At 46.1% G+C, this 57,671-nt stretch carries 52 protein-coding genes, 4 tRNA genes and 1 rRNA gene (1 of these 57 running past the window's edge); 27 read left to right on the top strand and 30 right to left on the bottom strand.

Annotation, left to right across the window (positions count from 1 at the left end):
* A 16S ribosomal RNA gene (locus K6Y21_RS03635) occupies positions 1–86 on the bottom strand; the annotation flags it as partial.
* Positions 87–742: 656 nt separating this feature from the next.
* On the opposite strand from K6Y21_RS03635, the gene rapA reads away from it, so the two are divergent.
* From rapA to K6Y21_RS03650, 3 genes are all read left to right on the top strand, one after another.
* A complete protein-coding gene (rapA, locus tag K6Y21_RS03640; RefSeq protein ID WP_233070385.1) occupies positions 743–3,652 on the top strand; it encodes an RNA polymerase-associated protein RapA in 2,910 nt (969 codons plus the stop codon).
* Positions 3,653–3,796: 144 nt separating this feature from the next.
* Complete coding sequence (locus tag K6Y21_RS03645) at positions 3,797–4,711, top strand: DUF3530 family protein (RefSeq protein WP_233070386.1); 915 nt, start codon at positions 3,797–3,799, stop codon at positions 4,709–4,711.
* An 11-nt stretch (positions 4,712–4,722) separates the two neighbouring features.
* Entirely contained in the window at positions 4,723–5,682 is a 960-nt protein-coding gene (locus K6Y21_RS03650; protein ID WP_233070387.1) for a D-2-hydroxyacid dehydrogenase, read from the top strand.
* Positions 5,683–5,722: 40 nt separating this feature from the next.
* Here the strand turns inward: K6Y21_RS03650 and djlA are convergent, their stop codons facing one another.
* On the bottom strand, positions 5,723–6,538 hold the full coding sequence (djlA, locus tag K6Y21_RS03655) for a co-chaperone DjlA (RefSeq protein WP_233070388.1): 816 nt from the start codon (positions 6,536–6,538) through the stop codon (positions 5,723–5,725).
* Positions 6,539–6,758: 220 nt separating this feature from the next.
* Here djlA and lptD point away from each other — a divergent pair, with 220 nt between their 5' ends.
* Genes lptD through K6Y21_RS03685 form a run of 6 tightly spaced genes read left to right on the top strand, consistent with a single transcriptional unit; the run spans position 6,759 to position 13,426 of the window.
* Positions 6,759–9,074 (top strand): LPS assembly protein LptD, encoded by a 2,316-nt coding sequence (lptD, locus tag K6Y21_RS03660; RefSeq protein ID WP_233070389.1) that lies wholly within the window; start codon positions 6,759–6,761, stop codon positions 9,072–9,074.
* 22 nt (positions 9,075–9,096) lie between these two features.
* Positions 9,097–10,395, top strand: coding sequence for a peptidylprolyl isomerase SurA (gene surA, locus K6Y21_RS03665; protein WP_233070390.1), 1,299 nt, complete (start codon positions 9,097–9,099; stop codon positions 10,393–10,395).
* A gap of 2 nt (positions 10,396–10,397) precedes the next feature.
* Entirely contained in the window at positions 10,398–11,387 is a 990-nt protein-coding gene (gene pdxA, locus K6Y21_RS03670) for a 4-hydroxythreonine-4-phosphate dehydrogenase PdxA (RefSeq protein ID WP_233070391.1), read from the top strand.
* Positions 11,384–12,220 carry a 16S rRNA (adenine(1518)-N(6)/adenine(1519)-N(6))-dimethyltransferase RsmA gene (gene rsmA, locus K6Y21_RS03675; protein WP_233070392.1) on the top strand — a complete coding sequence of 279 codons (837 nt, stop codon included), beginning with the start codon at positions 11,384–11,386 and terminating at the stop codon, positions 12,218–12,220. The genes pdxA and rsmA overlap by 4 nt, the downstream gene beginning before the upstream one ends.
* Before the next feature lies 1 nt (position 12,221).
* Positions 12,222–12,596, top strand: coding sequence for a Co2+/Mg2+ efflux protein ApaG (apaG, locus tag K6Y21_RS03680; protein WP_233070393.1), 375 nt, complete (start codon positions 12,222–12,224; stop codon positions 12,594–12,596).
* A 2-nt stretch (positions 12,597–12,598) separates the two neighbouring features.
* The gene (locus K6Y21_RS03685) at positions 12,599–13,426 is read left to right on the top strand and encodes a symmetrical bis(5'-nucleosyl)-tetraphosphatase (protein ID WP_233070394.1); all 828 of its coding nucleotides are present in this window, start codon (positions 12,599–12,601) and stop codon (positions 13,424–13,426) included.
* Here the strand turns inward: K6Y21_RS03685 and folA are convergent.
* The 6 genes from folA to rplU all read right to left on the bottom strand — a co-directional run bounded on the left by folA (position 13,423) and on the right by rplU (position 17,317).
* Positions 13,423–13,917: a type 3 dihydrofolate reductase gene (gene folA, locus K6Y21_RS03690; RefSeq protein WP_233070395.1), complete on the bottom strand. Its 495-nt coding sequence runs from the start codon at positions 13,915–13,917 to the stop codon at positions 13,423–13,425. The two genes, K6Y21_RS03685 and folA, sit on opposite strands and share 4 nt — an antisense overlap.
* A 15-nt stretch (positions 13,918–13,932) precedes the next feature.
* On the bottom strand, positions 13,933–14,397 hold the full coding sequence (locus K6Y21_RS03695) for a threonine/serine exporter family protein (RefSeq protein ID WP_233070396.1): 465 nt from the start codon (positions 14,395–14,397) through the stop codon (positions 13,933–13,935).
* Positions 14,397–15,185 carry a threonine/serine exporter family protein gene (locus K6Y21_RS03700; protein WP_233070397.1) on the bottom strand — a complete coding sequence of 263 codons (789 nt, stop codon included), beginning with the start codon at positions 15,183–15,185 and terminating at the stop codon, positions 14,397–14,399. The genes K6Y21_RS03695 and K6Y21_RS03700 overlap by 1 nt, the downstream gene beginning before the upstream one ends.
* Before the next feature lie 178 nt (positions 15,186–15,363).
* The gene (gene cgtA, locus K6Y21_RS03705; protein ID WP_233070398.1) at positions 15,364–16,524 is read right to left on the bottom strand and encodes an Obg family GTPase CgtA; all 1,161 of its coding nucleotides are present in this window, start codon (positions 16,522–16,524) and stop codon (positions 15,364–15,366) included.
* A 208-nt stretch (positions 16,525–16,732) separates the two neighbouring features.
* Complete coding sequence (rpmA, locus tag K6Y21_RS03710) at positions 16,733–16,990, bottom strand: 50S ribosomal protein L27 (protein WP_233070399.1); 258 nt, start codon at positions 16,988–16,990, stop codon at positions 16,733–16,735.
* 15 nt (positions 16,991–17,005) lie between these two features.
* On the bottom strand, positions 17,006–17,317 hold the full coding sequence (gene rplU / locus K6Y21_RS03715) for a 50S ribosomal protein L21 (RefSeq protein ID WP_232804003.1): 312 nt from the start codon (positions 17,315–17,317) through the stop codon (positions 17,006–17,008).
* Positions 17,318–17,527: 210 nt separating this feature from the next.
* On the opposite strand from rplU, the gene ispB reads away from it, so the two are divergent.
* Complete coding sequence (ispB, locus tag K6Y21_RS03720) at positions 17,528–18,499, top strand: octaprenyl diphosphate synthase (protein WP_233070400.1); 972 nt, start codon at positions 17,528–17,530, stop codon at positions 18,497–18,499.
* Positions 18,500–18,594: 95 nt separating this feature from the next.
* Here the strand turns inward: ispB and K6Y21_RS03725 are convergent, their stop codons facing one another.
* The 9 genes from K6Y21_RS03725 to tsaE all read right to left on the bottom strand — a co-directional run bounded on the left by K6Y21_RS03725 (position 18,595) and on the right by tsaE (position 28,577).
* Positions 18,595–19,908 (bottom strand): adenylosuccinate synthase, encoded by a 1,314-nt coding sequence (locus tag K6Y21_RS03725; protein WP_233070401.1) that lies wholly within the window; start codon positions 19,906–19,908, stop codon positions 18,595–18,597.
* Between the two features lie 248 nt (positions 19,909–20,156).
* The gene (gene hflC, locus K6Y21_RS03730; protein ID WP_233070402.1) at positions 20,157–21,107 is read right to left on the bottom strand and encodes a protease modulator HflC; all 951 of its coding nucleotides are present in this window, start codon (positions 21,105–21,107) and stop codon (positions 20,157–20,159) included.
* A gap of 2 nt (positions 21,108–21,109) precedes the next feature.
* Positions 21,110–22,261: an FtsH protease activity modulator HflK gene (gene hflK, locus K6Y21_RS03735; protein ID WP_233070403.1), complete on the bottom strand. Its 1,152-nt coding sequence runs from the start codon at positions 22,259–22,261 to the stop codon at positions 21,110–21,112.
* Positions 22,262–22,310: 49 nt separating this feature from the next.
* Positions 22,311–23,597, bottom strand: coding sequence for a ribosome rescue GTPase HflX (hflX, locus tag K6Y21_RS03740; protein WP_233070404.1), 1,287 nt, complete (start codon positions 23,595–23,597; stop codon positions 22,311–22,313).
* Between the two features lie 52 nt (positions 23,598–23,649).
* A complete protein-coding gene (gene hfq / locus K6Y21_RS03745) occupies positions 23,650–23,898 on the bottom strand; it encodes an RNA chaperone Hfq (protein ID WP_233070405.1) in 249 nt (82 codons plus the stop codon).
* A gap of 72 nt (positions 23,899–23,970) precedes the next feature.
* Positions 23,971–24,861, bottom strand: coding sequence for a tRNA (adenosine(37)-N6)-dimethylallyltransferase MiaA (gene miaA / locus K6Y21_RS03750; RefSeq protein ID WP_233070643.1), 891 nt, complete (start codon positions 24,859–24,861; stop codon positions 23,971–23,973).
* A 25-nt stretch (positions 24,862–24,886) separates the two neighbouring features.
* Positions 24,887–26,806 carry a DNA mismatch repair endonuclease MutL gene (gene mutL / locus K6Y21_RS03755; RefSeq protein ID WP_233070406.1) on the bottom strand — a complete coding sequence of 640 codons (1,920 nt, stop codon included), beginning with the start codon at positions 26,804–26,806 and terminating at the stop codon, positions 24,887–24,889.
* Positions 26,807–26,808: 2 nt separating this feature from the next.
* Positions 26,809–28,119, bottom strand: a complete 1,311-nt coding sequence (locus K6Y21_RS03760) for an N-acetylmuramoyl-L-alanine amidase (RefSeq protein WP_233070407.1) — start codon at positions 28,117–28,119, stop codon at positions 26,809–26,811.
* Positions 28,116–28,577 (bottom strand): tRNA (adenosine(37)-N6)-threonylcarbamoyltransferase complex ATPase subunit type 1 TsaE, encoded by a 462-nt coding sequence (gene tsaE / locus K6Y21_RS03765; protein ID WP_233070408.1) that lies wholly within the window; start codon positions 28,575–28,577, stop codon positions 28,116–28,118. The genes K6Y21_RS03760 and tsaE overlap by 4 nt, the downstream gene beginning before the upstream one ends.
* Before the next feature lie 488 nt (positions 28,578–29,065).
* On the opposite strand from tsaE, the gene queG reads away from it, so the two are divergent.
* Both queG and ppgK read left to right on the top strand, forming a co-directional pair.
* Positions 29,066–30,196, top strand: coding sequence for a tRNA epoxyqueuosine(34) reductase QueG (queG, locus tag K6Y21_RS03770; RefSeq protein WP_233070409.1), 1,131 nt, complete (start codon positions 29,066–29,068; stop codon positions 30,194–30,196).
* Between the two features lie 118 nt (positions 30,197–30,314).
* The gene (ppgK, locus tag K6Y21_RS03775; protein ID WP_233070410.1) at positions 30,315–31,055 is read left to right on the top strand and encodes a polyphosphate--glucose phosphotransferase; all 741 of its coding nucleotides are present in this window, start codon (positions 30,315–30,317) and stop codon (positions 31,053–31,055) included.
* A 161-nt stretch (positions 31,056–31,216) separates the two neighbouring features.
* Here the strand turns inward: ppgK and K6Y21_RS03780 are convergent.
* The 5 genes from K6Y21_RS03780 to orn form a co-directional block, all read right to left on the bottom strand.
* Positions 31,217–31,292: transfer RNA gene (locus K6Y21_RS03780), tRNA-Gly, on the bottom strand.
* Between the two features lie 196 nt (positions 31,293–31,488).
* Positions 31,489–31,564, bottom strand: a tRNA-Gly gene (locus K6Y21_RS03785).
* Between the two features lie 119 nt (positions 31,565–31,683).
* Positions 31,684–31,759, bottom strand: a tRNA-Gly gene (locus K6Y21_RS03790).
* A 120-nt stretch (positions 31,760–31,879) separates the two neighbouring features.
* A tRNA-Gly gene (locus K6Y21_RS03795) sits at positions 31,880–31,955 on the bottom strand.
* Positions 31,956–32,238: 283 nt separating this feature from the next.
* Positions 32,239–32,784, bottom strand: coding sequence for an oligoribonuclease (gene orn, locus K6Y21_RS03800; protein ID WP_233070411.1), 546 nt, complete (start codon positions 32,782–32,784; stop codon positions 32,239–32,241).
* A gap of 87 nt (positions 32,785–32,871) precedes the next feature.
* Between orn and rsgA the strand changes: the two genes are divergently transcribed.
* The 8 genes from rsgA (at position 32,872) to K6Y21_RS03840 (ending at position 44,137) form a co-directional block, all read left to right on the top strand.
* Positions 32,872–33,906: a small ribosomal subunit biogenesis GTPase RsgA gene (rsgA, locus tag K6Y21_RS03805; protein ID WP_233070412.1), complete on the top strand. Its 1,035-nt coding sequence runs from the start codon at positions 32,872–32,874 to the stop codon at positions 33,904–33,906.
* A gap of 66 nt (positions 33,907–33,972) precedes the next feature.
* Positions 33,973–34,824 (top strand): archaetidylserine decarboxylase, encoded by an 852-nt coding sequence (gene asd, locus K6Y21_RS03810; RefSeq protein WP_233070413.1) that lies wholly within the window; start codon positions 33,973–33,975, stop codon positions 34,822–34,824.
* A 38-nt stretch (positions 34,825–34,862) separates the two neighbouring features.
* Positions 34,863–35,738, top strand: coding sequence for a DMT family transporter (locus tag K6Y21_RS03815; protein ID WP_233070414.1), 876 nt, complete (start codon positions 34,863–34,865; stop codon positions 35,736–35,738).
* A gap of 50 nt (positions 35,739–35,788) precedes the next feature.
* Positions 35,789–39,106, top strand: a complete 3,318-nt coding sequence (gene mscM, locus K6Y21_RS03820; RefSeq protein ID WP_233070415.1) for a miniconductance mechanosensitive channel MscM — start codon at positions 35,789–35,791, stop codon at positions 39,104–39,106.
* Positions 39,107–39,183: 77 nt separating this feature from the next.
* A complete protein-coding gene (locus K6Y21_RS03825) occupies positions 39,184–40,596 on the top strand; it encodes an SLC13 family permease (RefSeq protein WP_233070416.1) in 1,413 nt (470 codons plus the stop codon).
* Positions 40,597–40,794: 198 nt separating this feature from the next.
* Positions 40,795–42,729: an ATP-binding protein gene (locus K6Y21_RS03830; protein WP_233070417.1), complete on the top strand. Its 1,935-nt coding sequence runs from the start codon at positions 40,795–40,797 to the stop codon at positions 42,727–42,729.
* A complete protein-coding gene (locus K6Y21_RS03835; protein ID WP_233070418.1) occupies positions 42,726–43,226 on the top strand; it encodes a response regulator in 501 nt (166 codons plus the stop codon). Before K6Y21_RS03830 ends, K6Y21_RS03835 begins: the two co-directional genes overlap by 4 nt.
* 140 nt (positions 43,227–43,366) lie before the next feature.
* Positions 43,367–44,137: an S-adenosylmethionine decarboxylase proenzyme gene (locus K6Y21_RS03840; protein WP_233070419.1), complete on the top strand. Its 771-nt coding sequence runs from the start codon at positions 43,367–43,369 to the stop codon at positions 44,135–44,137.
* Here the strand turns inward: K6Y21_RS03840 and K6Y21_RS03845 are convergent.
* On the bottom strand, positions 44,117–44,374 hold the full coding sequence (locus K6Y21_RS03845) for a DUF4404 family protein (protein WP_233070420.1): 258 nt from the start codon (positions 44,372–44,374) through the stop codon (positions 44,117–44,119). The genes K6Y21_RS03840 and K6Y21_RS03845 overlap by 21 nt on opposite strands.
* A 352-nt stretch (positions 44,375–44,726) precedes the next feature.
* Between K6Y21_RS03845 and K6Y21_RS21375 the strand changes: the two genes are divergently transcribed.
* Positions 44,727–46,679, top strand: coding sequence for a diguanylate cyclase domain-containing protein (locus K6Y21_RS21375; protein WP_233070421.1), 1,953 nt, complete (start codon positions 44,727–44,729; stop codon positions 46,677–46,679).
* A gap of 9 nt (positions 46,680–46,688) precedes the next feature.
* Here K6Y21_RS21375 and K6Y21_RS03855 read toward each other — a convergent pair whose 3' ends face one another.
* From K6Y21_RS03855 to K6Y21_RS03880, 6 genes are all read right to left on the bottom strand, one after another.
* Positions 46,689–46,904 (bottom strand): hypothetical protein, encoded by a 216-nt coding sequence (locus tag K6Y21_RS03855; protein ID WP_233070422.1) that lies wholly within the window; start codon positions 46,902–46,904, stop codon positions 46,689–46,691.
* Between the two features lie 9 nt (positions 46,905–46,913).
* Positions 46,914–47,879, bottom strand: coding sequence for an elongation factor P--(R)-beta-lysine ligase (epmA, locus tag K6Y21_RS03860; protein WP_233070423.1), 966 nt, complete (start codon positions 47,877–47,879; stop codon positions 46,914–46,916).
* A gap of 21 nt (positions 47,880–47,900) precedes the next feature.
* On the bottom strand, positions 47,901–48,416 hold the full coding sequence (locus tag K6Y21_RS03865) for a hypothetical protein (protein WP_233070424.1): 516 nt from the start codon (positions 48,414–48,416) through the stop codon (positions 47,901–47,903).
* 33 nt (positions 48,417–48,449) lie between these two features.
* A complete protein-coding gene (locus tag K6Y21_RS03870; RefSeq protein ID WP_233070425.1) occupies positions 48,450–49,523 on the bottom strand; it encodes a hypothetical protein in 1,074 nt (357 codons plus the stop codon).
* Positions 49,524–49,599: 76 nt separating this feature from the next.
* A complete protein-coding gene (locus K6Y21_RS21380; RefSeq protein WP_233070426.1) occupies positions 49,600–50,907 on the bottom strand; it encodes a diguanylate cyclase in 1,308 nt (435 codons plus the stop codon).
* Positions 50,904–51,899, bottom strand: a complete 996-nt coding sequence (locus K6Y21_RS03880) for an ABC transporter substrate-binding protein (RefSeq protein ID WP_233070427.1) — start codon at positions 51,897–51,899, stop codon at positions 50,904–50,906. The genes K6Y21_RS21380 and K6Y21_RS03880 overlap by 4 nt, the downstream gene beginning before the upstream one ends.
* 323 nt (positions 51,900–52,222) lie before the next feature.
* Between K6Y21_RS03880 and frdA the strand changes: the two genes are divergently transcribed.
* The 5 genes from frdA to K6Y21_RS03905 all read left to right on the top strand — a co-directional run bounded on the left by frdA (position 52,223) and on the right by K6Y21_RS03905 (position 56,485).
* Positions 52,223–54,019, top strand: coding sequence for a fumarate reductase (quinol) flavoprotein subunit (frdA, locus tag K6Y21_RS03885; RefSeq protein ID WP_233070428.1), 1,797 nt, complete (start codon positions 52,223–52,225; stop codon positions 54,017–54,019).
* A complete protein-coding gene (locus tag K6Y21_RS03890; RefSeq protein ID WP_233070429.1) occupies positions 54,012–54,749 on the top strand; it encodes a succinate dehydrogenase/fumarate reductase iron-sulfur subunit in 738 nt (245 codons plus the stop codon). Before frdA ends, K6Y21_RS03890 begins: the two co-directional genes overlap by 8 nt.
* Positions 54,750–54,758: 9 nt before the next feature.
* Positions 54,759–55,160, top strand: coding sequence for a fumarate reductase subunit C (locus K6Y21_RS03895; protein ID WP_233070430.1), 402 nt, complete (start codon positions 54,759–54,761; stop codon positions 55,158–55,160).
* 8 nt (positions 55,161–55,168) lie between these two features.
* Positions 55,169–55,543 carry a fumarate reductase subunit FrdD gene (gene frdD, locus K6Y21_RS03900; protein WP_233070431.1) on the top strand — a complete coding sequence of 125 codons (375 nt, stop codon included), beginning with the start codon at positions 55,169–55,171 and terminating at the stop codon, positions 55,541–55,543.
* Positions 55,544–55,729: 186 nt separating this feature from the next.
* Positions 55,730–56,485: a GAF domain-containing protein gene (locus tag K6Y21_RS03905; RefSeq protein ID WP_233070432.1), complete on the top strand. Its 756-nt coding sequence runs from the start codon at positions 55,730–55,732 to the stop codon at positions 56,483–56,485.
* A 52-nt stretch (positions 56,486–56,537) separates the two neighbouring features.
* Here the strand turns inward: K6Y21_RS03905 and efp are convergent, their stop codons facing one another.
* Complete coding sequence (efp, locus tag K6Y21_RS03910; RefSeq protein ID WP_233070433.1) at positions 56,538–57,104, bottom strand: elongation factor P; 567 nt, start codon at positions 57,102–57,104, stop codon at positions 56,538–56,540.
* A 31-nt stretch (positions 57,105–57,135) separates the two neighbouring features.
* Between efp and epmB the strand changes: the two genes are divergently transcribed.
* Positions 57,136–57,671, top strand: partial view of an EF-P beta-lysylation protein EpmB gene (gene epmB, locus K6Y21_RS03915; protein ID WP_233070434.1) — the 5' portion only. It continues 484 nt past the right edge of the window; 536 of the gene's 1,020 nt are visible here — the first part of the coding sequence; its start codon is at positions 57,136–57,138; the stop codon falls past the right edge of the window.

The following is a 57,671-nucleotide window of genomic DNA, read 5'->3' on the forward strand; positions in this document are numbered from 1 at the left end:
CAAGCTTCTCTCTGTTACCGCTCGACTTGCATGTGTTAAGCCTGCCGCCAGCGTTCAATCTGAGCCATGATCAAACTCTTCAATTAAAGTTTTTTTGGTCCGAAGACCTGCTCAATGAATTCTGTTTTGAACCTCAAATTAATGAAGTTCGATTTGTTCTATATGAACACTCAGAAACATTGATAAATAAATCGTTTTGGCGATTCGTTACCATTGCGTTGTTAGCCGTGGCTTTCAACATGAGTATTCACACAGATTGCATGATTAGATTGTTAAAGAACAGTGACTCAGTGGCTTTCGCTTCACCTCGTCAGGGCTGCGCATTCTACGCTAGCCGTTTTGAAAGTCAATCGTTAATTTTAACAAATCTTCGATTTTTCTTTCGAGTGAGAAACTTCAGCTTCTGACTCCCTGATACTGCGTTGCGCCTTGCGCTGTGCCGTGTCAGTGGATGCGCATTATAGGGAGATTCGTTTTCGGCGCAAGGCTTTTTTTGAAGTTTTCGCACTTTTTTATTGGGTGTACAAAAAGCAATCAATTCAGGTGTTAACTTCTCACTTCTGGCACAAGTCATATTGACTCACTTTTAACTGGAGCTGAATTTACTACGCTTTAAGAACCCAGTTCGGCAGGTGTGGTATGACTTATAGATTTGGATCCCATTTTTAGCTTTAGCAAATGGGTTGCTTTAGGTAACATAGCCGCCTTTTTTTAGCCATGGCATTCGGAGAGCAGTAATTAAATGTCTTTTGCATTAGGTCAGCGTTGGATTAGTGATACAGAATCAGATTTGGGCTTAGGTACCGTTGTTGCCATAGAAGGCCGGGTCGTTACCTTACTTTTCCCAGCATCAGGGGAAAATAGAAACTATGCCAAAGATGATGCGCCAGTGACACGAGTTATCTTCAACGTTGGTGATGAAGTTCTTAGCCATGATGATTGGTCTCTTATTGTTAGCGATATAGAAGAAGACAATGGCTTAATGACCTATATAGGTACGCGCACAGATACGCAAGAATCCGTGAGCTTACGTGAAACCATGCTCAACAACTTCATCAAGTTCAACAAACCACAAGACAGACTCTTTGCTGGTCAAATTGATCGCACCGAACACTTTGTTCTGCGCTATCGGGCGTTAAAGCATCAACACCAGCAGCAACAATCTGAATTGCGTGGCCTAATGGGCGCTCGAGTCGATTTGATCCCTCACCAATTTTATATTGCTGAAGAAGTAGGCAAGCGCCATGCACCACGTGTTTTACTGGCCGATGAAGTTGGCTTAGGTAAAACCATTGAGGCGGGGTTAATTATCCACCAGCAATTAATTTCAAACCGGGCTAAGCGTGTTCTTATTCTTGTTCCTGAGACACTGACCCATCAGTGGTTGGTTGAAATGATGCGCCGCTTTAATCTGCACTTTAGTATTTTTGATGAAGAGCGATGTGTTGAAGCCTTTGCTGAAGCCGATAATCCGTTCGAAACGGAACAGTTGGTACTGTGTAGTCTTGATTTTCTGCGCAAAAAGCGTCGTCGCTTCGAGCAAGCATTAGATGCCGAGTGGGATTTACTCGTGGTCGACGAAGCCCATCACTTAATATGGGATGAATCACAACCTAGCCGTGAATACCAAATTGTGGATGAGTTAGCACAAGCCACCGCAGGGGTGTTATTGCTGACCGCAACACCGGATCAATTAGGCCATCAAAGTCACTTTGCTCGATTACGCTTGCTTGATCCTGACCGTTTTTATGACTATCAAGCATTTGTAGCCGAAGAAACCCAATATAAAGAAGTCGCAGATACGGTAAATACCCTAACCAGCGATGTCGAATTACCTGACACAGTCATCACGAATTTACAGCAATTGCTCATAGAGCAAGACATCTCTGAACAGATCCAAGCCATTCAAACAGGTGATGAGGAAATGCGAGGCCAAGCTCGCCAACAATTGATTTCTCAGTTACTCGATCGCCACGGTACTGGCCGCATATTATTTAGAAATACACGCTCCTCTATCAAAGGCTTCCCAACACGTCATTTCCGCCCGGTGGCTTTGCCCCTACCTGAACAATATAAAACTGCGCTCAAAGTAGGCCAAATGATGTCGGCAAGCAGTCCTGTCGAGACCAAGGCTAAGCAGTTCTTGTATCCAGAAGAGATTTTCCAAGAATTTGAAGGCTCTTCGTCCTCTTGGTGCAACTTTGACCCACGAATCGATTGGTTACTTGAACTACTCAAAACCAACAAGCAAGATAAAGTGTTAGTGATCTGTGCAAAAGCACAAACCGCACTGGCTCTTGAAGAAGTCCTGCGCACGCGAGAAGGGATCCGAGGCACGGTTTTCCATGAAGGATTATCCATTATTGAACGGGATCGTGCCGCAGCATGGTTCGCACAAACCGAAGCCGGCGCTCAGGTTATGATCTGTTCGGAAATTGGCTCAGAGGGACGTAACTTCCAATTTGCCCGTCACTTAGTGTTGTTTGATTTACCCATTAACCCTGATTTACTTGAGCAACGAATTGGTCGCTTAGATCGCATTGGGCAAAAAAATGACATTGAAATCCACGTACCTTATTTAGAACACACTTCCCAAGCGCTATTACAACAATGGTACCATCAAGGCCTTAATGCTTTTGAGCGCACCTGTCCCGCCGCTCGAATAATTTACGACCAATACAAAGCGCAATTGTTAACCCTATTAGCGGGTGACCAAAGTGATACACTCGCCATTACCGAGTTAATTGATTCCACAAAGGCACAAGAGCAAGCGCTTCGCCAGCAAATGGAACAAGGTCGAGATAAACTATTAGAGCTCAACTCTTCTGGCGTGCTCAGTGGCAGCGATGTGCTCGAGAAACTTCAAGCGGAAGATGACAAGCCTGAGTTTCCACTTTTTGCCCTTAAACTGTTTGACATCATTGGCATAAACCAAGATGACAAAGGCGAGAATTGTTTGGTGCTGCACCCTAGCGAGCATATGCTGGTTCCGAAGATGCCGGGGTTACCTGACGATGGCGCCACGATTACCTTTGATCGCGCGACAGCACTGAGCCGCGATGACGTACACTATCTAAGCTGGGAACACCCGATGATCCGCGGTGGAATGGATATTATTCTAAGTTCTGATACGGGCTCAACCGCAGTCTGCTTACTGAAAAACAAAGCCCTACCTGCCGGCTCTATCATTTTAGAACTCATTTATGTGGTCGAAGCCCCAGCCAGTGAACACAGTCAACTGCAACGCTTCTTACCCACCACCCCAGTGAGGATATTACTGGACAAAAATGGTAATAATCTAGCCGCTAATGTTGAGTTTGATACGTTTAATAAACAACTGACTCCAGTCAATCGCCACCTAGGCAGTAAGCTGGTGAATGCATCTCAAACCTTTATCCATCAGCTGATTAGCCAAGCCGAAGAGATTGCGAAGGAGCAAATGCAGCAGATTGTTGGCACCGCGATCACCAAGATGGAGCAGCAGCTCAAAGCCGAAAAAGCCAGACTCGACGCGCTAAAAGCAATTAACCCGAGTATTCGCAATGAAGAAATCCAATTTGTCACCGATCTACTCAATCAATCGACGGATCTACTCAATCATACTCAGGTAAAACTAGATTCACTGCGCTTTATCGTCTCTACTCAAAACTAATCTATATATCATGTGCGCTTCACTATCCGTTTCCCTCATAAGAAACGGATAGTGGCAGTACCACTTGCCAGGATATACTTGCACTTTCCACTAAATCGTCTTAGTTTGAAAGCCTGTGCTTGTTTAATTTATATAAGGAATTTTGTGCGCCTATTTCGTCTGTGTTTGCTGCTTTTGTTTGCTGCGCCTTTTTCCCCTGCGAGCTTCGCTGAGCAAGAGCAAGATGCGCCAGTCAATGACTCCCCCGCAACCAATGAGCAAAAACAAGACCAAGATACGCCAATCAGTGACTCCCCCGCAACCAATGAGCAAGGCGAGCTTACGGCCGAGTCCGCATTAGATAAATGGCCACAACCACCTAGCCAAAGCCAATTATTATCTCATGATTTGACTCAAGTTTTTTTACCAGAGCAAACTATCGAGCTCGATCCTGATAAGCAAATCACCGTGGTGGTTCATCAATCTCAACACAGCCCTACATTAGGCTTTGTCCTGATCCAACCACAATGGGACTCAGTGCCTTTTAATATTCGCAAATCACACCTGCAACAAGAGTTAACCCGCCAGGGGTGGCACGTTATAACCCTTCTGCCGCAAGGTAAGCTCAACCAAAATGGCAGTGAGGAAGAGAAGGCGAAGCAATATGAGCAATATCTAAAGTTAACGGCCGAGCGCCTAAGCGCTGTCGCTCAATTGCCCGAAACCCAATCGGGTTACTCAATCTTACTCGCCGAGCAAAACATGACCCTAGTGATGCTCGATCTGTACCGTCAGCAACTGGCTCCCTTACCCAATGCCATCGTGCTGTTGGGGGCTAACACGCTCACAGTGCAACAAAATCAACAATTAGCCAAAGCACTTAGCGCCACAAGTGTACCTGTACTCGACATTTACCAAACGTCAACCTCACAGCTAGCGCCACTGCATGAAACTCGCGCCCAAGCTGTACAAAAAAGTGCGAAACCCAACTTTCGTCAGTTAGCCCTGGTTAGCCCATTTTTTGATGAAAGGCTTGGCACCTACATTAATGGTTGGACTCGCAGCTTAGGTTTGCAATAAAAGAAGGCCCAATGAAAAAGAATATCGTGTTCCTTGATCGCGCAACCATCCCCAAACACATCAACATCCCTCAGCCCACTCAAGCACATCACTGGCAATCGTTCGATGATACCCCGCCTGCAGACGTACGAGCACGCGCTAAACAGGCCCATGTGATCATTACCAATAAAGTGGCAATCGATGCAAACGTCATGGATGCTTGCCCGGATTTAGAGCTGATAGTGGCAGCCGCAACCGGCACCAACAATATTGATTTATCGGCCTGCCAACAACGTAACATTGCCGTTTATAATGTACGCCACTATGCCGACCAAGGCGTGCCTGAGCATGCGCTCACCCTGATGCTCGCACTATTAAAAAACTTACTGCCTTATTGCCAGGATGTCACCACAGGTCGCTGGCAACAAAGCCGACACTTTTGTTTTACTGATTACCCGATCGAAAACTTAGCCGGCAAAACCTTAGGCATTGTTGGCGCGGGCGCATTGGGGCAAAAAATGGCGCACATCGCCAGCGCATTAGAGATGAAGGTACTCCTTGCCGAGCATAAGGGCCAGGTCACTATACGCCCGGGCCGCACGGCATTTGGGAATGTACTGAAACAAGCTGATATTATTAGCCTACATTGCCCATTAACCCCCACGACTCAGGGCTTAATGAGCGAACCAGAGTTCGCGCAAATGAAACCCAGCGCATATTTAATCAACACGGCGAGGGGCCCGCTGGTAGATGAGCAATCCTTGGCAAACGCCGTGCTAAATGGCCAGATAGCAGGGGCTGCATCGGATGTCGCCAGTGTTGAGCCACTGCAAGCATCCAACCCTTTAGTCACTTTGTTAGCTCACCCGAATTTTATTTTGACGCCACACATAGCTTGGGCAAGTGAGCAAAGTTTACACGCTTTAAGTCAACAGTTGAGAAAAAACATCGATGACTTCTATCAAGGTCATCAAGGCAACCGAGTAGTCTGATCTTATACCCAATCAACCTGGATATGCTCCATGTCTAAGGCTACGCAGCTTCTTTCATTTTCTTGATGAGTTCATAAGCCTGTTGAATATCTTGTGCTTTTTCTTTGGCCATGGCCATCATCTCAGGAGGCAGGCCTTTTGCAACCAGCTTATCCGGGTGATGCTGATTCATTAACTTACGATAAGCTTTTTTGACTTCTGCCATGTTGGCGCTTTCTGTCACACCCAGCAACTGATATGCATCACTGAGTTGTTGCTGTCGGTTAGCACGACTCCCCCCATGACCTTGGCGATGAAATTTAATTTCAGCTTCAAGCATCGAGGTTAATCGTGTTAAGTCCTGCGGGCTAAAGCCTAACGCCTGCGCGACTCGCTCTAATACCGCTAGCTCATTAGGGTGCAATTCACCATCAGCAAAGGCGGCTTGAAGCTGGATCTCTAAAAACATCTGCAATACATTGGTGCGGCCGCGGCAACTTTCGACAAACTCAGCCAAGGTCTGCTCGAGTGGAAAATCGCCTTGCTTACCTTGACGAAATGCCTCCTGTGCCGCTTGCTTATGGGCGGCATCCAAATTGAGACGCTCCATTAACAAGGTCGCTACGCCTATCTCGGCTTCGGTGACTCTCCCTTTGGCTTTGGCTATGTGTCCCATCACTGAAAACGTAGCGTGGAAGAATAATTGTTGCTGACGCTGCGCGGATTGCTTTGCGGCTTTGAGCAGGCTGGCTCGAAATTGTCCTGATTGGCCAACCGCACGATCTAACTTGTGCCCAAGCCAAATACCAATTAATGCCCCAATAATATGGTGGGCTATCATATAGCCAAAAAAGCCGCCCAGTAATTTGCCCCACATATTTCATATCCTTACTAATAAGATGCGAGTATTGTGACAAACTGAGACACCTTAAGGCAATTATCGTCAGAAAAATATCACCATTTCTCTTAACTGAGTTGGCGAGCATGGCCGATTGCTTTATCATAGAGAATCACCATATTGCTTGGCCACGGATGGTTAATCTGTCATACCTAGCGATGCTCCCATAGAGCCAGAATTTTGCGATTAGAGAATTTCAATGATAAAACGGACACTTGTCATCATGGGCACCCTTTTCGCCCCAAGTGCATATGTTAACGCAGCCGAGAATAGTTTAAACGAAAGCAATGTGGTCACCATCGCCGATCTTCCTTTAACTCAACGTTGTTACGCATACGTACCTGAAGTGATCGATGCACCTGAACAAGATCCTAGCTTAACCCCCGTTGAAGTTTACTCTGATACCACATCAAGCCAAGGCACGACTTTTGTATATCAGGGCAACGTAAAAGTCATTCAGGGCATTAAGTCACTGAGCAGCGATGAATTAACCTATAACAGTGAAACCCAAAAGGCGCAGGCAAAAGGCAACATTCGTTTCACCGATGGCCAAGTCACTGTCAGTGGTGCCCAAATTGATGCCGATTTAAGTAATGACTCGGCCACCTCTTTTGATACCCAGTATCAGTTTCATGGTAAAGGTGGACGTGGCGACACCCAAGAATTAGAAGTGGTCGATCGTGAGCATTACAATCTGTATCAAGCTAGTTATACCTCTTGTCCACCGGGCGATAAAACGTGGGAAGTGAGAGCGAAACACTTAGAAGTAGATAATGAAGAAGAAATCGCCACAGCAAAACACGCCACCTTTAGGCTGTTTGATGTGCCTATTTTTTATTTACCCTATTTTACCTACCCAACGGGGTCGAATCGTAAATCCGGCTTGCTGGTCCCCAGTTTTTCCAGTAGCTCAGATAACGGCATTACTTACGAGCAGCCCATCTATTGGAACATCGCCCCCAATCATGACGCGACGCTCACATTTAAATCCATGGTTAACCGTGGCGTACAAGCCTTAGGTGAGTATCGATATTTATCGACCACCAGTCGCGGCCAGCTGAACGCTGAGTATCTTCACAACGATAAAAAGCTTCACCAAAACCGCTACCTTTACCATTGGAAAGATAGTAGCCGTTTAGGAGAGCACTTTCGTTTCAACGGTTCCTACACCAAAGTCAGTGATGATAACTATTTTAACGATCTGGGTTCAACCGTGGGCTCGCGGACCGATAATCAACTGTTAAGAACCGCTAACGCCTCTTGGTTAGAAAAGAACTGGAATGCAGAAGTTGAAGTAAGAGATTTTCAGGTACTTGGCGGCGAGTCCCCCCACTTAGTCATGCCAAAGCTGGCATTTAATGGTTATTACCCGACTAATTGGAATCACATTGAAGCGGATATCTTTACCGAGCTCACCCGTTTTGACCATAAAAACGATGATGTCTACACAGGTACACGTTTGCATATCGAACCTAGGCTGATAGTACCTTTGTACACACAAGCGGCTTTTTTGAATACGGAACTGGGTTACATGTTCACTCATTACGAACAAGACATTCCCACCACAGTGAAAGAAGCTTGGTACCGCGATCTCGATAAAACAGTGACCCGCTCATTGCCAAAGTTTTCAATGCATGGCGGCTTAAACTTTGAGCGCCAGACCCAAGTGTGGGGCAACCACTACACGCAAACCCTGATCCCACAAATAAAATACTTATATATCCCCCATCGAGATCAACGTAATATCGGCCTCTACGATACTTCCGCTTTGCAACTTGACTATTATGGCCTGTTTCGCGAACAACGCTATTCAGGTGTTGACCGTATTGCCGATGCCAATCAAATCACCCTTGGGGTGTCCACTGGCTATTTAGATGAAGATTTCAACGAACGTTTTCGTTTCGCCATTGGTCAAATGTTCTACTTTAACCAGTCCGATACTTATCTCGTAGGGGATTTAGTCAAACAAGACAGCAACCGCTCATCCTTGGTGGCAGAAACGGATTTTAACTTCGCTGATAATTGGTATTACCATGGTGGTATTGAGGTGAATACCGAAGATGGCGAGATCAGCAGGGGAAACAGCACCCTGGAGCGTCGTTGGGCATGGAACAAACTGCTGCAGCTCAATTACCGTTATGTTAAAGCGCCTGAGAACCCTTCTACTAACTATATTAAAGGGGGCATTAATCAGGTCGGCGTTAAAGCGGCTTGGCCGTTTAACGACCAATGGAGTGCCGTCACGAGTTATTATTACGATACCGACAATAACCGTTTTTTTGAAAGTTTATTCGGTGTCAAATATGAGGATTGTTGTTGGTCTGTTAGTTTAGTCTACGATCAACACATCAAAACATCATACGGGCAAATAGGCGATATTAAGAACAACTATGACTTGTCCAGCGGCGTAAAACTACAAATCGAGCTAAAAGGTTTAGCCGGTTTTGGAAGCAGCGCCAGTTCAGAGTTGAATCAAGGTCTATTCAGTTACGGCCGCCCATTTGCAAATAAATAAACATTGCTAACGAAGTAAGAAAATGATGATTAATAAATTGTTAAGCTACACGTTATCCACTTCACTGCTAATTAGCAGTTTAACCCTTAATGCTGCGCCCATTGAAATAGACAAGGTGGCCGCCATCGCCAACCAAGATGTGATCATGCAAAGTGAAGTTGACACGTTAACTAAGCAGGTAAAACGCCAGTACCAGTCAAATCAGCAGCCGTTACCGAATGAAGGCATTTTGCGTAAACAAATACTCGAAAAGCTGATCCAAGATAGCTTACAAGTGCAAATGGCAGAAAGACTGGGCATGAAAATCAGCGAAGCCCAGCTTGAACAGACCATTTTAGGTATCGCTAAAGACAAAAACCAAACCTTACCTGAACTACAAGCTAGCCTTGCCGAACAAGGAATCAGTTATGCCGAATTTCGCCATTCTGTCCGTGAAGAGCTATTGATTTCGGAAGTCTCTCGTATCCAAGTAAGACGCCGTATCAACATTTCAGATCAAGAAGTGGATAACCTCATAAAAATGATGAACAACCAAGGCGGTAAACAACGCGAATATCGCATTGGCCACATCATGTTAAAACTCAGTGACGACGCCTCAGCAGACGATATCGAAACAGGCAATAACAAAGCCGAAGCCATCGTCAGCCAACTTCGCTCGGGTGCGGATTTTAAAGAAACGGCATTGGCGGAATCTCAAGGACCAAAAGCCCTCGAAGGCGGTGATTGGGGCTGGATGGGTGTTAATGATATGCCAACCCTGTTTGCAAAAGCGGTTGAAGGCGCCAATGCGAACGACATTATTGGCCCATTTAAAAGCGCCAATGGCCTACACATCATCAAGATTCTCGACGACCGAGGGCAAACCAAAGTCACCTCAACCGAAATTAACGCCCGTCATATCTTGATTAAACCATCCATCATTTTAAGTGATGCAAAAGCCAAGCAATTACTTGACCGTTACCGCGCGGATATTGTTGCTGGCCGTCAGTCTTTTTCTGAATTAGCCAAAGCACACTCAGAAGATCCTGGCTCGGCGGTAAAAGGCGGTGAACTTGGCTGGGCAGATCCAGAGCTTTATGTGCCGGCCTTTAGGGACGAGATCCTTCGCTTAGATATGCGTGAAATAAGCCAACCATTTCGCTCTACTCATGGCTGGCATTTAGTCCAAGTCATGGGCAAACGCACCACAGATGTCACCGAACAAGCCAATAAACAAAAAGCCTATCAAATTTTATACGGCCGCCGTTTTAATGAAGAAACGCAAAGCTGGCTAAATGAGCTGCGTGAAGAGGCTTACGTGAAAATCATGGAAGAGAAGTAACCATGCAACCTGCGAAAATCGTCATTACGCCAGGTGAGCCAAGTGGTATCGGTCCTGATTTAGTCCTCGCCTTGAGCCAATATGACTGGCCTGTGCAATTGGTTGTTGCCGCCGATCTTAACTTATTAGAACAGCGCGCTAAGCAGCTCAATATTCAGGTCTGTTTCAATGAATACGATCCTAATCAAGCGCCTAAGGCGCAAGCAAAAGGCACCTTAACGGTGGCGGCAATTAACCTTGCGGAGCCAGCCGTAGCCGGCCAGCTAAACGAAGCAAACGGCCGCTATGTGTTAGATACCTTGTCTTATGCTTGCCAAGGGAATTTATCGGGTGAATTTGCCGCCGTCGTCACTGGCCCCGTGCATAAAGGCATTATTAACCAAGCCGGTGTGTCTTTTAGTGGCCACACCGAGTTTTTTGCGCAAGAGTCAAATACCGCTGATGTGGTGATGCTGTTAGCCACCACAGGGTTACGTGTCGCACTCGTCACAACCCACATCCCATTAGCCTATGTTGCCAAAGCCATTACACCTGAGCGTTTAACCAATATCATTGAAATATTAAACAGCGAACTCAAAGCCAAGTTTGCCATTGCCAAGCCTCGGATCTATGTTTGCGGTTTAAACCCCCACGCCGGAGAGGGAGGCCATTTAGGTCGCGAAGAGATTGAAGTCATCACGCCAACCTTAGACACCTTACGTGATCAGGGGATCGATCTGGTTGGTCCCTTGCCCGCCGACACCTTGTTTCAACCAAAATATTTGGATGATGCCGACGCGGTACTCACCATGTATCACGACCAAGGCTTACCTGTGCTTAAATATAAGGGCTTTGGCAACTCGGTCAATATTACGTTAGGTTTGCCATTTATCCGCACCTCGGTCGACCATGGTACCGCCATCGAACTAGCAGGAACCGGCCAAGCCGATCCTGGCAGCATGCTGACAGCGCTCAATCAAGCCATCGAAATGGTAGAGAAAAAACAATTATGAATTCAAAAGTACATCAAGGTCATCGAGCCAGAAAACGTTTTGGCCAAAACTTCTTACACGACCAAAATGTCATTGCTAGCATAGTCGCAGCAATCAACCCGAAAAAAGACCAAACCTTGGTTGAAATTGGCCCAGGCCTAGGTGCCCTAACTGAGCCCGTTGCAGAGCTGGTTGAGCAACTCAATGTCGTTGAATTAGATAAAGATCTAGCTGAGCGCCTGACGTCACATCCATTTATTCGTCATAAATTGACCATTCATCAAGCCGATGCGATGCGTTTTGATTTTAGCCAATTAATTGAAGACGACAAACCGTTGCGTGTATTTGGTAACTTGCCTTACAACATTTCAACGCCCTTAATGTTTCACCTGTTCAGCTTTGCAAATAAAGTCAAAGATATGCACTTTATGTTGCAAAAAGAAGTGGTTAACCGTCTAGCTGCCGGCCCTAACTGCAAAGCTTACGGTCGCCTGTCGGTAATGGCGCAATACTATTGTGCCGTCACGCCGATTTTGGAAGTGCCCCCCGGCGCATTTAAACCTGCGCCAAAAGTGGATTCGGCCGTGGTGCGATTAACCCCGTACGACGAGCTACCTGTGGTGGCAAAAGACGTTAAGTCACTCAATAAAGTGTGCACCATGGCGTTTAACCAAAGACGTAAAACCCTGCGCAACAGCTTGAAAAAATTATTCACTGAGCCACAACTTGAAAGCTTGGGGATAGATCCAAATCATCGTCCCGAGAACGTGACCGTGGCTCAGTATGTCGCCTTAGCTAATTGGTTATACGACAATCCTGTCGCCGACCCGACTGCCGATTTAGACGAGGAATAAAATGGATAGCGAGCAAATACAAATCAGCGTAGCCACGCAGTATATTCCGGCACAATCAGAGCCGGAGCAAAATCGGTATGTCTTTGCTTACACGATAACGATCCGCAACAATGGCGATCAAGCGATGCAGCTGCTTCATCGCCATTGGCTGATAACCGATGCCGATGGCAAAAAAACCGAAGTGGAAGGCCCTGGCGTGGTCGGCCAACAACCCGATATTCTCCCCGGTAGTGAATTTGAATATACCAGCGGTACCGTGCTTGATACGCCTTTAGGGGTCATGCAAGGCAGTTACACCATGCAGGCAAAAGACAATAGCCTTCATCAAGTCGCCATCCCAGCATTTCGTCTCGCTCAACCCAACATCTTACATTGATCATGGCGACCTATATTGTTGGTGACATTCAGGGCTGCCTTGCTGAACTAGAGCAACTATTAATACGAGTGGATTTCGATCCTCTTAATGATGAGCTGTGGTTAGCCGGTGACTTAGTGGCGCGGGGGCCACAGTCTCTAGCGACATTACGCTATGTCAGATCCCTTGGCAGCCAAGCGCAAATTGTCTTAGGTAACCATGACCTTCATCTCATTGCCGCTTGGCTGGGTTTTGCCAAAGTGAAAAAGAAAGATCAAACGGCCGCTATCTTGAGCGCACCGGATTGCGACGAACTCATGCATTGGTTACGTCATCAGCCCCTTATTGTTGAGCATCCTCAGCACCAATTTATCATGGTTCATGCCGGAATTTCGCCGCAATGGGCGCCTCAGCAGGCATTGCAACTCGCTGAGGAAGTTCACCAGGTATTACGTGGTGAGCACTACGCTGAATTTTTTCAACACATGTACGGTGATCTCCCCAATGCTTGGTCAGATGATTTAGCCGGCTTTGCGCGCCTGCGCTTTATTGTCAATGTGTTGACTCGAATGCGCTATTGCTATGCCGATGGCAGCTTGGATTTTCAAAATAAGCAGCCCCCCCAAAGTAATACCAATGTCAGCCTTAAGCCTTGGTTCGAAATTGAGGGGCCCCATATTGGCGCACAACCCATCTTGTTTGGCCACTGGGCTGCGCTGATGGGCGCAACAAATCGCCGTGATGTTATCGGTCTAGATACCGGCTGTGTGTGGGGTAACCAGCTTACTATGATACGCTGGCAGGACCAGACCTTATTTAGCCAGTCTAGCCTAAGCCAACGCACAGCTTAGCTTGATATACGTGTGAGCTTAGTAAACACCAGATCGTATGGATTAGACTCATCGGCTTGGTGAGTGGCCAATAGCTCTTGCTCCCACTGACTGACGGCTTGATAATCTGGAAATTGGGTATCACCATCGATATCGGCCTGAATAAATGTCAGGTATAAGCTATCTGCTAAGGGTAAAAAAGCTTGGTAGATAGCGCCGCCACCGATCACCATGACTTCTTCATGTTCAGACACTAAGGCTAACGCAGCTTCAGGGCTCGCCACCACACTCACGCCTTCTGCGCACCAATTAGGATCACGGGTGATCACCACATTTAACCGCCCAGGCAACGGTCGGCCAATTGACTCGTAAGTACGACGACCCATTAGCACAGGTTTGCCTAAGGTCGTTGCCTTAAAAAATTTTAAATCGGCGGGCAAGTGCCAAGGCATTTGATTGTCTTTACCTATCACGCGGTTGTTTGCCATCGCGGCAATCATAGCAATCTTCATAGCAAGAACTCGTTTTTATACAATGGGTCGGCCACGATAAATCAAAATGGAAGGAATGGCGAGACCAAAACTTAACGCAAGCAAGATAAATAAGGTTTTCAGGCCATTTTCAATCACGGTTTGAAACAAGTGATAGGTAAAGCCGCCCGCATTCATTTCAACCAAGCCCAGCATGGTGGCAAAGGCATAGCTACCAGGGATCATCGGGATCGCTGCCGCTACCGTAAACACAGGCCTTGGGATCAAATGCTTACGCGACCAATATAAACCAATAAAGCCTATCAAGGTTGTTGCGACTAGGGAAGCCCACTCAATCGGTAAACCAAATTGCATAGTCAGGGTTCTAAAGCCATGGCCGATGGCGCCACCGACAGCACAATACACCAACATCTTTTGCGGTACATTAAACACCATGGCGAAGCCCACCGCTGGGATTGCCGCCCAAAACATGTCATCCAGCAGTAATAGAATAAGATCCATTAAGCGGCCCCTCCGGCAATATTCATTAGGCCCATCGCCGCAAAGATCCCCGCCGCAACACTAAAGGTCAGCAAGGTAGCCGCGGTCCAGCGTGCGATCCCCATATTGATATGGCCCTTTACCATATCAGAAACCGCATTAATTAACGGAAAACCGGGTACCAAGAGCAGAACGCAGGCAGCCATGGCGAGATCAGGGCGATTACCAATTTGATATATCACCCCAAGGCTGGAAATCAAGGTAGCAATAAACGCAGTGATGGCAAAATTAATAAAGGGGTTATGGTGGCGATGTGCTAGCTCTTGCCTAACAAACATCGCCGCAGCAGAAGCCACAAAGGTGACACCGAACACCAGCCAATCACCACCGAATAAATGGCTAAAACTGGCACAAGACAAACCTATCATAAAGACAACAAGCCAGCGGTTATACTTCATTGGCTGCAGCTTATCCAGCTTGCGATTAACTTCAGTTGCACTGAGTAACTGTTTCTCAGCCATCACGCAGATCCGCAAGACATCACACACCATTTGCATATTAATGCCGCGATCATACACCTTACGCGTGGTGGTGATACATCGGCCTTCAAACAAAGAAGTTAACACCAACGCATCGGCCGAGACAGCCAACTCAATACTCTGAGCACCCAGTGCGGTACCTAAACGTACCGTGGTTTGTTCAATTAAACGGCTCTCCGCCCCGTGCTGCTGTAACAGCTGGCCTGCCTTGATCGCAATCCGAGTGATTTCGGTTTGCTGCTGCTTGGTAAGGCATCTTTGATAAGACATAACAACAGTAACACCCTAAAGTAAGATAGTTTTGCTATTTTAATCAATAAATTGAATATATATTTAACGAAAAGCAAAAAGTGGTGTGTTTTAACCCATAAATTACAAATAAATGGGTTGTCGTCGCTGCTGTCGTTACGAAAAAGCCGCAACAAATGCGGCTTGGAGGGGAACAGAATTAAGGTTGATAGATGAATTCAACCCCGTCTTCATCATCTTCATCCCAATCATCGTCATCCCAATCATCACTGGCTTCTTCCACCGCGGCTTTGTGATAATTGTCCCACTTAAATTCCACTTGCTCTTGGGTCTCTGCTTCGGGATCTTCCTTAGGCAAGCTTTCCATAAACTCAGCTAGCTCAAGGCACAGCTCTTTCGTTCCTTGCTTACTCGCAGCTGCAATTTGGTAGTACTTATCATCCCAGTTAAGGGCGTTTAGTACATGCTCAATGGTCTCTTGGGCTTCATCTTCTAGTACTAAGTCGATCTTATTGAAGATCAACCAACGTGGCTTCTGCGCTAATTTTGGGCTGTGCTTTTCTAATTCTTCTACGATTATCTTGGCGTTCTCAGCAGGATCCGATCCATCTGCTGGCAATAGATCAACCATATGCAATAACACACGACAACGCTCGAGATGCTTGAGGAAACGAACACCTAAGCCTGCGCCATCAGCCGCACCTTCGATTAAGCCTGGGATATCGGCCACGACAAAACTACGATCACCGCTCAAACCAACCACACCTAAGCTTGGGATCAAAGTGGTAAACGGATAATCAGCCACCTTAGGTGTTGCCGCGGAGACCGCACGAATAAAGGTCGATTTACCCGCATTAGGCAAACCTAACATGCCTACATCAGCTAATAGCATAAGCTCTAGCAAGAGTTCACGCACTTCACCCTTAGTGCCCATGGTTTTTTGCCTTGGCGCACGGTTCACACTACTTTTAAAACGCGTGTTTCCTAAACCGTGGAAGCCCCCTTTAGCCACCATCAGTTTCTGACCGTGATGAGTGAGATCCCCAATCACTTCACCCGTATCAAGATCCGATGCACGTGTACCAACAGGAACCATCATGATCTTGTCTGATCCTCGAGCACCGGTACAACCTCGACTTTGGCCATTTTGACCTCGATCTGCCGCATAAAAGCGCTGGAAGCGGTAATCAATAAGCGTATTTAAACTCTCATCCGCCACTAAGTAAACATCGCCACCATCGCCGCCATCACCGCCGTCTGGACCACCATTAGGAATGTATTTTTCACGGCGGAAGCTCACCACACCATTGCCGCCATCACCGGCTTGCACTTTTACTTTTGCTTCATCAACAAACTTCATCACTTACTCCCGCCGCAATCCTATTCGATATTTGCAGCAACACCTTACCCAATTTAACATCGGCTCGATTGCCAAAACACAGTATGCCTAACAAGCTAAACACTATACCAAAAAGTGATCTTAAGCACACTTCATGTTTTCTTAGCTAAATTGCACACAACAAAAAACCCGCCGAAGCGGGTTTTTTAAAAGTTATATTATTACTGAATTATTCAGCAACAATACTAACGTATTTACGGTTTAGGCGACCTTTCACTTCAAATTTCACAGTGCCTGAAGCAGTTGCGAAAAGAGTGTGGTCTTTACCTAGGCCTACGTTAGTGCCAGCGTGGAATTTAGTACCACGTTGACGAACTAGAATGTTACCCGCAAGTACAGATTCGCCACCAAAACGCTTAACACCAAGGCGTTTGCTTTCTGAGTCGCGACCGTTACGAGTACTACCACCAGCTTTTTTATGTGCCATTTTTAAGTACTCCTATTAAGCGTTGATTGCAGTGATTTTCACTTCAGTGAACCACTGACGATGACCGGCTTGTTTGCGAGAATGCTTACGACGACGGAACTTAACGATTTTAACTTTATCGCCACGACCGTGAGAAACAATTTCAGCAACTACTTTGCCGCCTGCTACAAATGGTGCGCCAACTTTAACGTCGTCACCGTTTGCTACCAATAAAACTTCTTCAAAATCTACAGAAGCACCTGTTTCAAGATCTAGTTTTTCTAGACGTAGAGTTTGGCCTTCTGTAACACGGTGCTGTTTACCACCGCTTTGAATAACAGCGTACATGTCTATTACTCCGTGCTGGCTATAAAATTGAGCCAGATAACTTAATCACAATGGGGGCGGATTGTACGCAAATGTTCTCGCACTGGCAAGTTGAAAATGCAAAAAATTTAAAATCTTTCTAGTTGTTGTTAAAGCGCTGCTAAAATCCTAGTTTTGTTGTAAAATGCCGAGCTGATTTCAGTCTTTACCCAGTTAATAACAGAGCGAAAAATGGACCTAAAACAGATTCAACTCTTAGCAAAAAACGATATGGATCAAGTGAATCAACTTATTGCTAAGCGATTAAGCTCAGACGTTGCTTTAATCAATCAATTAGGCCTGTACATTATCAACAGTGGCGGTAAACGCATTCGCCCTTTACTCACGGTTTTAACGGCTCGAGCACTCGGTTATCAAGCCGACCAACATGTGCAATTGGCCGCTATCATTGAGTTTATTCATACCGCTACTTTACTGCACGATGACGTGGTTGATGAATCTGAATTACGTCGCGGCCGTGAAACCGCCAATAATCTGTTTGGTAACGCGGCAAGCGTGCTCGTCGGCGATTTTCTCTATACCCGTTCATTTCAGATGATGACCGAGCTCAACAACATGAAGGTGATGAACATCCTTTCCGATGCCACCAACGTGATTGCTGAAGGCGAAGTAATGCAGTTAATTAATTGTAACGATCCCGACACCACCGAAGCCTCTTACATGCAGGTCATATACTGTAAAACTGCCCGTCTATTTGAAGCTGCAACTCACCTGATGGCGGTGATCACTGATCAAGATCCTTTGATCGAACAAGCGATGCAAGACTATGGTAAATACCTAGGTACTGCGTTCCAATTAATTGATGATGTAATGGATTACACAGCCGATGCCAAAGAAATGGGCAAAAATGTAGGCGATGATCTTGCTGAAGGTAAACCCACCTTACCCTTGATCCGAGCCTTGCAACTAGGCGATCCGGCGCAACAACAAAGGATCCGCGAAGCGATTGAATTAGGCAATGGCATGGATCACCTGGATGAGATCTTAGGGATCTTAAAACAGACCCAGTCGATCGAATATACTCAGCAACGCGCTCAGGAAGAAGCAGACAAAGCGATCGCTGCACTAGCCATCTTACCTGAATCTGAATACAAACAAGCCTTAATTGGCCTTGTAGACTTGGCTGTAAAGCGCAATAGCTAGTTTTGAGAAGCTTTTAGCTCCTCCCACACTCTTTGCCAAACACCAAACAGAAAAAAAGCCGCAAATGCGGCTTTTTCTTTCAGTATTAATCCAGATTAAGCAAATGGATTAACTAGAACCATGGTTTCGTTACGATCTGGACCCGTAGAGATGATGTCCATTGGCACGCCAGTGACTTCTTCTAAGCGCTTGATATATGCCTTGGCATTTTCTGGTAGCGCATCAAATGACGTGACACCAAAGGTAGGCTCAGTCCAACCTGGCATTTCTTCGTAGATAGGCTCAACCACTTCATAGCCTTCTGCCGCCATAGGTGGCACATCTAAGATTTCACCGCTAGGTGTTTTATAGCCAGTACAGATCTTAATGGTTTTTAGGCCATCTAATACATCAAGCTTGGTTAAGCAGAAACCTGTGATGCTGTTGATTTGAATGGCACGTTTAATGGCAACGGCATCAAACCAACCAGTACGGCGAAGGCGACCTGTGGTTGCACCAAACTCGTGGCCCACTGTACCAAGGTGTTTACCATCAGCATCTAACTTGTCAACGCCATCATAAAGCTCAGTCGGGAACGGACCAGAGCCAACACGGGTCGTGTAAGCCTTAACAATACCCAGCACGTAATCGATGTGACACGGACCAAAACCACTGCCCGTCGCTACGCCACCCGCAGTGGTGTTTGACGAAGTAACATATGGGTAGGTACCGTGATCTATGTCTAATAAGGTACCCTGGGCACCTTCAAACATGATGTTATCACCGTTAAGGCGAGCCTTATCGAGAACATCAGTCACGTCTACCACCATGCCGGTAAGCAGCTCTGATACTTGTTTCGCTTGCGCGAGGACATCTTCGTAGCTTACTGGCTCAGCCTTGTAATACTGAGTTAGTTGGAAGTTATGATATTCCATCACTTCTTTAAGCTTAGCGGCAAAGTCCTCAAAGTTTTTAAGATCGCCAACACGTAGACCGCGGCGAGCCACTTTGTCTTCATAAGCAGGACCAATGCCTCGTCCAGTCGTGCCGATTGCCTTTTTGCCTCGAGCGGCTTCACGTGCGGCATCAAGTGCTACGTGATATGGCAAAATCAACGGACAAGCCTCACTGATAACCAAGCGCTCACGCACTGGTACCCCTTTGGCCTCTAGCATGGTCATTTCCTTAACCAAGGCTTGCGGACATAACACAACGCCGTTACCTATGATACAGGTTACGTTTTCACGCAGCACACCAGAAGGAATTAAGTGGAGAACGGTTTTCTCACCGTCAATTACAAGAGTATGGCCAGCATTGTGACCGCCTTGATAGCGCACCACATATTTAGCACGATCCGTAAGCAAATCAACAACTTTGCCTTTACCTTCGTCACCCCACTGGGTGCCGAGAACAACTACATTCTTACCCATTTTCACTTTTCGCGGTTACTTATTAAAACGGGATTCTAGCAAATTTTACATCTAAAAGGTGAGTATTTTTTTTCACTAAATAGTTATATGGGGTGATTTAAAAGCATATCGATTCAAAAATTCCTAATAACTATTCTAGCTAATGAAGCTACTGCGAGTTTAAAGGCAAGTCTTTGATGCTACATAAAATTAAAAAAAAGGCCAGCATAAGCTGGCCCATGTGATACATATCAGTCAAAAACACTGAACTATGGCGCCGCCTTAGTGGCTCCTTCCATATAACGGAAGAACTCGGAGTCAGGGCTTAGCACCATCACATCACTCTTATCTTTAAAGCTATCGCGATAAGCATCTAGGCTGCGAATAAATGCGTAAAACTCAGGATCTTTACTGTAGGTTTCAGCGTAGATTTTAGCGGCCTCTGCGTCACCATCACCACGCATTTCACGTGATTGACGATTTGCATCGGCTAGCATTACCGCCACTTTACGATCAATATTAGCGCGGATAACCGTTGCCTTTTCTTGACCTTGAGAGCGATGCTCTTTCGCTACCGCAGTACGCTCAGCACGCATCCGCTTGTAGATACTCTCACGCACTTCAGCAGGCAGTTCGATTTGCTTGATACGCACATCTAACACGCGAACACCTAGGTCGTCTGAGCCACCTTGAGCCAGTTCTCTTTCTTGCTCTTCGGTCAGTTCGGCTTCGTTTGATGATGTCGCATCTTCACGCTGCAGCTTTTGCAATGCATTGATCATGACGTCATCACGCTCGCCCGAAACGATTTCTTTAATGGTACGCGCACCTATTTCGTTACGCAGGGCATTACCCACGCGTCGTTTTAATAGGTCGGATGCCATATCAAAATTACCACCAGTCGAAAGATAGAACTTAGCAAAGTCAGCCACTTCCCATTTCACATAGGAATTGATGATAAGATCTTTCTTTTCTGAGGTAACAAAACGATCGGAAGCATCATCCAAGGTTTGGATCCTTGCATCCATGGTTCTGACGGTTTCCAGTAATGGGATCTTGAAGTGCAAGCCGGGATCAAAGATCAATGGCATGCCTTCGGCGTCACGCTGTACCTTACCAAACTTGATGACAATCGCTTTTTGGCCTTCTTCTACCACGAAGACCGAAGAAAAGCCCACTAACAAGCAAGCTGCAAGGATAATCAAAACTAGTTTTTTCATGATTATTCTCTCCCTGAGCGAATGCGCGAACCACGAATCGGCGCATCATTGATAGTGATATCTGTGTTATAAGTCGAGCCTAAATCAGGCTGCGGAACAGTCAGGCTGCTGTTTTTAGGCGATTTAGTCTGATTAGATTGCTCAAGAATTTTATCCAATGGCAAATACATCATGCTATTACTGCCCTTGCTATCAAGTAACACCTTGCTGGTGCTGCCTAACACTTCTTGCATGGTTTCAATGTACAGACGCTCACGTGTCACATCGGGTGCTGCGCGATAATGAGGTAGTAATGCTTCAAATCGTGCCACTTCACCTTGTGCTTGTAGGATCACGTTTTCCTTGTAAGCAATCGCTTCCTGTTCAATACGCTTCACTTGACCACGAGCTGTCGGCTCTTTCTCACGCTCGTAAGCTTCCGCTTCACGGATGAAACGCTCTTCGTCTTCTTGGGCTGCAATGGCATCATCAAAGGCATCTTTCACATCAACAGGTGGACGCGCAGGCAAGAAGTTAACGTCAATGATCTCAAGGCCCATGTTATACGGGGTCGTGATCTCTTCTAACTTGCTCCAGGTGTCACGTCTAACCACGTCACGACCTGTCGTCAACACGCTATCCATCACGGTGTGACCCACCACATAACGCAGTGCGCTATCCAGCGCTTGCGACAAACTGTCGTCGGCATTGGTCACGCTAAATAGGTACTGCTGAGGGTTAGACACTTTGTACTGAACGTCCATTTCCACTTCCACTACGTTTTCGTCAGAAGTCAGCATTGAGCCTTTACCACGTAAAGAACGGATCGTGTTAACGTCAACAGGGATAACTTCATCAATAAACTTAGGGTTCCAATGTAAGCCAGGCAACACGGTTTCATGGTAACCACCAAATCGCAGTACCACCCCTTTTTCGGCTTCTTTGATGGTGTAAAAACCGCTTACACCCCAAATCAACAAACCGATGATCAATACGATTGTGAGGCCAAAAGTGCTGACATCACCGCCGCCACCTTTGCCACCGAAAGTACCGCCAAACTTGCCACTTAGCTTTTTGAACACTTCATCTAAATCAGGTGGCCCCTGATTTTTATTGTTGTTCTGCCAGGGGTCGCGGTCTTTGTTACCACCATTTCCAGGCTCATTCCAGGCCATTCTATTCTCCACTTGCTAGAAGATATTAATCTGTAAATGTAACAGGCAATTAAGATGCAATAAAGGTTTGAATAACCTCTCCTTGCTGTTTTAAAAGGCGTTGCCAGTCCACCTTTGTCATGCGGATGTCGATATTCCAACCACCCGCATCATCAAACACTTCATGCTCAATGCAGTTTAATGCATATAAGGTACTGCGCAATTTCCCTGCCGTCGGGGGCAATGCTAAATGCTTTGATACCATTGCGCCAGCCAATCGCTGCGTTAATGCATTAAATAATATATCGATGCCCACCCCTTCTTTTGCCGAAAGGTAGACAGAAACAGGTACGTCTTGATCGTCATAAACGATCTTCGGTGTCATGCCCTCCACCGCATCAATCTTGTTCATCACGATCAATTGCGGCACATCTCCGGCATCGATTTCATCCAAAACCGATTGCACCTCGCGCATATTGTCCTCAAAGCGCTCATCAGAACAGTCCACCACATGGAGCAAGATATCTGCTTCACGGGTTTCTTCTAATGTCGCTTTGAATGCCGCGACTAAGTCATGGGGCAAATGGCGAATAAAGCCTACGGTATCGGCTAGGATCGCATTACCCACATCAGCAATTTCAATTTTACGCAGAGTAGGATCTAAGGTGGCAAAAAGCTGATCCGCAGCATACACCTCAGCCTGAGTTAAATGATTGAATAAAGTTGACTTACCTGCGTTAGTATAGCCAACCAAAGACACTGTGGGTATTTCATTACGTTGCCGTGACCGGCGGCCCTGCTCGCGCTGCTTAGCGACTTTTTCAAGACGGCGTAAAATCGCTTTTATACGTTCACGCAATAAGCGTCGGTCGGTTTCGAGTTGAGTTTCACCCGGACCACGCAAACCTATGCCGCCTTTTTGACGCTCTAAGTGGGTCCAACCTCGAATCAAACGGGTAGACAAATGGCGTAGCTGAGCCAACTCAACCTGCAATTTACCTTCGTGGGTACGCGCGCGTTGAGCAAAAATATCAAGAATCAAAGAGGTGCGGTCAAGTACGCGACACTGGCACAATTTTTCTAGGTTACGCTCTTGCCCCGGCGATAAAGCATGATTAAAAATAACCACATCAGCAGCAAACAGACGAACATGTTCAGCAATTTCTTCGGCCTTACCACTGCCAACAAAGTACTTAGGATGTGGGCTAGAACGACTTCCTGTCACGGTGGAGACTGCATTAACTCCTGCAGAACTGACTAACATTTCAAGCTCTACTAGATCTTCTCGTTCGCCTTCTTCACGAAAATCGATATGAACCAATATAGCCTGTTCACCTGCTTCATAACGGTCAAACAAGCAAAAAACTCCTTAAAAAAAGGTGGAGACTTGCTCCACCAAAAACAACAAATTATTCACCACTCTCACTGCCACCTGCTGAGCCTGAATGATGGCTAACAGGGCGCGCAGGGACAACGGTTGAAATCGCGTGTTTGTAAACCATTTGGTTTACCGTGTTCTTTAACAAAATAACAAACTGATCGAACGACTCAATTTGACCTTGTAACTTAATGCCGTTAACTAAATAAATTGAAACGGGAATCCTTTCACGACGCAAAGCGTTTAAAAAAGGGTCTTGTAATGATTGCCCCTTGGCCATTTGATTTTCCTTATTGTTTTGTTGTTATAAAAAATTAGCGTGACTTAAGATTATATACATGGATTATTTAATCTAGCCAATAACTTGTACAATTTTGTCAATATTTTCTCTAGCGCCAGGCTCAAGTACGACCAAATCTTGCCACCCCCGCAACCAAGTTATCTGTCGCTTCGCCAATTGGCGAGTCGCAACTACACCTCGATAGACCATTTCTTCGTGACTTAGTTCCCCATCGAGATATTGCCACATTTGGCGATAGCCAACCGAACGCATCGAAGGTAGGTCTAAATTCAAGTCACCCCGTTGCTTAAGCGCCCTAACTTCTTGCTCAAAACCCGCATCCAACATCTTCATAAAACGAGTTTCAATACGTTGGTGCAAGGTATGACGATCATCGGACATCAAGGCAAACTGATGTACCTGATAAGGTAGTGGTGGCGCTTTTTGTTGGGTTAATTCGGTTAAGGTTTTCCCCGTGATTCGAAATACTTCCAGTGCCCGTGACAAACGCTGCGGATCATTGGGATGAATTCGCTGCCCGGCAACCGGATCTATCTCTTTAAGCTGATCATGCAATACGCCCCAACCTAAGGTTTGCGCCTCATGCTCTATCTGAGCTCGAACTTGCGCATCGGCTTGCGGTAACGGTGATAACCCTTCTAATAGGGCTTTAAAGTACAGCATGGTACCGCCTACCAATAAAGGTGTACGACCGTTAGCGACCGCTTTATCCATCAAGGCAATGGCATCGGCGCGAAAATCAGCAGCCGAGTAGGACTCGCTGGGATCCAGAATATCAATCAAACCATGAGGCGCTTTAGACAACTCATCAGCGGTGGGCTTAGCTGTGCCAATATCCATTCCGCGATATATGAGTGCTGAATCAACACTGATCACATCACAAGGAATACGACTGGCAATCTCAATCGCCAAATCCGTTTTCCCCGAGGCCGTAGGCCCCATTAAAAATATCGCTTGTGGATCCGTATTATTCAACGTCAAAACTCTTTATTGTGGTTGCAAAATCAACTGGGCGCATCAGCTCAGCCTGATAACGTGGTAGCGCTTGCCCTAAACGTTTATCAAGTTGAATCAGTAATTGCTGCGCTTCTTGCCATTCAAACCCTTGTTTTAGCTCGCTCATGCGTTGTGCCAACCAATCGCATATATAGTCTACTTGCGGGCCTTGAAGTTCGCTCATTTGTGGTGCTAATTGCTGTAATAACCCCACAACTAGGTCGGTTTGTGGCAAATTGCGCATTTGTGGCGGCACCTGACAAACTATAATGGTGTCGCCATGCTGTGTTTTCAACTGCAAGCCTAATTTATTCAAGCTAGCTTGATGAAAGTTTGCTACATCAACCAAATGTTCGCCCGCCTTAATGGCGACGGGTAATAATAACGGCTGTGAAACACTTTGTTGTTGGAAGTATTCCAATAGCTGACGGTAAACCAAGAGCTGCCATGCCTTGGGGAGCGATAACAGTTGTAACTTACCTTGTATTTGCAGCAATAAATATTTTTCATCCACCAAATGCAGCGAGGCGCCAAAATGCCCGCTACTCGTTGCTACGTCTTGGGCTAAAGTCGACCCCCCTATTTCAGCCCCATGAGCTGGCGGACTCTGCGTCCATACGGATTGGGCCAAAGCCTGCTTTGTGGATGAAAACAATGGCGACCGAGGAGAATATTGACCCGCATTTTGCTTCAGGTCGTCCCTGTGATGGGAGAGTTGACCATCAGCATCTGCAAGCACCGCATTACTTTTATAGCCATGATTGACACCCCGGGCCTGAGTTTCACGCACTTGACGGCCCCCTTGGTCTGGGAGCTTAAAGGCGTCAGCCGGGCTTGCTTCATGGGTAGAGCCAGCCTGTTCACTCGTGTCTAGGCCATGATTCAGCGCGCTTGGCTGTGCAGTCAACGCATCGTTTAGGGTTTGCAGGATAAAATCATGCACCAAGCGGCCTTGATGAAACCTCACTTCGTGTTTAGCAGGATGCACATTGACATCCACTTGAGTCGGGCTTAACTCGATATAAATAATAAATGCCGCGTATAAATGAGAGGGCAATTTATCGGCATAGGCTTGTCTTATAGCATGATTGATGAGCTTATCGCGCATCATACGCCCGTTAACATAACAATACTGAACATCGTTTTGAGCCCTTGCGCCACTGGGCTCAACGATCCAGCCGGATAGTTTCAAGTCGCCATGCTCTGCATTAATGGCCAACGCGTGTTGCATAAACTGCGAGGAGCAAACTGCTGCCACGCGTTTTTCTTGTTGAGCTAAAGACAAGGCTGGACGAAAATTTTTCACCATCTTGCCATTATGTTTCAAGGTAAAATGAACCTTAAAGTGGCTCAAAGCAAGACGCTTGATCAAGGTTTCGATATGGCCAAACTCCGTCTTCTCTGAACGTAAAAACCGGCGTCTAGCAGGGGTATTAAAAAACAAATCAGCCACTTCAACTGTGGTACCAACCGGGTGCGCTGTCGGTTGCAGTTGAACGGCCATATCACGCCCTTCCGCATAGGCTTGCCATCCCTGTTGCTGCGCCTGCGTGCAAGAGGCGAAGGTTAACCGTGATACGGAACTGATACTGGCTAACGCTTCGCCACGAAAGCCCAAGCTAATAATGGCTTCTAAATCATCTAAACAAGTCACTTTACTGGTCGCATGACGACTCAGGGCTAATTCCAGCTCTTCCTTACCCACACCACAACCATTGTCACGGATACGGATAAGCTTGGCGCCCCCTTTTTCTAATTCAACATCGATCTTAGTGGCACCCGCATCTAAGCTGTTTTCCACCAGCTCTTTAACCACGGAGGCTGGGCGTTCAACCACCTCACCAGCTGCAATTTGGTTAGCTAAGCGAGGAGGCAGGATTTGAATGGGCATAATTAACTACTGGGGATCTTAAGTTCTTGATCAACGCGAACCTGATCTGATTTAAGGTTATTCGCGCGCTTAAGTTGTGCCACCGAGACACCATAACGCTTAGCGATCACAGACAGGCTTTCACCTCGTTGCACCACATGAGATTTAGCAGCAATGGAGGCATAATAAGTGCCTACGGGCGGGTTACTTTCGAAATGACGCTTCACTCCAACGAACACGGCATTGGCAATTTTTTTCTGGTGATTAGAGGTGCGTAGCAAGTTTTCTTCTTGTCGATTTGTGATAAAACCAGCCTCAACCAGTAATGACGGAATATCAGGCGATTTCAATACCGCTAAACTGGCGTGCTCCGGACGCTTCTTGTGCAAAGTAGTCACCTTCCCCAACTCCTTAAGCACCTCAACAGCCACCCCATAGCCGGTATTCATAGAATGATCCATCGACATATCGAGTAGGGTTCGAGTTAAGAACAAGTCTTGATCCGTTTGCTTGATCACTTCACCCGCACCACCTAATAGCTCCGATTGCTCTTCGTGTTTTTCTATCCAGCGACCAATTTCAGAGTTTGCTCGACGCGTCGATAATACCCATACTGATGCACCTCTTGGTTTGGGGTTATGAAAGCCATCAGCATGAATTGAAATTAATAAATCGGCTTGGGATTTACGGGCGATCTCCGAGCGCTTATTCAAATTAACAAAGTAATCGCCGGTGCGGATCAAGACCGCTTTCATCCCTTTTTGGCGATTGATTAATGCGGCCACCTGCTTAGCAATGGCTAAGGTTACATTTTTTTCATAGGTTCGTTTACCAAGTGCCCCGGGGTCATCACCCCCATGGCCTGCATCAATCGCAATAATGATGTCCCTTTCACCCTGCACATCAGGGGCGGTGACTTGTTTTGGCGCTTTAACCACAGCTTTAGCCTTACCGTGGGGTAAATCTAACACCAAGCGATGACCATAAGGCTTAGTCGGTGTTAAGGAGAACACCACAGGCTTGGTTGCTTGATGCAGGTCGAAGACTAAACGATAGGTCCCTTTCACTTTTGGTGTACTAGTTCGGATCTTTTTTAGCAGTGGGCTCGTGTTTTTGACCTTAGTAAAATCAAACTTGGTGGCAGGACCATGAATATCGACCACGATACGGTCTGGCTTAGTTAGCAAAAAGTAGTCATGTTTGGGCGCAGCACTTAAATCTAAAACCACCCGTGTACTGTCGGGTGAAGGCCAAATCCTGACCCCTTGTAACTCACTTGCCCATGCGTTCACACTCACAATTAACAAACACAGCAGTGTTAGAAGCTTATTCATTCAATTGACTCTAAATTACTGATAATCTGTTGTCCCACAGTCGAACAAGAAATCAGTTCAACTTCCCTTTGCTCGCCACTGTATTTTAACTCAATGCGCAAGTCAGGCTCAGGCAACACACCTTGCCCTTTATCTGGCCATTCAATTAAACAATGGCTCGTGTCACTGAAATAATCTCGGATCCCCATAAACTCCAGCTCTTCTGGATCCCCAAGACGATAAAGGTCAAAGTGAAATACTTGCCATTGGGGTAATTCATAAGGCTCAACTAAAGTATAAGTCGGACTTTTCACCTTACCTTGATGCCCTAACCCTTGAACAAAGCCTCTGGTAAGGGTTGTCTTACCCGCGCCTAAATCACCATAAAGGAAGATACAACTGGCCTGTTCGCAACATTGGCTTAGCTTTCGACCAAACTCAACAGTGGCTAAATCATCTACTAGAATCGCTTTAAACATTTAAATGAACCAGAAATTCAACAATCAGGCCAAAACAAGGCGCCCTTTGACCCATGGGCATCAACATGGGACTATACCTTAGAGCCACACATATAATAAAGGGCTCAAGCGAGTAAAATAACAGCAGGTTTTAACCTATCTCTCATTGTTAGGGCCTGTTGACCTTTTGAGCTTGTTTTTGCAGCGATTTGTTGGGTATTTATACAAGGCAGCGACTTTGTGGCATAGTAACCTACGCGAAAAGGCGCTAACGCAGTAGAAATGACCAACAAACGCTGTCCTGTGGATTCGGCTAAAAGCGTTTTGATCATCGTTGAGCCGTATTTACTTAGAATGCTAAGTTACACACTGCTCGCCTTGCCCAAAACGCTTTTATCTCGAACAAAAATTAACCGCGAAAGGTCAATAGGCCCTACTACTACATCAAATCTACGGCAACACTAACGACTGTGATAAACTTCTCACTTTACTTTGGTAACTGTGTTTCTATGGCCACTCTCGATCTTGTCCAACTTGCTGATGATATTAAACAATGGGGCCGCGAGCTTGGCTTTGCTCAGATCGGTATTGCAGATATCGACCTGTCAGCCCATGAACCCGAGTTACAGCAATGGTTGGATGCTAACTATCACGGTGAAATGGACTACATGGCCCGCCACGGCATGATGCGCGCCCGTCCCGATGAACTTCACCCCGGCACCCTTAGAGTCATCTCTGCGCGAATGGATTATTTGCCGCCCGATGCGAGCTTTGCCAAGGATTTAAAACAGCCCGATATCGCTTACATTAGTCGCTACGCTCTGGGTCGTGATTACCATAAAACCTTACGTAAACGGCTAAAACAACTTGGCGAAAAAATCAAGCAAAGTGTGCCAGAGCTGGACTATCGACCCTTTGTCGATTCAGCACCGATTTTAGAGCGCCCCTTAGCCGCAAATGCGGGTTTAGGCTGGGTCGGTAAACATTCGCTAGTGTTAGATGAACACGCGGGATCTTGGTTTTTCCTCGGTGAGCTGTTGGTCAACATCCCCTTACCCACAGACCAAGGCGTCGAAGAAAAGTGTGGTCACTGCACCGCCTGCATGACGATTTGCCCAACACAAGCCATCGTAGAGCCCTACGTGGTGGATGCCAGGCGCTGTATCTCCTATCTCACCATCGAATTGCAGGGCGCGATCCCCGTTGAATTTCGTCCATTGATAGGCAACCGCATCTACGGCTGCGATGATTGCCAATTGATTTGCCCTTGGAATCGTTATGCCAAGCTAACCAATGAGGCTGACTTCATGCCCCGCGCCGCACTCAAAGGGCAGCAGCTACTGACCTTATTCAACTGGAGTGAAGCCGAATTTTTAGAGCAAACACAAGGCTCCCCCATTCGCCGCATTGGCTATCAACGCTGGCAACGAAACTTGGCTGTTGCGCTAGGCAACGCACCACACGATCAAGCTATTATTGACCGCTTGCAAATCGCACTAGGGCAATGCGAATCAACCATGGTTGCTGAACATATTCAATGGGCTTTAATACAACAGCAACAAAAGGCTGATTTAATGCTGACCAAAAAAACACAACGATTAATTAGAAGTATCGAAAAAGGCCTCCCTCGCGACGCTTAACTCGCGCCATTAATTATTCGACTAAGCTCAAACTTAAGCATTTCAAATGCAGCCTCTCTCTTGTTTAATCAAGAGTGCCAAGGCATGCTGACAAAAACAGGTAATAAAGGTAAAACTAATGCAAATATTAGGTGTTGATATTGGCGGCTCTGGCATCAAAGGTGCCATAGTAGAAACAACCACAGGTGAACTGGTCACTGAACGTCACCGTATTCCAACTCCGCAACCAGCAACGCCAGAATCCGTGGCTGACACATTAAAGCAATTGGTTGACCATTTTGACTGGCAAGGTCCGGTAGGCTGTGGCTTTCCCGCGACCGTAGTCCATGGCGTAGCTAAAACCGCATCTAACATCGACAAGAGCTGGATCAATACCAACGCAGCCGCGTTGTTTAGCGAGCGTACCCACTGCCCCTGTTTTGTGGTCAATGATGCAGATGCCGCAGGCATGGCGGAATTTACCTTTGGCGCAGGCCAAGGTAAAACCGGAGTCGTGGTATTGATTACCATAGGCACAGGTTTAGGGACGGCGGTATTCACCAATGGACAACTGTTACCCAACACCGAACTCGGCCACATAATGTTAGAAGGCATGGTTGCCGAGCACTACACCGCCGATTCAGTGAGAAAACGAGAAGAACTGGGCTGGAACAAATGGGGAAAACGGTTTAACAAATACCTACAACGATTAGAATTTTTACTATCACCAGACTGTTTTATTCTTGGTGGCGGAGCCAGTAAAAAACTAGAAAAATTTGCCCACCAGCTTGAAACGGATGCCGAGGTGATCCCAGCACAGTCCCTTAACCAAGCAGGCATTATTGGCGCGGCTTTATTTGCTCAGAGTGAATTAAAATAGCTCAATTCTTCAATAAGAGATCAGAAGGTGGCTTTGACCGCCTTTTTTGTCATCAAGATAAGTTGATAGTTGAAGCTAATATTTTGCTGCACTGCTTCGAAGGTAAAAATTTTAATATTGGATAGGGTATTGCGTAGGAGTAGAAAATAGGGGTAGGAGTTTGGAGCGGTACACGAGGTTCGAACTCGTGACCTCAACCTTGGCAAGGTTGCGCTCTACCAGCTGAGCTAGTACCGCTTCATTATTAGCTCATTTTTACAAATTATCACAACTAAGGTTGCGACTCTTTATACGGCAGCTGAGCTAGTACCGCTTCATCATTAGCTCATTTTTACAAATTATCACAACTAAGGTTGCGACTTTTTATACGGCAACCGAGCTAGTACCGCTTTATTATTAGCTAATTTTTAAGACTTAAGCTCTGTCGTAAATTTGGAGCGGTACACGAGGTTCGAACTCGTGACCTCGACCTTGGCAAGGTCGCGCTCTACCAGCTGAGCTAGTACCGCTTCATGATTAACTCATTTTTACAAATCATCTCAACCAAGGTCGCGACTCTTTGTACGGCAGCTGAGCTAGTACCGCTTCATTAGTAGCTAATTTTTATGACTTAAGCTTGTCGCAAATTTGGAGCGGTACACGAGGTTCGAACTCGTGACCTCAACCTTGGCAAGGTTGCGCTCTACCAGCTGAGCTAGTACCGCTTCATGTTTAACTCATTTTTATAAATCGTCGAACCAAAGGTCGCGACTCTTTACGCGGCAGCTGAGCTAGTACCGCTTCATTATTAGCTAATTTTTAAGACTTAAGCTCTGTCGTAAATTTGGAGCGGTACACGAGGTTCGAACTCGTGACCTCGACCTTGGCAAGGTCGCGCTCTACCAGCTGAGCTAGTACCGCTTCACATTTAGCTCATTTTTATAAATCATCGAACCTAAGGTCGCGACTCTTTATACAGCAGCTGAGCTAGTACCGCTTCATGTTTAACTCATTTTTATAAGTTATCACAACCAAGGTCGCGACTCTTTATACGGCAGCTGAGCTAGTACCGCTTCATCGTAATCAAACCACACCAATACAGTAGTGCCATTTGCCTACGGGAAGCGAATTATAGGGAGCTTTCGTTTCAATGCAAGTCTTTTTTCAATTCTTGAATCGTTTGCTTATAAAACCAGCGAAGTGGTTAAAAAGTGAAAAAGTGTTGCTTATAGTGAACCAATTCGCCAATGGATTCACGAATATCATCCAATGCTAAATGAGTACCTTGTTTCTTAAACGCTTTAACCATATCAGGCGCCCAGCGGCGGCCAAGCTCTTTGATGGTACTCACATCAATATTGCGATAATGGAAATAGGCTTCCAGCTCGGCCATGTGCTTCACCATAAAGCGGCGATCTTGGCCGATACTGTTTCCACACATAGGCGATGCCCCTGCCGGCACCCACTGCTTAAGGAAATCAAGCGTCATGGCGACGGCGTCAGCTTCCGAATATTGGCTTTCTTGAACCCGCTTCACTAAGCCCGAGTTAGTATGAGTGTTGGTACACCAATCATCCATTTTGTCCAATTCGGTTTGGGGTTGGTGGATTGCGATCACTGGGCCTTCGGCCAAAATATTAAGTTCACTGTCCGTGACAATAGCAGCAATTTCAATCACCTTGTGTTGCTCTGGATCCAAGCCGGTCATTTCCATGTCTACCCACACAAGATTGTTTTCATTTATGCTCATTATTGTCTACCTGTTTAATTGCAGTAATTTAATCATAATAGCTGTATCATACGCTGTTTAAGATTTGAGACAAAGTAAAGGTATCAAGTGGCCAAAAAAAAGCGCTTAAGCAATAACCAAACTCGGCGAGTCAGAGCAAACCAAGCCAAGCGATTAAAAACAACCGCCACCGAGCAGTTAGACGAATCCTTGTTTGGCCAACCGATTCAAGGGGTGGTTGTCAGCCGCTTTGGCCAACACGCAGATATTGAAGATGAGCATGGCCAAATTCAACGCTGTAACTTAAGGCGTTCAATTAAGTCTTTGGTCGCCGGTGATAACGTCGTTTGGCGCCCCAGCACAGTGCAAGATCAAGGCATCATAGAAGCGGTGCATCCGCGTCAAAGTGTATTAACGCGACCAGATATGTATGATGGCATTAAGGCCATCGCCGCTAACATCGACCAGATCATTATTGTATCGGCCGTGCTGCCTGAATTTTCCACTAACATTATCGATCGCTATTTAGTCGCGTGTGAAGAAACCGGTATCGACCCCGTTATCTTGCTTAACAAGGTCGACCTACTTGACCAAGAGGCGTTCGCCGAGCTCGACACCAGACTGCAAATCTATCGCGATTTAGGCTATCAAGTCTTCATCAGTTCAGCCCAAGATGGTAACGGCTTAGGAGCCATTCAAGAGCTATTAAAAGACAAAACATCGATTTTTGTTGGTCAATCTGGCGTGGGTAAGTCTTCTTTAGTCAATGCCTTGATGCCACAAGTAGAGGCGACGACAGGGGAAGTATCGGAAAACTCAGGGCTCGGCCAGCACACCACAACAACCGCGCGCCTCTATCACTTTCCTCACGGTGGCGATTTAATTGACAGCCCGGGGATACGTGAATTTGCACTATGGCATTTAGAGCCCGAACAAATATTCGATGGTTTTGTTGAGTTACGCGCCTTAACTGGCGCTTGTAAATTTCGTGATTGTAAACACAAATCAGACCCCGGCTGCGCCATTGTTGAAGCGGTAGAAAATGGTAAGATCCACCCATTAAGGTATCAAAGCTACCTTCGTATCACCGATGCCATGGCAGAAAACAAACCAACTCGGGTGATCCCTGAGCATAAACGTTAATTAAACCGACTCGGCCGCCGCTTTCTAAGTCGCTGCGGCCAAGCGTTATTTATTTAGGAAAATTTCGTGTTAGATCAAATTAAAATCGCGGGCCAATACCTGCTCCCTAAACACCTTATTTCACGTCTATTGGGCAAATTAGCCAGCGCCGAAGCAGGTGGCCTAACCACGTTTTTGATTCGAACCTTCATTCGAAAATATCAAGTCAATATGGCAGAAGCGCGCTATAGCGATCCGACACATTACAAAACCTTCAATGACTTTTTCACTCGTGAATTACGCGAAGGCGCTCGCCCCATCATTGCCGAAGAAAACCAACTCGCCATGCCGGTTGATGGCAAAGTCAGCCAAGTAGGTCAGATCACTCAAGGCCGTATTTTTCAAGCGAAAGGCCATGATTTCAGCGCGCGTGAATTACTCGGCGGCTTTGATCTTGATGTCGCCCCCTTCGATGAAGGCAGCTTTGCTAACATTTATCTTGCACCAAAAGACTACCACCGCATTCACATGCCAGTTGCCGGCAAGCTAGAAAAAATGCTGTTTGTACCCGGCGACTTATTCTCGGTAAACCCTCTCACCGCCGAGAATATCCCGAACCTTTTTGCTCGCAACGAACGCGTTGTGGCGATTTTCTCGACCGAAAAAGGCCCGATGGCCATGGTATTAGTCGGTGCTACCATAGTGGCGAGCATCGAAACGGTTTGGGCCGGCACAGTTGCCCCCACCAACGGCAAGCAAGTGCAAGTCTGGGATTACAGCAATCAAGACATACGTTTAGAAAAAGGCCAAGAAATGGGCCGCTTTAAGCTAGGTAGTACCATCGTCGCGCTATTTCCAAAGGACACGCTGGAATTTGCCGAAACCTTAACGCCAGGCGCCCCCACTCGCCTTGGTGAAGTGTTCGCAACTTACAAGTAATTGCCCTTTTTACTATCCGTAACATTTAAGGAAAACACGTGCCCGCTAATGGCTTACTCTCGGTTCATATTGCTGTAGCCCTATTAGCTGGCACCGGCTTGTTTTCACAACTGGTGTCACTTCCGGCACTTGATATCACCTTTTATCGCTGCATGGTGGCATTCGCCTTACTCAGTCTCGTCCTTGCCATCACCAAGCAATCCTTTCGTTTACAGCACGCAGTGGATTATCTGATTGCCATTACCCTTGGCATCTTGGTCAGCACCCATTGGGTTACCTATTTTTATGCCATGCAATGGTCAAGTGTGGCCGCCGGTATGATTGCGCTTTATACCTATCCGGTGATCACCGTATTGATTGAGCCCTTGCTATTACGTCAACTTCCCAAACTGCGCGATGTACTGTGCGCTCTCGTGGTGTTGGTGGGGATCATTATTATGCTGCCGATTAGCGAACCCCTAGGCGATGTGGGGTCAGGCATCTTACTCGGGGTGTTCTCTGCCATCTTATTTGCGGCGCGCAATCTGTTATACAAGTACAAATTTAGCCAGTATAGCGCCACCAAAACCATGTTTTATCAAACCTTGGTCGGCGCATTATTATTGTTACCTTTAATGCCATGGCTATCAGACACAACGTCTTGGCAATGGCCAAGTGGTCATAATTTGGCGTTATTGTTGTTGCTCGGCACCTTGTTTACCGCTCTGCCCCACGCCTTACTCGTTAACGCGTTACGCTCCCTAAGCGCTTCAAGCGTAGCGCTGATTTCTTGTCTACAACCCTTTTATGGCACCTTACTCGCTATCCTAGTGTTGTGGCAATGGCCCAGCTGGCAAACCATTTTGGGCGGGGCTCTGATCCTTAGTGGCGCCTGTTATGAGACGTATAAAAGCCGAAAAATCTCGCCAAAATAAACAGATAGCTGTGCTAATATCAGTAGGTTAAATACTCAGAGGGCATTATCTTGAACCTTACTCACCTATTCTTTTGTTTTTTTTTCGCTCTGAGCTTTAGTGTCATTGCCAACGATGATGTCGTTCAAGACGACGATGTCGCGCAATTAGAAAACAAAATTTCACTCTTAAAAAGTGAACCAGAGTCGAGTGACAATCAAACCCTCATCGATACATATGAACAAACCATTGTTTTCTTAAACGAGTCCAAGCTACACAGTGATCGAGCAAAACGTTATCAAACGTTAATGGATAACTTCCCCCAGCAATCAGCCCAACTTCAACAGCAAATTAAACAATATCAGAGCACCCCTTTTCCAGATACCAATCAATGGTCAAAAAAAGCGTTAGAAGAAGAGCTTGCCCTGCGTACTTCACAACTGCTCGCCTTACAGCAAACAAAGGAAGACAAAAAGCGATTAGTCAATGAAATAGAAAAACAAGTATCAGGCTTTCAGCAAACCATTGACAAATTAAGAAGCGAATTGGTTTCGTTACAGCATAAACTCGATATTCAATCCTTTGACACCGATAGCGACAAGGTATCACAAGCTAAGCTTGTGCTGACGCAAGTGAATGAGTCAGCCCTATCTAATCAAATATTGGCGCTTGAGCTGGAGCAAATTAGTGCGGGTAATCGCTATGAAATCTATCGTCTGAATATCGACTTACTTGATAAACAAATCATTGACCTACAAAACTTTATCTATCACTTGCAGCAAGACGTCAACGCACGCTTGAAGCAAGCCGCCGAATCAGCTATCGCCAGAGGTGAACGCTTGGCTCAGCAATCTGTTTCAAGTTCACCCTTATTCAATCAATTGCTCAAAGATAATCAAATCTATAGCGATAACTTAAATGCTCTCACCAAGCAACTTGATGAGTCACTTGAAGTCCAATCCAGTGTTGATCGTCAAATGGATGAAATCAATACAGCGGTCGATAATATTCGCGAACAAGTAGAATGGTTAAAAGTCTCCAGTGCCTTTGGTGAACACTTAAGAACGCGCCTTAGCCAGCTTCCCAAAGCCCCACCATTAGAGGCAACCGAGCAAAATATCGTCTCCACTCGGCTAGCGAAGTATGACTACCAACAAGCCTTAGAAGGCTTGAATAACATATCTGTCGCTCAAAAACGTTACATAAAAGAAGCCGATCACACCTTTTCTGTCGCAGAGCAACAAGAAATCAGGGCCTTATTAGAAACCCGTAAACAACTATTAACGCAGCTGCTTACCCTGTCTGAAAACTACATTTATGAGCAAGCTAAGCTTAAGGTCAGCTACAGCCAAATGACCGCAAAAATAGACCAGATACAGGACATAGCAAACCAGTACCTATTCTGGATCCCCAATACTAAAGCCATCAGTACCAATCTATTTTCCGATACCTTGGTTGCAACCTCTTGGTTACTGAGTCAAAGTAATACGCAACAAATCCCACTCGCAATCAAGGACAAAATACACACAGACGGCATTGCTTATGCCATTGGTTTCATTGTTTTAATTTATTGTTGGATCTTCTCGAATCGTAACTTTCGCCATTACCTGAAAAACACCGCTGAACGGGTCGGTAAGGTCACACAAGATAAAATCAGCTATACCTTCAACAATGTCCTAGTTTCTATTTTGCTCGCCTTACCCGTTCCGGCGCTGCTGTTCAGCTTGGCTCACTTGCTATTAACCAGTTGGAAATACCCATTTGCGCAAAATCTCGGCTCAGCCTTAATCAATGTCTCACTGGGTTTATGGCTGTTTTTGATCATCAAAAACCTTGCCCGCCCTCATGGTTTGTTCATCGCCCACTTTAAATGGCAGGAACAATTGGTTTTACAGCAATACCGCAAGTTTCGCGCCATGGTGATGCTTGCCTTGCCAGCCTTTGGCATTTACTCGTTTGCCAGCCATTACGAAGGTGAACCAATTTATAACAGTCTTGGCTTGTTCGCTTTTATTACGCTCAACTGCGCATTAGCCATGTTCTATTGGCATGTGTATGTGGCTAAATTGCCACTGACGTATCGCAACACCAACCGCAAGAATCCTCATATTTTGCATCACGTCGTGATGCCGTTACTGATCGTGGTAAACATACTTAACTGTGTGATGGCTTTATCTGGCTATTTTTATACCGCTAACGCCTTATTAAACCAGTTTCAGTTCTCTGTGTTTATTATGATGTTGTTTGTATTAACTTATTATTTAATACACCGCTGGATGTTCATTCAAAAACGGCGTTTAGCCTTCGAGCGAGCAAAAGCCAGAAGAGCTGAAATACTGGCACAGCGTGAAAAAGAAGAGGAAGAGCCAGAAACGCGCGTAGAACAATTTGATAATATTGAAGAGCCGGAAATCGATCTCGATACCATCAGTGCCCAATCCCTTGGCCTATTGCGTACGTTATTGTACTTATCCTACGCGTTATTGATGATTTACCTATGGGCACAAGTCTATTCTGCTTTTTCATTTCTCGACAGTGTGACCGTTTGGAACTCGTCTTCCAGCCTCAATGGTAAAGACATTATCGATCCTGTTACCTTGCAAGATCTCATCTTTGCCATCTTTAGTCTCTGGACCATGTTTGTCGTGGTTAAAAATTTATCCGGCGCATTAGAGCTGCTCATACTGCAACACATTGATTTCGCTCCCGGTACCGGTTTTGCTATCACGACCATAGCGAAATATTTAGTGATCATCATTGGCGTCACTGTAGGGTGTTCATTTATGGGGATAGATTGGTCAAAAACCCAATGGCTGGCGGCCGCCCTCACGGTTGGCCTGGGCTTTGGTTTACAAGAGATTTTTGCCAATATCGTGTCGGGTTTAATGATCTTATTTGAAAAACCCATTCGCATTGGCGACACCGTCACGATCCGCGATCTAACAGGGACAGTGAGTAAAATAAAAACCCGAGCAACCACCTTAGTTGACTTTGATCGTAAGGAAATCATCGTTCCTAACAAGGCATTTATCACCGAGCAATTTATTAACTGGGAATTATCCGACCCTATCGTGCGGGTGATTATTCATGTCGGCGTGACATTCGACTCCGATCCCGTTACCGTCACCAACACCTTGTTTAAAGCCATGGGCAGCTGCTCATTGGTGTTAGAGACACCACAACCTCAAGCTTATTTTGTCGGTTACAGCAATGGCATCAAACAGTTTGAATGTCGCGTCTTTGTTAACGACAGTGACAACCTAATGCCCATTAAACATGAAGTTTACAGCGCGATTGATAAGACCTTTAAAGAAGCCAATATCATCATTAACAACCCTCAACTTGATATCAATATCAAGCGGGCCAGTAAAATTAGCCACACAAGGTAAAACTGTGCTCTAAAGCAAAGCAACGTGTCCCCATAAATTGTTAGAGTTATTTATCTATCCTCTTGTTGGCGATTAAAATGAAACTAAAACAATGGTTTCCAATGCTGATTTGCTTTGCAATTCCTCTTGCCGTACTAGCCCTGCCCAGTCATGTGCTCCCCTTGCCGGACCTCACCCTAGTGCAGCATAGGATTATTGCTATCTTTTTATTGGCCGCCTTACTCTGGGTATTTGAACCCGTCCCCGTATTTGCGACCTCTTTGCTTATTATTACCCTAGAAGTGGTGATGTTGTCCGATCAGGGGCTAGCTATCTTCGTGACGCAGCCCCCTGAGGTTAACCTTGGTCAGTTGCTCCCCTACCAAGATATTTTCGCCAGCTTTGCGTCTCCTATCATCATCTTGTTTATGGGGGGATTTGCCTTAGCTATTGCCGCTTCTAAATACGATCTGGATATGAATCTTGCCCGCGTATTACTCAAGCCATTTGGTCATCAAGTTAAATACGTGATGCTCGGCTTAATGCTTATCACGGCAGTCTTTTCCATGTTCATGAGCAACACGGCAACGACCGTCATGATGCTCGCCATCTTGGGCCCCATTATCGCATGTGCGCCCGAAAACGATCTCGGTTCCAAAGGCTTAGTGTTAGCCATTCCCATTGCCGCGAATACCGGTGGCATTGCAACCCCTATTGGCACGCCACCTAATGCCATCGCGCTGCAATACCTACCTGAAGGTGCGGTCAGTTTTGCCCAATGGATGATGGTAGGATTGCCCTTTGTTTGTGTTCAGTTAGCCCTTGCTTGGTTTTTATTAGGTTATTTGTACCCTTCAAAAAACAAGAATATGGAATTAAAGCTAGCTGGAAAATTCTTACATTCACCTAAAGCCTGGGTGGTGTATGTTACGTTCGCCATGACAATCCTGATGTGGTTAACCACTCAGCTTCACGGCATGAATGCCTATGTGGTGGCGATTATTCCTCTGGCCGTTTTCACCCTAACGGGCGTCATTACCAAGCAAGATCTCAAACTGATTAACTGGGACGTACTCTGGCTAGTCGCCGGAGGGATTGCCATGGGCATGGCCCTCGATAAGAGCGGATTAGCCGTGAAATTAGCTCAAAGCCTTAACTTTGCTGACATGGGCGTATGGTTGGTCATTATCAGCCTGTCATTGACCTGCTATCTGATGGCTAATTTTATGTCTAATACCGCGACGGCCAACTTACTCATGCCGATTGCTGCTGCCGTGGCCACCACCATGAGCAGTGGCGCAGCAGGCCAATCTGAGTTAGGCATCATTCCTGTGCTGGTCATTGTCGCTTTTTCATCTTCATTAGGCATGATCTTACCCGTCAGTACACCGCCCAACGCATTGGCTTATTCGACTGGGTTTATCGCCACCAATGACCTACTAAAAACGGGCCTAATCATAGGCACCAGTGGTTTAATCATTATGTACAGTGTGATGATGTTGTTAGTGTGAGCCCATCGAGGTTATTAATTCTCGAGTAATCAAAGGTGTCTCCGATAAGCTTAGCCAAAAGCAGCGCTGGGCTTACCTAACATACCTAATCGGAGGTCTTTGCCGAGGATACAGTAAATGTAAAAACTACCACCTAGCTCAAGTAAAAGCATAATAACTGTTTATATAATAAAAAATATTCTGTTTTAGAAGGTGTCTATGACGCGATATGAGCTAGTGTGTGTGCACAGTGATCCCGAGCAGTTGCTACTGCTGCAAAGCAGCCTAGCGGTACTGGGCTCGCATTTTAATTTGCGGTTATATCGAGATCACCATCATTGGCAGCAAGCTGAGCTCTCCCCTTCGGCCATTGCTCTCATTGTTGCCGAATTAACGAGCAGCACGCTAACCTTATTAAGCCAACACGCTCAACAACACCCTGAAACCCCGATACTCGTTTTAACACCAAGTGAGCTCAGCTTATTACCTTGCTTGATCAACCAGGCTCGAGTGGACTTAGTTTTAGAAGGAAATATCAGCGATACACAGCTGCACCAAATCAATCAGTTACTTTGCCACTTTCTCAGGCAGCGTCAAGGGCTAACCCAAGAGCTGCAAACCTTGCTAGGAGGGACTTCCCCCCCTTCCCTCAATCCATCACAGCAAACTCAATTCTTGGACTATGGGCTCTATTCTGACACAGAGCTTTCTGCGCTCGTTATCAATACCCTGTATCGTGTATTTAAAGAAAACGACGAACAGCATGTGTGCCGCAATTACAGCAAGAATCATCTGCTAACCCGCGAAGGTGAACACAATAATGCACTCTGGTTTATTGCCAAAGGTGAGGTACAACTAAAAAAATCCACCCCAAACTCAGGCGAGCAAGAAGTCACTGTCATGCGCTCAGGCTCCATGGTAGGCGGCATGTCCTTTATCACTGGCGAGCCCGCTTTTACCACCAGTATCACCTTAACCGAAACCGAGGTGATAAAACTCGAGAAAAACCAGTTTGCGACCTTAATGAAGTCCAATAGTGAGTTACTTGGTCCCTTTACCCACTTGTTACTGCGCAATTTTAACCGACGCTTGCAAGGGAGCATTATCACTAAGCTCAAACTGCAATCCACTTTACAGTCCCTCGACGCCGCTCATGCCCAACTCGTGGAAACAGAAAAAATGGCGGTCTTAGGTCAGTTAGTCGCAGGCATAGCACATGAGTTAAATAATCCCGTTGCCGCCATATTGCGTGGTACCGATACCTTAAAAACCAAGGTCCCTTTTCTGCTTGATCAAGATTTAGATATCAAAACCCGTCAACTTGGCGCCACAACCTTGAATCACGCCATGAAAATCACACCGCTATCGACAGCGCTGATCCGCCAACGCACCAAGGCAGCTATTCCCTTATTTGGCAATAATGCGCTGGCGAGAAAAGCGGTGCAAATGGAGCTTGATAGCCCAGAAAAATTCCACCAACACTTTGCCAAATCCAATCCATCGGAAATGGGTCAAAGCATAAAGATGCTGGATAACTATTATCTGGTGGGTAATTTTCTCCGTAGTATTGATGTCTGCGCTAAACGCATCGCTGATTTAGTCAAAGGGTTAAAGCATTATGCTGGGCAAGATGTCGAGCAAGCCGTATTTGCCGATATCCATGAGGGGATAGAAGAAACCCTCGTGATTTTTGAGAACAAACTCAAAGCCTATGAAGTGATCAAAACGTATCAATCCATCCCTTTAGTGCAGTGTCATCCAATCGAGTTACAACAAATTTGGACTAACCTGATCGCCAATGCGATTGATGCGACTCAGGGAGTAGGATCCATTCAAATATCGACATCCAGCTTAGTACGGGACCAACGCGACTATATCTGCGTCAGCGTAGAAGATAACGGACCTGGCATAGCCAAAAGCAAGCAGGCGGCGATATTTGAATTAAACTACACCACTAAACGAGAAGGTAATTTTGGTTTAGGCATAGGGTTAACCGTGTGCCAACAGATAATTAAACGCCACCACGGAGAAATCACGGTGTCCAGCTGTACCGATGAAGAGAACCATTTTACCCGTTTCGATGTTTACCTCCCTGTTATCAATCCCATTATCAAACAAAGAGCGAGAGCCGAAAATCTACAGGAGTCACAATGAATAAATACATCATTTTATGTGTCGATGACGAAAGAGAAGTGCTAGACAGCGTATTGGCTGACCTCGACGGGCTAAGTGAGCTGTTTGACTTGGAAGCCGCACAAAGTGTTGATGAGGCCAGAGACTTTTTAACTGAAAGCCAGCAAAACCAGCAAACCTTAGCACTGATATTGTGTGATCACTTAATGCCCGGTACCAAAGGAGTCGATTTTTTAATTGAGCTACAGCAACAAGGGGAATACAAAGCAGCCAAAAAAGTACTACTCACTGGCCAAGCAGGGCTAGAAGACACGGTTGAAGCCCTGAATCGCGGTGGCCTCGACTTTTATATTGCAAAACCTTGGCAAGGGGATGAGCTATTCGCTCACACTCAAGAGCTATTAACCGACTACATTCTCGATAATGAAAAAGACCTGATGCGCTACGCCAGGCTGCTTGATGCAGAAAAAATATTCTCCGCTATCCACGCTCGGCGTCAAAGTATCTCAAATGATTAAGGCCTGCAATGGGGCATTAAAAGTGCTGGCCACCAGCAACGAAAACATCCCACAAGGCCCCTCTTGCCATGTTAAAAAACCGATTAAACAAGTATAGTGGGCCATTGTCTCATCCGCTTCTGGTATATTTAACACCTAGCATGAAACTGATTAGCCCCTTTGAAGCCGCTGAAAAGCGCTTAGAAATTCAATTTGATAGTAAGATTAACCTGCTGCGGCTACCAAGCCATTTTTGGCAGCAGCAGTTAGATTATTGCGCGGCGACCATTTTATCTCATGTCCGCGGTCAACACGTCCATGCCTATTTGTTATCGGAATCGAGCCTATTGGTATTTCAACACCGCATCATTCTCATTACCTGTGGCTTGTGCCCCCTGATTAACACGGCCTTAGCCTTGATTAACCACTTTTCAGCCGAGGCGGTCCAAGTACTGAGTTTTCAACGCCAAAAAGAGAAATATCCAGCGCAGCAACTTAGCCAATTTAGTGACGATGCAGCTAGGCTGTCTCAACTGTTCGAAAACCTCACCATAGGCAAGCATCACCTCCATTACCAACATGCCTTGGCCAGATCCTTGGCGCCAGCGTTACATTGGCAGCTCACTCCTTTGCCTCAACATTGGCAAACTCAGTTGTTATCTTCAAGTCAAGATAAAGCCAGACTGCGCCAACTGCTGAAATTAGAGCCATTGCAAGTCGATTACTTAATTGATGACTGGCTGTTTGAGCCCGTTGGCTATTCCGCCAACGGTATCGCGCGCGCGTCTCATGGTCAGGATTACTTTTGTTTGCACTTAAGCCCTGAGCCTAGTTGTAGCACCTTGAGCCTTGAATGCTCAAACCCGGCGACATTACAGGCTCTACAAAAGCACCTAACTCGCGTTTCTGAGCTAGATCCCCATACCACTTAAGGTATTGATAATATTTCTAATTGCTGAACTTATTTGGGGATGAGCTTGCTCAAAATTCAGCATTTCTTGCTCGAGTTGTTCCGCCACTTGCTGCTGCGGTGTCTTCCCCGTTTGTAATGCCAATTCAATTTCATCCGCAACCTGCCTTAAATTTGAAACCGTACACTCATCAGCAGGAAACGCCTTTCTGATAGCATTATCTAAATGCTCAAGATCTTGTGACAGCTTTTGTTTCATATTAACCCCCTTAGGTTAAATAGACAGGCTCTATTGTTTAAACGATGAGCACGCAACCTGAGCCGAGAAACCACCACAATAGCGTGTTGCCTAAGCCATGTTGAATGATGAAGAGTGACTTCACTGTCTTTCGTATCTGCTCATTCGCTCGCCTCAGTTAATCCATGATTGCGGCTATTCACAATCTTAATACTATCCTGCTTTAAGCGGTGAAAGTGCGCTCATCAGCACAAAAATGCCTTGATACTCGTGATTTAATAGCGATAAAGTCAGCTTCATAGCAAATAAATGCGTGCACGTGGCACCGGCAACAAACCAATAAGCACATGACAGTATCACCAAGGGAACAAATGTGGGCCAAATCAACAGCGTAAACCGCGAACCTAACTTAACATCTAAGTGGCTGCCGGCCCTGATTGTCTGCGCATTTATGCTGTGCTTAAGTGGCTTTTTTACCTTGTATCAACTTCAGTATAACCAAAGTTTTCAACTTAAGACTTACACCCATCAATACCAAGCGGTTGCTCGCCGCTTAGGGCAGCTTATAGCTGAGGGAAAGCTCAGTGAAGTGGTAAACTTAACCAATAACCTAGCCAATGATAAACGCGTCGTAAAAATGGTCATTTTCGACCATCAGTTCAATCAACTTCATTCTTGGCCATTTAACCAAAAAACCACACCGCCTAGTTTGAACACGCACCTTAGGCCTTGGACCCGAGAGTATTGGCTAAAACAAGAAATTACCTTTGAAGAAAGAGTCAATGGCTATATTTACACTCAAATTAGTTTTAGCACCTTAGTGTTGCATGCTCAAAAAAGCATTTACATCGGCATTGCGTTAAGCCTGCTGTTTAGCCTCATTTGTCTGTTATTTATGCGCCGCCCCTATCAATATTTTCGTCGCTTTATCTTAGAGCTAGCCGCATTAATGCGAAGCTTTAACCCCAAGTTTGCCCTTCATACTAAGGCACAAAAGCACTACACCTTGGCCCTGTTTAAAAGTGACTTTGAAGCATTACTACAAGATGTCAAAGCCAAAGAAACTTACCAAAGCGAAACCATGGCTCAACTCGAAAAGCGCAAGGTGTTTGCTGAAACCATCATTGAAGCAGTCCAGCATAGCTTAGTGGTACTGGATAAAACCTATTGTATTAAAAGGGCAAACCAAGCTTTTTTCTATCTCATCGAAGATAATGAAGATGACTTTATCGACCTCTTTTTACCTGAATTTATTCCGCAAATTTTGGATCATAAGGAACAATTAGATCTGATTTTTAGTGGTGAGCGAAGCCAGTACCGTAGCCAGCTCACCTTAACCAGTAAGAATAAAACTAAATACTTGCGCTATACCGCCACGCGATTAAGTCAAGTTGGTCATGCCAGTCAGTTACTGCTTGCGTTAGAAGACATCACCAGTGAAATTACGTCTGCTCGCCAAACTCAACTGGCCGCTAAAATGTTCCAAGCCAATCGCAACGGCGTACTGATCTTAGACCGCCGCCATCAAATTCAAATGGTCAATCCGGCCATGCAGTCCTTATTAACAGAGCAACTGGGCAGCAATGAACTGCGCGGTGATATTAAGCAGCTGATTACGGATGCCCAGCAATTTCAGCTTATCGAAAGCATCTTAGCGCAACCCAAAAGCTGGCACGGAAAAGAAGACATCACCCTAGGAGGTGAACCTATCCCCTTTGAAATCAACTATACAGCGATCTTCGACAAGCAAGGCAACAAAGAATACAACATTTTACAATTTGCCGATTTGCGGGAAAGTTACCAGATTGAGAAGCTGGAAAAAATGGCTTTACATGATGAGCTTACCGGCTTACCAAACCGAGCAAACCTGATGAAAAGGCTGGCAAAAACACAATCCCAGCACCAACAAAAGCGATTGAATTACGCCATCGCCTTTTTGGATCTTGATGGGTTTAAGCAAGTCAATGATACCTACGGTCATGATGCTGGCGATTATTTATTACAACAGACAGCAAAACGCCTGCGCCTTCATATCCGCCAAAGTGACTTGGCGGCGCGACTGGCGGGCGATGAGTTTGTCTTGGTATTAGAAAACTACCAACATATTAATACGCTTAATTCACTGGCGCAAAAACTACTTGATGCCTTAACCCAACCCTGTCAACTCGGGAATGAAAACTTTGCCGTCTCTGCGAGTATCGGCATCAATTATGTCACCCAAGCCAGCATTCACATGGCCATCACCGAGCAGCTTAAGCTCGCTGATGAAGCCATGTATCAGGCCAAACAACAGGGTAAAAACCAAGTTGTGATCAGAGAGAACTAGGCCTACTCGCTATAAGTCGTCATTTTGCCCCTCGGCCTTGAGTAGCTTGATGACCCAAAGATAGAGAGGCAATGCCACCACCATCACCGCGGCACTGGCTAACCAATCTAAGTCGGGATCATCTATCAATCCCTGGCCGAGGTAAATAATACCTAACACCATGAGCCAATAAGCAATTCTCAGTACTTGGCCTAGATTTGAATCATTTACTTTTCTGATACGCATTACATCTACCTATGCTCGTTCAACGGGAAAAGCCATCACCTGATCGATATGCTCAGCGCCCAAGGCAAGCATCACCAAGCGGTCGATGCCTAATGCAACGCCAGCACAATCAGGCAAGCCATGCTCTAAGCCTGCAAGCAATAAGTGATCAATCGGCATTTGCGGCTTACCCGTAGCATGACGCTTGGCATTATCGGCAATAAAACGCGCTCTTTGTTCGACAGCATCAGTCAACTCATTAAACCCATTTGCTAATTCAATACCTTGATAATAAACCTCAAAGCGCTCCGCAACACGAGGATCGCCCGAATGCAACCTTGCTAGTGCAGCTTGAGAAGCGGGAAAATGATAGACAAAACAAGGCGCATCTTGGCCAATTTGAGGCTCAATCACCATGCAAAACAACAATTGAAGCAAGGTGTCTTTACAGGTTTCACTGGCGGCAATGTCAGTAAAGCCATGCTTATCCGCCAATTGCTTTAGCTCAGACAAGTCGGCATGAAGCGGATCAACTTGTAAGTATTGCTCAAACGCTTGTTGATAGGTTAAGCGTGAAGGGACATCACAGTTCAATATCAACTGCAATAAGTCACTGACCTCATCCATCAAGGCGATATCGTCAAACCCAGGGCGATACCATTCGAGCATGGTAAATTCCGGGTTATGGAACCGACCCGACTCCTCATTTCTAAAGGCTTTACAAATCTGATAGATAGGTCCAGAACCTGCCGCTAATAAGCGCTTCATGTGAAACTCGGGGGAAGTCTGCAAATATAAGCTTTGTCCCACCGCCGCACCCGGCCCAACGTATTGACTGATAAATGGAAACAGATTGATATCCGTAATACTGGCTTGGCTCATCGCAGGCGTATCCACTTCGAGCACACCAAGCTGTTGAAAATACGTTCTAATATTTTGAATAATCTCGGCTCGCTGTCGCAAAGCTTGGATTGAAGCTGTCGGGAACCAATTCATCCCACATGTTCTCCCTTACAATTAAGCATGTTCATGTTCATGGTCATGGTCATGGTCATGGTCATGGTCATGGTCATCCAGTGTGATACCAAACCGAGCGAACAACGCCGCACTGGGCTCGGATTCGTCTTCACCCGTGGCTAAGTAATACAAATGCTCCCATGTTAGAGCATAAGCGAGGGCTAAACGTTGTAAACGCTGACGCTTTATATTGCGTTCAGGTAATAACTGTGCCCCTGAAAACTGCTGTAACTGCTCGATAATATTAACAAAACGCATGGCATGGCCTGGCACTGAAGCCGCTTGATTGAAGGCTTGCAAGGCACACCAAAAGCGCGCATCGGTCTCTTGATCTTGGTAGCGCTGCCCTTGGCAAATATCATGATAAAACGAACCGCTGTTGCCCCCTTGTTTGATGATGTAATGGGCTAACTGCTCGGCTAAAAATGCCTGACCATATTGGGTAATGAGCGCCTGAGACAAAGGCGTCTCAGGTTGTGCTAATTGTTGAAAAAATATCTGCCATTGCTGAGACACTGTCTATCTCCCTGTTCATAATAAAAGCGATACTTATCGTGATGTTTGTTGCTGTAATGCTAGTTTAAGGTTTTCAACCTGACTCCCTTGGGCTAATGCCTGAGTGAGCCTCACCTTCTCTTGTTGAATATTCGCCTTAGCCTGTTGCAATTGGTTGGTAAGGGGTTGATCAACTTGACTAAAACGGCGCCAGGCCCACATCTTCGATGTGCTCGACTCTAGTGTTCGGCGGTAATCTTGACTGTAAGCGATGCCCTGTTGCTCCAACGCCTGAGTGATGGCTTGACTCGTGTTCAAATCAAAGCGCACGCTCTGCTTTGCATGCTGCTGGTATAACGACAAAATAGCACTCAAATCATGGCGTTTTTTGGCCCGCAAAAGCTGCTGCATCAGAACCTGCTTTTGCGCCTTACGAGCCGCATCTTGTTCTTTGTCAGGGTGCAATTGATGTGCTAGGCGTTTATATAACTTTTGCAGGGGTTTATCACGCAAAATCGACTTAGCCAACCCTTGCCAACATCCATCTTCGGCTTGTTTAGACTCAGGCTTTGTCTTTTCGAGCTCAATACGACGTTGCGCCAGCCAGAAGGTTAATTGCTCAGGCGAGTCAATTAAATTCAAGAGATCATCTGTCGCAAGGGGACTGGCATGCTCGAGTAACGCGGTCAAGACTTGACGAAGTTGTACAAGCATATCATGGCTGGGTATGCTGAGCTGGTTGGCATTGAAAAGCAGGTGTTGTGTCAGCTCATGCAGCAGCTTAGTGATCGGTTGCGGGTCAGCTAAACCATGTGCTCGTAATGCTAGGGCATCATTGATGACCCACTGAGCCAACTGCTGGTGTTGAGCGAAATCTAACGCATTGGACGCAAGGTGATCCAACCATTGCTTTAATTGTTTCAGCTTTAAGTCGATCAACTCTCTCTCGGCCCCTCCAAGGGCAGACAGGTAGGCTTGATGATATTCGCCAGCTTGCTGCTCTAATTGCAGCTGATGTTGTCTTAACTGAGATACCTGCTTTAACAAAATCGGCGCATCAGCATCGCAAAAGTGCAACCGGTTTTCGTCAGGTAAAGGGGATGTCTCAGTTGGCTCAATCATAATCACGGGTCGGGGCCTAACAATGGGCCTATGTTATCTAACTATCGCGGTAGGCACCATGGAAGGGGACGTTTTTTTCCACTCAGTGTGTGGTCTGCAATGAAGATGAGGCGTTGTCTCTGCGCCGTTTTTTATCTTCATACATCCCATGGTCAGCCAATTTGAGCAGTTCACTGAAGGTTTTACCTTGCTCGGGATACATTGCCATTCCAATACTTGCGCCCATCGCCAGCGTTTTGTCATGCCAACCGATGGCCTCTGATAGTGTCGAGCTAATTTGCTTGGTTTTCTTTTCAGCTTCTTTACTCTCCCCAAGTAGGTCAAGCCACACCACAAATTCATCTCCTCCTAATCGACCAATCAAATCAGACTCTCTCACCAAGGCCTTTAATTTCTCAGCCACGGTCTTGAGCACAAAGTCACCTGCATCATGCCCATGGTTGTCGTTTATCTCCTTAAAGAAGTCCAAATCAATAAACAACAACGCGGCATGGCTATGGGTGCGCTTGCTTCGAGCCATCGCAATCGTGACCTGATTAGAGAAAGCACGGCGGTTAAACAACCCCGTAAGCTCATCATGCTCCGCTAAATACTGTAATTTGATATGCTGAGCACGCAACTGACTGGTTTGTTGTTCTACTTCATACTGCAATAAATCCCGTTTAATGGTGGATTTTTGCAATGAATCCTTCATTTGATTAAAAAATTCGGCCAGCTGGGTAAACTCATCCCGTGGCCCAGGCCTTAATCGACTCGTTAGCTCACCTTTGGCTAGATCTCGCATCCCATAATGAAGCATGGTGAAGCCCACCCTAAAACGCCTTAAGGTTGCATAGGCAAACAGCGCCAGTACAGCCGCAATCACCAGCAGTAGTACGCCGTTAAAATACAAAATGTTAAGAGAGATGTGCTGTGCTTCTTCAATCGATCTTTGATGCAAACGATACAGGTCTTCGGCCATACCTTGAATGGTCATATTCAATCTGGCTTGCAGCATTGAACTTTGTTCAGTTTCGCCAAAGGAGTCAGGCATGGGCTCACTTATTTGCATCTTGAGCAGCGTTCCCATAGTGATGTTCATTCGCTGTAGATTCACGATTTCAGTCAAGCTCGAGGAGGGCAAGATGGTCGAGTTGTTGAGTAACTCACTCAACATCATTTGCGTTTCTTGTGCTTGCACTAAGGCAATGTCATCATCGTATTGATGGTATTGCCATATATGACTGCGTAATAAATCGAGGTTTAACTGGATTTTCATGATGTGGGCTAATTCAACATTCGCCGCTACCTGATGTGAATGCAGCCGAAATAGCGAAACCATCATCACTAAAATAAGCCCAACCGATAGCAAGGTAATGATAAGCAAACGCCGAGAAATAACCTGATTCACTGGGCCTCCACAATAGCAGAAATAGGGTCTGCTGATAGCCGCAATAACATAGCACGATAATCGGGTATCTCATGTTGTTCAACTAAGCCTTGATCTATCGCCCAGCGAGCTTGAGTTTGTAAGTTAGACAACAAAGCGTTACCTAACGAGAGTCGAAATAAATAGTCTGGCCACGACCAACTCAATTGATTAAAAGGCACATTTAAATACTCACTGACTAAGGTTTGGCTGCGTTTGGGGTGAGAAACCAACAGCAAGTTGGCCTGCTCTAGTGCATCTAACAACGCAGAGATGTCTGTTTGACTCGGCATGCTTTCCTGCTGCGTGATGAGGTTAAATGATAGGTTATACACCCCTTCACTTTGCAGCTGCAGCACCTGCTCAGGCAGCATGGTGTTGAGCTCATAACCAAAGGGCTCCCACACTGAAATAGCGTTAACTTCCTGGTTAAGGAGTGCGCTGACCAATTGACTCGGAGAATAAAAAAGCTTTTCGACCCCTCCGCTGTCTAAGCCGTTTAAAATCAACAAACTGTCTAAGAAAAACTCACTTGAACTGCCTTTTATCACCCCCACCTTGGTCCCCACTAAATCATCCACCGTATTGATTTTCTGGTCTTTAAGGGTGAGCAGCTTTAAATCATTACTCGATTCAACAAAAGAGGTGATCAACTTGAGATTCGCGTGTTGAAAGCTGCGAAACATAAAAACCGTCTCGGAAGCCGTTGCAAGGTCTGCCTTGTTTTCGAGTAGCATATCGACACACTTTACCCCGCCACGACATGGAACCAGCTCAACATTTAACCCTTTTGCCCTGAATATCCCCTTATCTTCAGCGACAAAAAAAGCGGAGGTCAAAGGCGTTTGAGAAACCGCAATGCGGATAACCGGCTTAACAGGCGCGCTATCGACAGAAGGCTTGGCGTACCAAAAAGGTCGCGAAAAAATCACAACCAATACGATCCCAACGCATGCCATCGCGGCTCTGACCATTCATTATCATCCTTGCCCTTCTCATAACTAGTTAAAGTGTAGCTAGGAATCACAAAATTAGACGAATTTATCATCTCTGCCACACCTGGTTGCCGTCTTAATTAGCTATCCAGATCACAGGCTAGGTCACCAACTTAAGCTAAGGGCCGCGCCCTACTCAAATTGAACTACTATTTATTGACTTTAATTACTTGTTTTCATGGGTAAATAAAATCATCAAATTGTCTTATTTCAGCCCCAGTTTTTGATCGAGATCATGCCTTTTACGGGGGAAGAGAGGATCATCTGTCATATCAGCATAAACACTCCTTAGGAGGTATTTAGTGGAAATTATAAAAACGGATGTGGCCATCATAGGCGCAGGCGGCGGCGGGCTTCGAGCAGCCATTGCCGTAGCTGAAAGCGACCCAACACTGGACATCGCATTGATCTCTAAGGTCTACCCTATGCGCAGTCATACGGTGGCAGCCGAAGGGGGTGCAGCGGGCGTGGTACAAGATCATGACTCTTTAGACAATCACTTTAACGATACCGTTTCTGGCGGGGATTGGCTTTGCGATCAAGATACGGTGCAATACTTTGTTGAAAATGCCACGCGCCAGTTAACTCAACTTGAGCATTGGGGCTGCCCTTGGAGTCGCCGAGAAGATGGTAAAGTCAATGTTCGCGCTTTCGGTGGCATGAAAATCGAGCGCACTTGGTTTGCGGCCGATAAATCCGGTTTCCACATGCTCCACACCCTGTTTCAAACTTCGATTAAATACCCTTCGATTAAACGTTTTGATGAACACTTCTGCCTCGATTTATTGGTGTTTGATGGCAAGGTGCAAGGCGCCGTATTACTGGATATTGCCGAAGGCATTACCCGTGTTATTCAAGCCAAAAGTGTCATCGTCGCCACCGGCGGAGCGGGCCGAGTTTATACCTATAACACCAATGGCGGCATCGTCACCGGTGATGGCATGAGTATGTGTTATCGCCACGGCGTACCGCTTCGAGACATGGAATTTGTGCAATATCACCCCACCGGCCTGCCCGGCTCAGGTATTTTAATGACGGAAGGTTGTCGCGGTGAAGGCGGGATCTTGGTCAATAAAGACGGCTATCGCTACTTACAAGATTATGGCTTAGGCCCAGAAATCCCTGTTGGCCAAACCAAAAATAAATACATGGAACTCGGGCCACGTGACCGCCTCAGCCAGTGTTTCTGGCAAGAGCAACAACAAGGCCGCGTGATCAGCACCAAACGTGGTGACGTGGTTCACCTTGATTTACGCCACCTTGGCGAAGCCAAAATTAATGAGCGCTTACCTTTTATTCGCGAGCTTGCCAAAGCCTATGTGGGTGTCGATCCCGTTCATGAGCCAATTCCAGTTCGCCCAACGGTGCATTACACCATGGGCGGCATCGAGACTGATGCCCTAACGGCTACCCGTTTAGCAGGTTTGTATGCAGTAGGTGAATGTGCTTCAAGTGGCTTACATGGCGCCAACCGATTAGGCTCTAACTCCCTTACCGAGTTAGTTGTATTTGGTGAAGTGGCAGGCCAGCAAGCCGCTAAGTTTGCTCAAGAAAACAAACATGCTGCCATCGCTAAAATCCGTGATGCAGCAGGTGAAGTGATAAATAAAGCCCATGCCCTATTACACAGCGAAGGCACCGAGAGCATTGCCAGCATTCGTAAAGAAATGGGCGATTGCATGGAAGCCGGCGTGGGAATTTACCGCACCCAAGCCTCGATGCAACAGGCCATAGATAAACTAGCCGAGCTAAAACAACGCTATAAGAAAGTAAAAATCAACGATAAGTCGAGTGTGTTTAACACCGAGTTTTTGTATGCCGTTGAGCTAGGTTATTTACTTGATACCGCAGAAGCCATGGCACATAGCGCGATTTTGCGCAAAGAATCGCGAGGCTCTCATCAGCGCATTGATGGCTATGAAAAGCGCGATGATGAAAATTTCCTTGCCCACTCATTGGCCTTTTATAACCCAGATGCGGCGCCCACCATAGATTACAAATCCGTGGTGATCACCAAGAGCCAACCAGCAGAGCGCGTTTATGGCGCAGCCTCTGAAGCCCAAGAAAGCGCTAAGTCTACGGAGGCAAAACATGACTAACTCGACCATAGATATCGACATTTTGCGCTACCGCCCCGAGCAAGACAATGCGCCATTCGTGCAAACCTATCGCATTCCTTATGACGAAGAAATGTCGATGCTCGAAGCGTTGCAATACATTAAAGATGAAGTGGATGGCACCTTAAGCTTTCGCTGGTCATGTCGCATGGCCATTTGTGGTAGTTGCGGCATGATGATAGATGGTGTGCCTAAACTGGGCTGTAAGGCTTTCTTGCGCGATTACTACCCCAACAAAATCAAGCTAGAGCCACTAGCCAACTTCCCCATTGAGCGGGATTTAGTGGTGGTGATGGATGACTTTATTACCAAGCTCGAAAGCATCAAGCCCTACATCATTCCTGCCGAGGAAAAGTCCCTCGAGCAAGGCGAATACATTCAAACCCCTGAGCAGATGGCCAAATACAAGCAGTTTTCCATGTGCATTAACTGCGGCCTATGTTATGCGGCTTGCCCTCAATATGCGCTAAATACCGAGTTTACCGGCCCTGCCGCGCTGGCACTGCTGGCACGATATAACCGTGATTCTCGTGATGCCGGCAGCGCCGAGCGTATGGCCATAGTCAATGCCGAAGAAGGCGTATGGGGTTGTACCTTTGTGGGCTATTGTTCCAAGGTGTGCCCTAAAGGGGTCGATCCCGCCGCCGCCATTCAATTGTTTAAAGTCGAAAGTGCCAAGGATTACTTAATTGGCATGTTTAAGCCAGAATAGGAGCGCATCATGCAACCACATTCAAGTAAACGTAAACCCTACCAGCGGGAGCTACCCGTCGATTGGTGGCTAAAACATGCGTTTTATACCAAATACATGATCCGTGAAGGCACCAGCATCGCCATTACCATCTACAGCTGTATTCTGGCTTGGGGCTTGCTGCGCTTATCTCAAGGCGAGCAAGCTTGGCAAGGCTGGCTGGAAGCCCTGCAGCATCCCATTGCTATCTTATTTCACGTGCTTGCTCTTGGGCTCGCTCTTTATCACACCATTACTTGGTTTGATTTAGCACCTAAGGCCGCCGATATTTGGTTAAAGGGTAAAAAATTGGAAGATAAGGTCATAGTGATGGCTCACTATGTTGGCTTTGCGCTGGCTACTATCGCGGCATTGATCATTATTACTTATTAGGGGGCGCCATGAGTCATCAAACATCACAACCTAAACGCTCTCATGAGCCCGTATTTTGGGGCTTATTTGGCGCTGGCGGCATGCTTACCGCGTTTTTAACCCCGGTCATGATACTGATTACGGGGATCTTAATTCCCCTTGGCATCATCGACAGTGACGCCCTTAGCTATGAGCGCGTCCATGGTTTTGCAACTTCTTGGTATGGCGCGGCTATTTTGCTGGTGCTGATTGCCTTGCCCCTGTGGCATACCTTACACCGCATTTTTCATGGTTTACATGATATTGGCGTTCACCGTGGGCGCGATTGGCAGCAAGTCATTTGTTACGGCTTTGCTTTTGCCGTTAGCGTATTCTGCTTTACTTTATTGATACAAATGCTTTAGATTTTATCCGCAATGCAGCACTGCGAAACCAGTGCTGCTGCCCACCTTGCTCTTTTTTCAAAAAATGCCACAAAATAATGATTAATAAAATTTAACCTTTTGGTGTCGTTTTTTAGCGTAAAAACTAAGCAAGATTACGCTCAGGGTGTATGCTTTTGAAAGAACCCATAGCGCAGTTGCGAATTTATGACTCATTCTCGAAATAATGTCTTGCCGTTTTTATCGAGTGGTCCAAACCCGACAAACAAAAACGAGCAAAACAGCCCCCCTTCTGCTGCATTAACACAAAGATTACAAAGCTTATGCGCCATATCCGAACTAGGTAAAGAGCCTATGCCGCTGCATCAGCTTTTTAGCTCGTTTCACCGCTCACTCAAGCCAGCCATTTACGCCGAAAATATGTTAATTGCCTTATACAACCCTGAGCGAAGCCATATTCATATTCCCTATTTTATTGACCAAGCCGATGAAGAGCTGGAATTAAGCGAATTTACACCTGCGCGTGAATTTATTGAATCCACACTGGTTGGCTATATTTTTCGAAGAAAACTGCCGATGCTAGCGGATAATCAAAAACTGCTCCGCTTAAAGCAATCTGGAGCGGTCACCATTAGAGGCACAGTCAGTCAAAGCTGGATAGGGCTTCCCTTGATTTACCAAGGACAAATGGTTGGCGTATTGGCTTTACAAAGCTACGACACAGCACATTGCTTTAAACAAGAAGACCTAGCGTTTTTGCAATACGCATGTCACCCTCTGGCTGCCGTTTTGGGTTACCAGATGGCTCAAGCATCCCAGCAAGCTTATGCTGAGCAATTGGAAGATTTAATTGATTGGCAACTGGATGAACTTAAGCACGTTGGCCAAAAAGCGGTGCAATTAGAAGCCTTTCATAAAGCCGAAATCAGCCCAAGAAGTCGAAAACAAAAAGTCACTCATTAGGCCACAACACACATAAGAAAAAGCGGATCGAGTCCGCTTTTTCTTGGTCTGGTTACTTCACTCGGCCTACATATTCCGCAGAGCGCGTATCAACCTTAATCACTTCACCAATTTGGATGAATAGGGGTACACGTACCACAGCACCCGTTGACAAGGTCGCAGGTTTACCACCGGTACCCGCTGTATCACCTTTTAGGCCAGGATCTGTTTCGATGACTTCAAGCTCGACAAAGTTCGGAGGCGTAACGGCAATCGGGTTATCGTTCCAAGTGGTGATAGTACATACATCTTGCTCTACCAACCATTTAGCTTGATCACCAACGGCTTTTTCATCAGCGGCTACTTGTTCAAACGTGTCGTTATTCATAAAGTGCCAAAACTCACCATCGTTGTACAGGTAAGCTAGGTCATAGTCCATTACATCAGCGGCTTCGACTGATTCACCCGATTTAAAGGTTTTCTCCAGTACTTTACCTGACAGTAAACGGCGGATACGAACACGGTTAAAGGCTTGGCCTTTACCTGGTTTTACAAATTCGTTTTCAATGATGGCACAAGGCTCGTTGTCGAGCATTATCTTTAGGCCACTGCGAAAATCACTGGTACTATATGTTGCCATTTTTTCCTCTTAGCAAAATCGAGTTACGCAAATGCGGCAAATAATAACCCGAAATGACCTCTCTGTGCAGAGGCATTGGCAAAAAGAACTAGCAAATGCGATCAAAACCCCGCAAGAATTGATTAAAATCCTCAATTTGGATGAACAAGATTTTGCTGCGGGGTTTGCCGCACGCCAATCTTTCCCCATGTTAGTCCCATTACCTTTTGTCGCCAAGATGGCGGCAGGGGACAAAAACGATCCCTTACTACGTCAAGTCATGCCATTAGAACAAGAGTTGCTTCAAGTCCCCGGCTATCTCCTCGATCCCCTTGAAGAGCATGACACTGTGGTACCTGGGCTATTGCATAAATACCAAAGCCGCGTCTTGTTTATCGTCAAAGGCGGCTGCGCGGTGAATTGTCGTTACTGTTTTCGTCGCCATTTTCCTTACCAGGATAACAGCCCTAACAAGCAGCAATGGCAAGCGGCCATTGACTACATAAGCCGCCACAGTGAAATCAATGAAGTGATTTTAAGCGGCGGCGACCCTTTAATGGCCAAAGACGAGCACCTTGATTGGCTACT

The sequence above is a fragment of the Motilimonas eburnea genome (assembly GCF_021295345.1).
Lineage (GTDB): Bacteria > Pseudomonadota > Gammaproteobacteria > Enterobacterales > CBDFNC01 > Motilimonas > Motilimonas eburnea.

Excerpts from the sequence above, each read along its gene's own strand:
- rapA (WP_233070385.1), top strand. The coding sequence starts at position 743 with ATGTCTTTTGCATTAGGTCAGCGTTGGATTAGTGATACAGAATCAGAT.
- K6Y21_RS03650 (WP_233070387.1), top strand. The coding sequence starts at position 4,723 with ATGAAAAAGAATATCGTGTTCCTTGATCGCGCAACCATCCCCAAACAC.
- djlA (WP_233070388.1), bottom strand. The coding sequence starts at position 6,538 with ATGTGGGGCAAATTACTGGGCGGCTTTTTTGGCTATATGATAGCCCAC.
- lptD (WP_233070389.1), top strand. The coding sequence starts at position 6,759 with ATGATAAAACGGACACTTGTCATCATGGGCACCCTTTTCGCCCCAAGT.
- surA (WP_233070390.1), top strand. The coding sequence starts at position 9,097 with ATGATGATTAATAAATTGTTAAGCTACACGTTATCCACTTCACTGCTA.
- pdxA (WP_233070391.1), top strand. The coding sequence starts at position 10,398 with ATGCAACCTGCGAAAATCGTCATTACGCCAGGTGAGCCAAGTGGTATC.
- rsmA (WP_233070392.1), top strand. The coding sequence starts at position 11,384 with ATGAATTCAAAAGTACATCAAGGTCATCGAGCCAGAAAACGTTTTGGC.
- apaG (WP_233070393.1), top strand. The coding sequence starts at position 12,222 with ATGGATAGCGAGCAAATACAAATCAGCGTAGCCACGCAGTATATTCCG.
- K6Y21_RS03685 (WP_233070394.1), top strand. The coding sequence starts at position 12,599 with ATGGCGACCTATATTGTTGGTGACATTCAGGGCTGCCTTGCTGAACTA.
- folA (WP_233070395.1), bottom strand. The coding sequence starts at position 13,917 with ATGAAGATTGCTATGATTGCCGCGATGGCAAACAACCGCGTGATAGGT.
- K6Y21_RS03695 (WP_233070396.1), bottom strand. The coding sequence starts at position 14,397 with ATGGATCTTATTCTATTACTGCTGGATGACATGTTTTGGGCGGCAATC.
- K6Y21_RS03700 (WP_233070397.1), bottom strand. The coding sequence starts at position 15,185 with ATGTCTTATCAAAGATGCCTTACCAAGCAGCAGCAAACCGAAATCACT.
- cgtA (WP_233070398.1), bottom strand. The coding sequence starts at position 16,524 with ATGAAGTTTGTTGATGAAGCAAAAGTAAAAGTGCAAGCCGGTGATGGC.
- rpmA (WP_233070399.1), bottom strand. The coding sequence starts at position 16,990 with ATGGCACATAAAAAAGCTGGTGGTAGTACTCGTAACGGTCGCGACTCA.
- rplU (WP_232804003.1), bottom strand. The coding sequence starts at position 17,317 with ATGTACGCTGTTATTCAAAGCGGTGGTAAACAGCACCGTGTTACAGAA.
- ispB (WP_233070400.1), top strand. The coding sequence starts at position 17,528 with ATGGACCTAAAACAGATTCAACTCTTAGCAAAAAACGATATGGATCAA.
- K6Y21_RS03725 (WP_233070401.1), bottom strand. The coding sequence starts at position 19,908 with ATGGGTAAGAATGTAGTTGTTCTCGGCACCCAGTGGGGTGACGAAGGT.
- hflC (WP_233070402.1), bottom strand. The coding sequence starts at position 21,107 with ATGAAAAAACTAGTTTTGATTATCCTTGCAGCTTGCTTGTTAGTGGGC.
- hflK (WP_233070403.1), bottom strand. The coding sequence starts at position 22,261 with ATGGCCTGGAATGAGCCTGGAAATGGTGGTAACAAAGACCGCGACCCC.
- hfq (WP_233070405.1), bottom strand. The coding sequence starts at position 23,898 with ATGGCCAAGGGGCAATCATTACAAGACCCTTTTTTAAACGCTTTGCGT.
- miaA (WP_233070643.1), bottom strand. The coding sequence starts at position 24,861 with ATGGGGCCTACGGCCTCGGGGAAAACGGATTTGGCGATTGAGATTGCC.
- mutL (WP_233070406.1), bottom strand. The coding sequence starts at position 26,806 with ATGCCCATTCAAATCCTGCCTCCTCGCTTAGCTAACCAAATTGCAGCT.
- K6Y21_RS03760 (WP_233070407.1), bottom strand. The coding sequence starts at position 28,119 with ATGAATAAGCTTCTAACACTGCTGTGTTTGTTAATTGTGAGTGTGAAC.
- tsaE (WP_233070408.1), bottom strand. The coding sequence starts at position 28,577 with ATGTTTAAAGCGATTCTAGTAGATGATTTAGCCACTGTTGAGTTTGGT.
- queG (WP_233070409.1), top strand. The coding sequence starts at position 29,066 with ATGGCCACTCTCGATCTTGTCCAACTTGCTGATGATATTAAACAATGG.
- ppgK (WP_233070410.1), top strand. The coding sequence starts at position 30,315 with ATGCAAATATTAGGTGTTGATATTGGCGGCTCTGGCATCAAAGGTGCC.
- orn (WP_233070411.1), bottom strand. The coding sequence starts at position 32,784 with ATGAGCATAAATGAAAACAATCTTGTGTGGGTAGACATGGAAATGACC.
- K6Y21_RS03825 (WP_233070416.1), top strand. The coding sequence starts at position 39,184 with ATGAAACTAAAACAATGGTTTCCAATGCTGATTTGCTTTGCAATTCCT.
- K6Y21_RS03830 (WP_233070417.1), top strand. The coding sequence starts at position 40,795 with ATGACGCGATATGAGCTAGTGTGTGTGCACAGTGATCCCGAGCAGTTG.
- K6Y21_RS03835 (WP_233070418.1), top strand. The coding sequence starts at position 42,726 with ATGAATAAATACATCATTTTATGTGTCGATGACGAAAGAGAAGTGCTA.
- K6Y21_RS03840 (WP_233070419.1), top strand. The coding sequence starts at position 43,367 with ATGAAACTGATTAGCCCCTTTGAAGCCGCTGAAAAGCGCTTAGAAATT.
- K6Y21_RS03845 (WP_233070420.1), bottom strand. The coding sequence starts at position 44,374 with ATGAAACAAAAGCTGTCACAAGATCTTGAGCATTTAGATAATGCTATC.
- K6Y21_RS03855 (WP_233070422.1), bottom strand. The coding sequence starts at position 46,904 with ATGCGTATCAGAAAAGTAAATGATTCAAATCTAGGCCAAGTACTGAGA.
- epmA (WP_233070423.1), bottom strand. The coding sequence starts at position 47,879 with ATGAATTGGTTCCCGACAGCTTCAATCCAAGCTTTGCGACAGCGAGCC.
- K6Y21_RS03880 (WP_233070427.1), bottom strand. The coding sequence starts at position 51,899 with ATGGTCAGAGCCGCGATGGCATGCGTTGGGATCGTATTGGTTGTGATT.
- K6Y21_RS03890 (WP_233070429.1), top strand. The coding sequence starts at position 54,012 with ATGACTAACTCGACCATAGATATCGACATTTTGCGCTACCGCCCCGAG.
- K6Y21_RS03895 (WP_233070430.1), top strand. The coding sequence starts at position 54,759 with ATGCAACCACATTCAAGTAAACGTAAACCCTACCAGCGGGAGCTACCC.
- frdD (WP_233070431.1), top strand. The coding sequence starts at position 55,169 with ATGAGTCATCAAACATCACAACCTAAACGCTCTCATGAGCCCGTATTT.
- K6Y21_RS03905 (WP_233070432.1), top strand. The coding sequence starts at position 55,730 with ATGACTCATTCTCGAAATAATGTCTTGCCGTTTTTATCGAGTGGTCCA.
- efp (WP_233070433.1), bottom strand. The coding sequence starts at position 57,104 with ATGGCAACATATAGTACCAGTGATTTTCGCAGTGGCCTAAAGATAATG.